45 protein-coding genes and 3 pseudogenes (2 of these 48 running past the window's edge) are annotated in these 57,671 nt (G+C 64.9%); 11 read left to right on the plus strand and 37 right to left on the minus strand.

Annotation, left to right across the window (positions count from 1 at the left end; translation table 11 throughout):
- The 4 genes and pseudogenes from SB771_RS21055 to SB771_RS21070 all read right to left on the minus strand — a co-directional run.
- On the minus strand, positions 1-2,057 hold the 5' end (the start) of the coding sequence (locus SB771_RS21055; protein ID WP_175661142.1) for a molybdopterin cofactor-binding domain-containing protein. It extends 2,335 nt beyond the left edge of the window; the window shows 2,057 of its 4,392 coding nt (coding positions 1-2,057); its start codon is at positions 2,055-2,057; the stop codon falls past the left edge of the window.
- A 246-nt stretch (positions 2,058-2,303) separates the two neighbouring features.
- Positions 2,304-3,596, minus strand: a complete 1,293-nt coding sequence (locus SB771_RS21060; protein WP_175661141.1) for a hypothetical protein — start codon at positions 3,594-3,596, stop codon at positions 2,304-2,306.
- 134 nt (positions 3,597-3,730) lie between these two features.
- Positions 3,731-5,467, minus strand: a complete 1,737-nt coding sequence (locus SB771_RS21065; protein ID WP_175661140.1) for a hypothetical protein — start codon at positions 5,465-5,467, stop codon at positions 3,731-3,733.
- A 491-nt stretch (positions 5,468-5,958) separates the two neighbouring features.
- Positions 5,959-6,134, minus strand: a pseudogene (locus tag SB771_RS21070) (integrase); the annotation flags it as partial.
- A gap of 37 nt (positions 6,135-6,171) precedes the next feature.
- Here SB771_RS21070 and SB771_RS21075 point away from each other — a divergent pair.
- Positions 6,172-6,535 (plus strand): annotated as a pseudogene (locus SB771_RS21075) (H-NS family nucleoid-associated regulatory protein).
- Positions 6,536-6,577: 42 nt separating this feature from the next.
- Here SB771_RS21075 and SB771_RS21080 read toward each other — a convergent pair.
- Positions 6,578-7,048, minus strand: coding sequence for a hypothetical protein (locus tag SB771_RS21080; RefSeq protein WP_175661139.1), 471 nt, complete (start codon positions 7,046-7,048; stop codon positions 6,578-6,580).
- A 381-nt stretch (positions 7,049-7,429) separates the two neighbouring features.
- Positions 7,430-8,722, minus strand: a complete 1,293-nt coding sequence (locus SB771_RS21085) for an MFS transporter (RefSeq protein ID WP_175661138.1) — start codon at positions 8,720-8,722, stop codon at positions 7,430-7,432.
- A 235-nt stretch (positions 8,723-8,957) separates the two neighbouring features.
- Between SB771_RS21085 and SB771_RS21090 the strand changes: the two genes are divergently transcribed.
- Positions 8,958-9,863, plus strand: a complete 906-nt coding sequence (locus SB771_RS21090; RefSeq protein ID WP_175661137.1) for a ketopantoate reductase family protein — start codon at positions 8,958-8,960, stop codon at positions 9,861-9,863.
- 259 nt (positions 9,864-10,122) lie between these two features.
- On the opposite strand, the gene SB771_RS21095 is transcribed toward SB771_RS21090, so the two are convergent.
- The 5 genes from SB771_RS21095 to SB771_RS21115 form a co-directional block, all read right to left on the minus strand.
- On the minus strand, positions 10,123-11,040 hold the full coding sequence (locus tag SB771_RS21095; protein ID WP_175661136.1) for a zf-HC2 domain-containing protein: 918 nt from the start codon (positions 11,038-11,040) through the stop codon (positions 10,123-10,125).
- Positions 11,037-11,585: an RNA polymerase sigma factor gene (locus SB771_RS21100; protein WP_012372776.1), complete on the minus strand. Its 549-nt coding sequence runs from the start codon at positions 11,583-11,585 to the stop codon at positions 11,037-11,039. The genes SB771_RS21095 and SB771_RS21100 overlap by 4 nt, the downstream gene beginning before the upstream one ends.
- A gap of 202 nt (positions 11,586-11,787) precedes the next feature.
- Positions 11,788-12,633, minus strand: coding sequence for a CPBP family intramembrane glutamic endopeptidase (locus tag SB771_RS21105; protein WP_175661135.1), 846 nt, complete (start codon positions 12,631-12,633; stop codon positions 11,788-11,790).
- A gap of 57 nt (positions 12,634-12,690) precedes the next feature.
- Positions 12,691-13,107 carry an organic hydroperoxide resistance protein gene (locus SB771_RS21110; protein ID WP_012372778.1) on the minus strand — a complete coding sequence of 139 codons (417 nt, stop codon included), beginning with the start codon at positions 13,105-13,107 and terminating at the stop codon, positions 12,691-12,693.
- 46 nt (positions 13,108-13,153) lie between these two features.
- Positions 13,154-13,399, minus strand: a complete 246-nt coding sequence (locus SB771_RS21115) for a DUF4148 domain-containing protein (RefSeq protein WP_175661134.1) — start codon at positions 13,397-13,399, stop codon at positions 13,154-13,156.
- 325 nt (positions 13,400-13,724) lie between these two features.
- On the opposite strand from SB771_RS21115, the gene SB771_RS21120 reads away from it, so the two are divergent.
- The gene (locus SB771_RS21120) at positions 13,725-14,171 is read left to right on the plus strand and encodes a cupin domain-containing protein (protein WP_175661133.1); all 447 of its coding nucleotides are present in this window, start codon (positions 13,725-13,727) and stop codon (positions 14,169-14,171) included.
- A 92-nt stretch (positions 14,172-14,263) separates the two neighbouring features.
- Complete coding sequence (locus SB771_RS21125) at positions 14,264-15,517, plus strand: condensation domain-containing protein (protein WP_175661132.1); 1,254 nt, start codon at positions 14,264-14,266, stop codon at positions 15,515-15,517.
- A gap of 92 nt (positions 15,518-15,609) precedes the next feature.
- Here the strand turns inward: SB771_RS21125 and SB771_RS21130 are convergent, their stop codons facing one another.
- The 7 genes from SB771_RS21130 to SB771_RS21160 all read right to left on the minus strand — a co-directional run bounded on the left by SB771_RS21130 (position 15,610) and on the right by SB771_RS21160 (position 26,371).
- Positions 15,610-16,803 carry an MFS transporter gene (locus tag SB771_RS21130; protein WP_175661131.1) on the minus strand — a complete coding sequence of 398 codons (1,194 nt, stop codon included), beginning with the start codon at positions 16,801-16,803 and terminating at the stop codon, positions 15,610-15,612.
- A gap of 185 nt (positions 16,804-16,988) precedes the next feature.
- The gene (locus tag SB771_RS21135) at positions 16,989-17,411 is read right to left on the minus strand and encodes a DUF3331 domain-containing protein (protein WP_175661130.1); all 423 of its coding nucleotides are present in this window, start codon (positions 17,409-17,411) and stop codon (positions 16,989-16,991) included.
- 22 nt (positions 17,412-17,433) lie between these two features.
- Positions 17,434-18,282, minus strand: coding sequence for an SDR family NAD(P)-dependent oxidoreductase (locus SB771_RS21140; protein WP_175661129.1), 849 nt, complete (start codon positions 18,280-18,282; stop codon positions 17,434-17,436).
- A 378-nt stretch (positions 18,283-18,660) separates the two neighbouring features.
- Complete coding sequence (locus SB771_RS21145; RefSeq protein ID WP_175661128.1) at positions 18,661-19,791, minus strand: sensor histidine kinase; 1,131 nt, start codon at positions 19,789-19,791, stop codon at positions 18,661-18,663.
- Between the two features lie 134 nt (positions 19,792-19,925).
- Positions 19,926-20,309, minus strand: coding sequence for a response regulator (locus tag SB771_RS21150; RefSeq protein WP_175661127.1), 384 nt, complete (start codon positions 20,307-20,309; stop codon positions 19,926-19,928).
- 227 nt (positions 20,310-20,536) lie between these two features.
- The gene (locus SB771_RS21155) at positions 20,537-21,181 is read right to left on the minus strand and encodes a response regulator transcription factor (RefSeq protein WP_410721202.1); all 645 of its coding nucleotides are present in this window, start codon (positions 21,179-21,181) and stop codon (positions 20,537-20,539) included.
- Between the two features lie 132 nt (positions 21,182-21,313).
- Positions 21,314-26,371, minus strand: a complete 5,058-nt coding sequence (locus SB771_RS21160) for a trifunctional serine/threonine-protein kinase/ATP-binding protein/sensor histidine kinase (RefSeq protein WP_175661125.1) — start codon at positions 26,369-26,371, stop codon at positions 21,314-21,316.
- A gap of 546 nt (positions 26,372-26,917) precedes the next feature.
- Between SB771_RS21160 and SB771_RS21165 the strand changes: the two genes are divergently transcribed.
- Positions 26,918-27,154 carry a DUF4148 domain-containing protein gene (locus SB771_RS21165; RefSeq protein WP_175661124.1) on the plus strand — a complete coding sequence of 79 codons (237 nt, stop codon included), beginning with the start codon at positions 26,918-26,920 and terminating at the stop codon, positions 27,152-27,154.
- Positions 27,155-27,560: 406 nt separating this feature from the next.
- The gene (locus SB771_RS21170; RefSeq protein WP_175661284.1) at positions 27,561-27,992 is read left to right on the plus strand and encodes a universal stress protein; all 432 of its coding nucleotides are present in this window, start codon (positions 27,561-27,563) and stop codon (positions 27,990-27,992) included.
- Between the two features lie 76 nt (positions 27,993-28,068).
- Here SB771_RS21170 and SB771_RS21175 read toward each other — a convergent pair whose 3' ends face one another.
- The 3 genes from SB771_RS21175 to SB771_RS21185 form a co-directional block, all read right to left on the minus strand.
- Positions 28,069-28,509 (minus strand): DUF3331 domain-containing protein, encoded by a 441-nt coding sequence (locus SB771_RS21175; protein WP_011660644.1) that lies wholly within the window; start codon positions 28,507-28,509, stop codon positions 28,069-28,071.
- A 96-nt stretch (positions 28,510-28,605) separates the two neighbouring features.
- The gene (locus SB771_RS21180) at positions 28,606-28,995 is read right to left on the minus strand and encodes a BON domain-containing protein (RefSeq protein WP_011660645.1); all 390 of its coding nucleotides are present in this window, start codon (positions 28,993-28,995) and stop codon (positions 28,606-28,608) included.
- Between the two features lie 244 nt (positions 28,996-29,239).
- Positions 29,240-30,652, minus strand: a complete 1,413-nt coding sequence (locus SB771_RS21185; protein WP_175661123.1) for an ATP-binding protein — start codon at positions 30,650-30,652, stop codon at positions 29,240-29,242.
- A 333-nt stretch (positions 30,653-30,985) separates the two neighbouring features.
- On the opposite strand from SB771_RS21185, the gene SB771_RS21190 reads away from it, so the two are divergent.
- From SB771_RS21190 to SB771_RS21205, 4 genes are read left to right on the plus strand one after another with little or no spacing between them, the layout of a single operon-like run.
- Entirely contained in the window at positions 30,986-31,663 is a 678-nt protein-coding gene (locus SB771_RS21190; RefSeq protein ID WP_175661122.1) for a TetR family transcriptional regulator, read from the plus strand.
- A gap of 57 nt (positions 31,664-31,720) precedes the next feature.
- Positions 31,721-32,575 (plus strand): FAD binding domain-containing protein, encoded by an 855-nt coding sequence (locus tag SB771_RS21195; protein WP_175661121.1) that lies wholly within the window; start codon positions 31,721-31,723, stop codon positions 32,573-32,575.
- A complete protein-coding gene (locus SB771_RS21200; RefSeq protein WP_175661120.1) occupies positions 32,556-35,378 on the plus strand; it encodes a molybdopterin-dependent oxidoreductase in 2,823 nt (940 codons plus the stop codon). Before SB771_RS21195 ends, SB771_RS21200 begins: the two co-directional genes overlap by 20 nt.
- Positions 35,379-35,405: 27 nt before the next feature.
- Positions 35,406-36,689: an MFS transporter gene (locus SB771_RS21205; protein ID WP_175661119.1), complete on the plus strand. Its 1,284-nt coding sequence runs from the start codon at positions 35,406-35,408 to the stop codon at positions 36,687-36,689.
- A gap of 98 nt (positions 36,690-36,787) precedes the next feature.
- Here SB771_RS21205 and SB771_RS21210 read toward each other — a convergent pair whose 3' ends face one another.
- From SB771_RS21210 to SB771_RS21270, 13 genes and pseudogenes are all read right to left on the minus strand, one after another.
- A complete protein-coding gene (locus tag SB771_RS21210) occupies positions 36,788-37,567 on the minus strand; it encodes a GNAT family N-acetyltransferase (protein ID WP_175661118.1) in 780 nt (259 codons plus the stop codon).
- A 149-nt stretch (positions 37,568-37,716) separates the two neighbouring features.
- Positions 37,717-41,238, minus strand: coding sequence for a pyruvate carboxylase (locus SB771_RS21215; RefSeq protein WP_175661117.1), 3,522 nt, complete (start codon positions 41,236-41,238; stop codon positions 37,717-37,719).
- Positions 41,239-41,583: 345 nt separating this feature from the next.
- Positions 41,584-42,585 carry a LysR substrate-binding domain-containing protein gene (locus SB771_RS21220; protein ID WP_175661116.1) on the minus strand — a complete coding sequence of 334 codons (1,002 nt, stop codon included), beginning with the start codon at positions 42,583-42,585 and terminating at the stop codon, positions 41,584-41,586.
- Positions 42,586-43,076: 491 nt separating this feature from the next.
- Entirely contained in the window at positions 43,077-44,570 is a 1,494-nt protein-coding gene (locus SB771_RS21225; protein WP_175661115.1) for an aldehyde dehydrogenase, read from the minus strand.
- A 16-nt stretch (positions 44,571-44,586) separates the two neighbouring features.
- A complete protein-coding gene (locus SB771_RS21230) occupies positions 44,587-45,918 on the minus strand; it encodes an NAD(P)/FAD-dependent oxidoreductase (RefSeq protein WP_175661114.1) in 1,332 nt (443 codons plus the stop codon).
- A 6-nt stretch (positions 45,919-45,924) separates the two neighbouring features.
- Positions 45,925-46,812 (minus strand): dihydrodipicolinate synthase family protein, encoded by an 888-nt coding sequence (locus tag SB771_RS21235; protein ID WP_175661113.1) that lies wholly within the window; start codon positions 46,810-46,812, stop codon positions 45,925-45,927.
- A gap of 160 nt (positions 46,813-46,972) precedes the next feature.
- Positions 46,973-48,268 (minus strand): serine hydroxymethyltransferase, encoded by a 1,296-nt coding sequence (gene glyA / locus SB771_RS21240; RefSeq protein WP_175661112.1) that lies wholly within the window; start codon positions 48,266-48,268, stop codon positions 46,973-46,975.
- Between the two features lie 113 nt (positions 48,269-48,381).
- Complete coding sequence (locus tag SB771_RS21245; RefSeq protein ID WP_175661111.1) at positions 48,382-49,263, minus strand: glycine betaine ABC transporter substrate-binding protein; 882 nt, start codon at positions 49,261-49,263, stop codon at positions 48,382-48,384.
- Between the two features lie 152 nt (positions 49,264-49,415).
- Positions 49,416-50,303, minus strand: coding sequence for an ABC transporter permease (locus SB771_RS21250; protein WP_175661110.1), 888 nt, complete (start codon positions 50,301-50,303; stop codon positions 49,416-49,418).
- Entirely contained in the window at positions 50,300-51,589 is a 1,290-nt protein-coding gene (locus SB771_RS21255; RefSeq protein ID WP_175661109.1) for a glycine betaine/L-proline ABC transporter ATP-binding protein, read from the minus strand. The genes SB771_RS21250 and SB771_RS21255 overlap by 4 nt, the downstream gene beginning before the upstream one ends.
- Before the next feature lie 358 nt (positions 51,590-51,947).
- Positions 51,948-52,130 carry a hypothetical protein gene (locus SB771_RS21260; protein ID WP_175661108.1) on the minus strand — a complete coding sequence of 61 codons (183 nt, stop codon included), beginning with the start codon at positions 52,128-52,130 and terminating at the stop codon, positions 51,948-51,950.
- Between the two features lie 51 nt (positions 52,131-52,181).
- Positions 52,182-52,511, minus strand: a pseudogene (locus tag SB771_RS21265) (hypothetical protein); the annotation flags it as partial.
- Positions 52,512-52,548: 37 nt separating this feature from the next.
- A complete protein-coding gene (locus SB771_RS21270; RefSeq protein ID WP_175661107.1) occupies positions 52,549-53,745 on the minus strand; it encodes an MFS transporter in 1,197 nt (398 codons plus the stop codon).
- A gap of 95 nt (positions 53,746-53,840) precedes the next feature.
- Here SB771_RS21270 and SB771_RS21275 point away from each other — a divergent pair, with 95 nt between their 5' ends.
- Positions 53,841-54,734, plus strand: coding sequence for a LysR substrate-binding domain-containing protein (locus SB771_RS21275; protein ID WP_175661283.1), 894 nt, complete (start codon positions 53,841-53,843; stop codon positions 54,732-54,734).
- A gap of 284 nt (positions 54,735-55,018) precedes the next feature.
- On the opposite strand, the gene SB771_RS21280 is transcribed toward SB771_RS21275, so the two are convergent.
- The 3 genes from SB771_RS21280 to SB771_RS21290 all read right to left on the minus strand — a co-directional run.
- On the minus strand, positions 55,019-56,224 hold the full coding sequence (locus tag SB771_RS21280) for an MFS transporter (RefSeq protein ID WP_175661282.1): 1,206 nt from the start codon (positions 56,222-56,224) through the stop codon (positions 55,019-55,021).
- Positions 56,225-56,337: 113 nt separating this feature from the next.
- Positions 56,338-57,189, minus strand: coding sequence for a hypothetical protein (locus tag SB771_RS21285; protein WP_175661106.1), 852 nt, complete (start codon positions 57,187-57,189; stop codon positions 56,338-56,340).
- 472 nt (positions 57,190-57,661) lie between these two features.
- Positions 57,662-57,671, minus strand: partial view of a 3-hydroxybutyryl-CoA dehydrogenase gene (locus SB771_RS21290; RefSeq protein WP_175661105.1) — the final stretch only. Its footprint extends 842 nt past the window's final position; 10 of the gene's 852 nt are visible here — the last part of the coding sequence; the start codon falls outside the window, past its right edge; the stop codon is at positions 57,662-57,664.

Consider the following 57,671-nt stretch of genomic DNA (forward strand, 5'->3'; position numbering starts at 1 on the left):
GGCAATTTCCCGTGGTCGCAGGCAGCGTCCGGCACGCTCACCGCGAACACCGGATCGTCGTTCGCCATGCCGCCGAAAACCGCCCCGGGCACGTCGACGGCAGTGACATAGTCGACCACCGATGGATAGATTTTCTTGAGCGCAACGAGCACTTCCTGCGGCGTTGCAGGCCCCGAAACATCCGGCACGCTGTATACCGACGACCCCTTGGCGACGGTGCTCTGTACCGGCGCTCCGTTGAATCCGGTCTGCGGCAACGCGATGTCTTGCGTATATTGTGCTTCGCCGGTGGATTGCAGAAAGGACTCGATCTTGGCGTAAGGAATGTTGACGGGATACTCGTCCGGATAATCGACGTAGGCTTGCGTCCCCTTCGAAACAGGACGAACCGGCCGACAGCCGCCCGACTGCACGTCCGGCGGAACGGGCAGACCACGCCATTCGCAGACTTCGATGAAGAACTTGTAGACAAAGGATTGCGCGAGCTGCCGCTTGTATTCGGGGCTGAATCCTTCGTCGGGCAGCTTCGCGAAATGCGGCGCGTAACATTCCATCAGGCTGCCGATCTCGCGGCTGAGCTCCGTCAACGCGGCGGCGAGCATGCTCGAATCCCACCGCCGATCCCGCATGATCGTCTCGGTTCGAATCATACGCGTCGCGCTCGGCGCGATGCCGCCGAGCACGATGACCGCGTCTGCCACGCAATGGTCGGCATCCAGCCGGACACGAAACCCTCCGTTCACGATCGAATGGGCATTCACTTCGCGTAATGCGGTCTTGTAGGTTTGCGCGAACTCGTCCTTCCGCGTCATGCGCAGCTCGTAGTGCAGCACGATGCACCCGCCCTGCATATCTGGTGAACGTTGCCAATGCTCGGGCAGTTCGAGCAAATCGATTTGTTGGGGTTCCGGATGCTGTGGGCTACTGATGGTTACGTTTGCGCCAAGCGCCCCCATCGCGGTATAGCAGTCGGATGGAAAGGGCACGCCTTGCGCGCAGTGTCGAACAACCATCATGGTGTTGCCTGCGAGCGTTGCCGCATTGCGCACGATCGTGCCGGCGGTGCGCCGCGCCATGTATTGCAGGGCCGCCAACCCGACGGCAGCCGGATCGTCGGCGGATTTCCTTTCAGCGACGAGCACATCGAGAAACTCGAGCAGATCTGCGTAGCTCACCCCACCGCCGATGCGAAGCGTACCTTCGTCCATGCGCAGGTCGCACAGTTCCTGCAGATGAGCGATGTCGATGAAGACGTGCGGGTTTTCGACGGTGCGCGGATACACACCGGCCGACGTGTTACCGCCAACCAGACGCACTTGGCTCCGATCGGTATATTCGCGCAGCAGGCTCGTCACGCCCGCGAGCGTCGACGGCCGGCACCAGACATATCCGTCGCGCTCGAAATGCACGGCGCGCGGCGCTCGCTTCAATTCATCGGGAAACGCAACGTTGACCGGCGCAACGCTGTCCACCTTTTCGGCGGGGTCCACGTCGCAGACCATGCAGCCCCTCTCGTCGACGGCAACGTCCCAATCGGACGCGAATTCCTTCTTGAATCCGTACAGGATTGGGCGATATCCGGTGCAGCGGCACAGATTCCCGTCGAAGAGCGCCTCGATCTCGGCCTTGGTGCCCGGCTTCGGTCCCTTCTGCGCCACGGCAGCCGTCATGTTCATGATCCAGCCCGGCGTGCAGTAGCCGCACTGTGTACCGTTGTTCGTCGCCAGTCCATTTTGTACGCCGCTAATGCAGCCCGATTTCACGCTGCCGCAACCTTCCACGGTCGTGATCATCATGCCGTCGAGCGCAGCCAGCGGACGCAGGCAGGAATTGATCGAGCGATGCTCGACTTCCTGCGTGGCGCCGTTCCAACGCGACAGCAGCACCGTGCAGGCGCCACAACCTCCTTGTTTGCAGCCGATCTTCGTTCCCGTCAAGCCGACTTCCGGCGAGCGCAGATAATCCACCAGCAGAGCCGTCGGATCCACGTCGAGAAGTTGAACGCGTCGTCCGTTCAAGTAAAACAGCAAGCCTGCGTCTTCCTCTGCCTGGTTCATAGCGCTGGACCTTTATTGAAGGGGTTGCTCCGTGCCACGCTTGCCCATAACCAACACTTCACGCTCCCGTGCCTGGAACGACATGCGGGGAGATTCGATAAGGATCCCGGACCGCTTCATGACGCCATCAAACCGTCACGCACACGGCACCGCGCATTTCCCGCCCGTAGCGTTCCGGAGCAGTGACTCGCGCGCGACGGCTGTGCCCTGGCCCCGTGCGCCCAGCCATCGAATCGACTCCCGCGCTCAATCGTTTCCGGAACGGGAGATCGGATGGGCTTGATATCTCTTGATCGTATCCAGCGGCACTGTTTTGAACAGATTGGGGTGAGCGAGCAAGAAGTTCTGCATCCCCACATTGAGCTGGAGCGAATAATCGAGTGAGGTGTGCCCCTGATCGAACGGCGTGTCCGACCGAATATTGCGAAACCATTTCGCGGTTTCATCGGGAGACGAGCCGATCGGCGGTGTCATGTGCTGTGCCGGCGGCCATTCGGCGGTCGAATGGCAGGACATGCACGATGACTGCGGATCGTCGAGGGGGCCGTCCAGGCGTCCTTGGTGACCGTAATGGGTCATGTGCACGTTGCCATTCAACCACGTCTGACTCTGTTGATTCGTTGCCGGATCGAAAAGGTCGTTCCCCCACATTACACCCACCGCCGACACGTTGTACCAGCCGGCGCCCCGACGGTTCGACCCGGGCCCTCCACCGTAGACATACGTCCCGAACACCCAGCCGGTATCCTTCGCCCGCTTATCCTTCACGGCTATATCGATCTGCAACAATCGGACCTTCTTCACCTCGCGTCGAAGCGAGATCGTCGGGTCTTCAACGTAGACATAGGCGTTCCATTCCGGCGCACCCGCCAGATACGGAACCTGCTCCACCGGCGCGGTGGTGAAAAGCAACTTGGCGGAAACCGTTCCCTCGGGAAACATGGCATAGCCTTCGTTGAAAAGACCGTGATTCGCCCACACTTTCCCGATCGTCATGCCACCAGGTGCGTTGTAAAAGCCAACGGCGTAGGTGCTCCATGACTTCGTCTGATGCGGATCGAGCGTGCCCGGCCGCGATTCCAGTTCGCGCGTAAGGCCGTGGATGAACTCACGCCCGTTGACGCCATAGTCCTGCCATGGCGCGTTGTACCATTGGCGGACCTTGTTCAGCGAAGGGTCGAAGCTTTCTTCGACGTTCGATCGAATGTTCCCTTCGTAGAAATAGGTCAGTGCGGCCTTGAGGTAGCTCTCGGGCTCGCGAGTCGGATCGAATGCGAGCCATGGTTGAGCGTCGTTCGGAACCGTGGACGGATACTGTTGGGCTAGCTTGAAAACGTGTCCTGTCCACCCGGCAATGGGTTCCATCAGCGCGTCGCAAAAGGGCGTCGTGGGTGTGTCGCAATTCCTTGAGGCTTGCACCGCAGCATCAGTTGCGCCTTTGACCACATCGACGTTGATCGCCAAACAGCAGAAGCCAAGGAAAATCGACGCCGGCACGGTTATCGGAAAATAGCGATGCCGCTCTCTGAGTATATTCACACCCCCCCCTTCGCATGGCGCGACCATTCGATTCGAAGAAAAAACGCTGCATACAAGTCTTGCAAAGCGCCGCGGACTGAATGATCCCGTTATCGAAAAAACGCCTTAAAATTTCATCTTTGGTTAGAGCAAGCTCACTTCGCGAAATATTTGGAGAATCGCGCAATCTGCTCCTTCGTTACAGGCTGGCCTGCCTGGTCCGGCATCGGCACACTTCCGTGCAACAGAATAAAGCTGAACCCGGTTCCGGCTTTTTGTGCATTGCCATGACACCCCATACACCCACCCATGTTTACGGAGTCGTGGTTGTACGTCACGTTATTGAATTGATTCTTCGTTCCCTCGGAAAAATCCGTAATACGAAAGCTGTCTTTGTCGAAATTGATAAAAGTCCCACTGAACTTCTGAAGATTGTAATCCGTTTCAATCACACCATTGGACTGGTAATACGTTGATTGCATCGATCTATTCTTGTCGCTGTAATCGATACCTGGAATTTTTCCAGCAAGCGGTTTGCTTTGGACATTGACAAGCTTGTAATACGACCATACCGAATTCTTCGCACCGAAATTCTTCTGCGAGTACGTGGAAATTGCGTCATGAGCAATTTTATTGACAGCAATAATTTCGTCCGGAATCTGATTGATTCTTCTGTTAACAATGATCGGACCACCATCTACGAGTCCGGTTTCTGTTGTGTTTTGGTAGTACAGCCGAGCGCCTGGCGAGGAGCTGAAATTTGGAGGGAAATAGGAAAATTGCTGCGGAGTCCCGGGCTGAGCGTTTCTCGAGACGATATTTGGATATAACGGGGTCGGCGGGATGGGGTTGGCAATATATTTTCCATCCGCATCCTCGACTGGCTTGCCCGCCGCATCAAGAATGTTGTCCGTCTGTTCGAAGGTTGCGTAGATGAAATATGGAGCCGATGATGTTTTCTGAATGATATGCAAGCCAATCAGCCCGAAATCGTCGTCGACATAGTATGTATTCGTGTCCGTGCCGTCGCCCTTCACGTAATAACGGACGCGGGTTGTATAGAAGCGGCCGGATGCTCGCTCGGAGGCAGTCAATCGTCGCCAGGCCGCCTTGATCTCGACCGAGCCGTAGGGCAAGCAGATCAAGCCGCTACAGGTCGGGAGCGGATCGTTCCCGTAAGCCGAGATGTATTTCGCCGTTGCTTTGAATATGTCCGCCACTCTTTTGTCGCTGACACCACCCAACAACTGGTTCCCCGCGACATAGGCGTATTCCTTGCGGTTGGCCTTGGCCATGAACAGAATCTGGGCGTCCTTTGCCTTCACGTTTGGCGACAGAACCCCGGCATAGATCTGGTTCAAGCCAATCTGGCTATTCTCGTCGAGGTTGATCCACGGCGTCGGGCCATAGGAAATTCCATGGTATGCGGCGATCGCACGGTTGTAATTGTAAGCCGGCCGCGCGTCGTAGCCGTAGTCGTCCGCCCCATTCGAGTTATATCCCGGAGGCTGGCCCTGGCCCGGGAAGATTTCGACCTTCCCTCGAAAGGTGTGCCATACAAGTGGACCTGTATACCCAGGTTTGCCAAATAGCTGGGACGGATCTGCCGTATCGCGCGGCAGATTATTGTCGATGCGAGCCACCGCTGGCCAGTTCAAGGCAATAAATTCCTGCCACGCGAATTTCGCCGCCTCGGTCAGCGATGCGCAAGATGCGCCTCCCGGGATGTCGGTAGGAAAACCCGGGCCCGGAACGATCGGAATCCTGTCGTTTGTCGCTCCAGGACATGCGCATGCTCCAATTCTGGGAAAGGCTGCCGAAAACATCAGACCGGCAGTCAACATAACGGCACGCGTCAAACGAGTGCGCGGCCCAGTCGGCAAATCGAACATACCTACCCTCCTTTGGGTGGTGGCACGTGAAGCCACCGTCGCCTTCGACTGCGACGTCGCCGGCCCTATTTCAGAGCCGCACCAAAATCAGCCAGCGCGGGGCCGAGTTGGGAGACCCGACCAATGCATCGCATTTCTTAACGGATAGAGGGTAAACGCGAGAATCTCGTATATCGAATTCTCATTCGTACCACAGGTGCGCTCACCATCTGAATTTTCTGTCCATCACCCACGTGGATATGCGAAGGTGGCGCAAGCCCGGTATTCGACCGCGATCAAGAACGGGGGCCAAGGTTGATTCCTTGTCCCCCGAATCGCGTGTGCTGGAGATCCTCGCCCCATGTATCCCCCGTGGAAGGTTGTTGCGAGCTTCAGATTGAATGATTTTTGTAAAAAACTGCAGGCGGCTCTTGTTTGTATTCCACTCGATATGAAGGTAAAAATGTAGCTGTTATTTTTGACAGGTGATTTTCCCAGCCGATCTTCGCCTTTCAAAAATAATTGCCTAATCCCGTGCGGGCTCGCTCCACTTCGTCGCTGGACAGATAGGTCGACGTCATCGAGATGGAAGCATGGCGCAGATTGTCGCGCACCGTGATTAGCTCGGCGCCCCGCGCCAGCGCGTGGCGTGCGTGTGCCGCATACGGTGCCGACTCGCACGGCGCAGCTACCGCTCCGATACGGTGTTTCATCGGGCCGACTTTATGAGCTACTATCCTCGGACTTTCACGCAGTTCCGGACCACTTTGCCCCTCGAAATCGAAACCCTCCAGGCGCGGTTGCATGAGCTGAACGATCGACTTGTCGACGCAAGGAGAGAAGCGTGCGGCCTTGGATACGATCCGCGACCAGGTCGCGCTCTACGCTATCTCCGGAGAGGAGCCTCTAACGGCAGCAGGTTTCCGCAAACCGCGCAAAAGCCGGGCCCCTACGAAGTACTACGACCCATCGTCGGGAAAGCGGTGGTCTGGGTTCGGGCCTCGCCCGAAATGGCTTGAGGGCAAGAATCTTGACGACTATCTCGTCGACCGCGCGCCGAAGCCCTGGTGGCCCGGCGAGGATTTTTAGCCGGCACCCAGTTCAACAGTTGGATTCGCGGGCGGTTACGATCTAGTCACCGAAGATTTCCCTCACCGGGTTTTCCGCAGCCGTAGGAGGAAGACCAGTTAAGCTCCATCCATCTTTCCCGTTGAACAGACTATCCCGATCGACCTTTAAGATATCGAATAGTCGATGGACGCTTTCACGACCCAAATGCTCGAGGGCGGGAGTTTCTTTGCCCAATACTCTCGCAGTCACCCAGCCGCCTTTGGTCGCCCATTCGGTAGCATCTTCCCCGCTCGCCATATAGGCCCATGGGACGTTAATAAACATCGCAACGACTTCCTCTCGGTTTCCATTCATAAAGAAGGGATTGTAGTCGATGAGCTTCCACCTCCCGGGAAGCAATCCTTGCCATACCGCGACCTCCGCGCCTCGCATTGCAGGTTCGGTAAACAGGTCGGAAATATTCTGAGGCCATGCAACCTGATAGCTATTGATTAGGTCCGTGACGTCAGTGAGCTTGCCGTAGTTGCTCACGACGCGGTTCAGGACGTCAACATGAGCTTTTGCGAGCTGATTGAACTGATTTTCGCTTCATGCGCCACCTGACCGCCGCGCAGCGGTCGCTGGCCACCTTCGGGTGTCCCGTCTTCAAAAAAGTATCGAGCGGGTCGATAAGAAAGGTAAGCACGAGCGCGTGCCGATACAACGCAAACCGCGACACCGGATCGACGTGCTTCGCAACCCAAAACATTGCTTCGCCGAGATTGCCATGCGCCCGGTGAGCGCCCCGACCCGCGTTCGGCCGGAACCTCGCCGCGCGGATGCCGGCACCGGCGGCGCGGCTGGCACACACGTGCGGCCCGGCCGCCGATGCGCACGACGCGCGGCCGGATCGCCATCCTTGTCAGCCCCCGCCTAGCGCGCCGGGCGCAACGCGAAGCCTGCGAGCGCGCCGACGATGCACAGCGCGCCCACATAAATCTCCGCCGCGTGCGGGTTCGACTTCAGCATCACGGACACGAACACCGGCGTCAGACCGCCGAACAGCGCATACGCGACGTTATACGAGAACGAGATCCCCGAAAAACGCACGACCGGCGGAAACGCGTTGACCATGGCGACCGGGATCGCCGCCACCGCGCCGACGAAGAAACCGGATACCGCGTAGAGCGGCAGCAGCAATGACGGATCGACGGCGAGCTGCCGGAGCATGAAAAAATACGATGCGCCGAGCAGCAGGCAGCCGCAGAAGATCGTGCGGGCGGTGCCGATGCGGCCGGCCACCGTACCGGCGACGACACATCCGATGATCAGGCAGAGCGTCGCGGCCGAATTGGCCTGCAGCGCAAGCGCCGGCTCGATATGAAAACGCTTCGCGACGAGCGTCGGCGTCATCAGGATCACGACGACGATCGCGGCGGTCAGCGTCCACGTGAGCATCATCGACACCAGCACGGCCCTGCCGTGATCGCGCAGCACCGCCTTCAACGGCACTTCGCGGGTCAGCGCCCGGCTGCGCTTCATGTCGATGAACACGGGCGTTTCATGGAGCCAGCGTCGCAGAAATGCGGACAGGATTCCAAACAATCCGCCGACCACGAAAGGAATCCGCCATGCATACTCGCCGATGGCGGCATGCGAGTAGTGCTGGTTGATCCCCGCCGCGATCAGCGAGCCGAGCAGGATGCCGAGCGTGAGGCCGCCCGTCAGCAGGCCGCATGCATAGCCGACATGGCGCGGCGGCACGTGCTCGGACACGAACACCCACGCGCCGGGCACTTCGCCGCCCACGGCCGCGCCTTGCAACACGCGGCACAGCAGGAGCAGCACGGGCGCGGCGACGCCGATCGATGCGTAAGTCGGCAGCAACCCCATCATCAACGTCGGCAGTGCCATCAGCATCACGCTCATCGTGAACATGCGCTTGCGGCCGACGAGATCGCCGAAGTGCGCCATGATCACGCCGCCGAGGGGGCGCGCGAGATAGCCGGCCGCGAAAACCCCGAACGTCTGCACCTGGCGCAGCCAGTCGGGAATCGACTGCGGGAAGAACAATTGACCGATGACCGTCGCGAAAAACACGTAAATCACGAAGTCGTAAAACTCTAGTGCGCCGCCCAGCGCGGCGAGCACCAGCGTTCGGTGGTCGCTGCCTGTCAGCGGACGGGGCGGCGCAAGCGGAATCTGAGACGCGTTCAATGAATTCATTCCTGGAAGAGGTTGGGTTTCCGATCGGCATGCCGATCCGATGACGTGCCACCCCACGAGAACACGCGACGCGTTCGCGTCATTCCGTCGCGCATCCGATTTATCGGCGTCACGGCGGTGCCGGGAATAAACCGGCGGTCTCGCGTGTTTGACGTGCATGGACGGGCCGACGTGCCTGTTTCACCCATGCGGCTGGTTCGCGCATACCATGTTCATTGATTCCCTCGGAGACATCATGCGGTTTGCAGTCCTCGGCGCCGGCGCGGTCGGCTGCTACTTCGGCGGCATGCTGGCGCTGCACGGCCACGAGGTCGGGTTCATTGGCCGTCCGCTGCATGTCGACGCGATCCGCGACCACGGCCTGCGCATTCAGACGCGCACGTTCGACACGTGCGTGTCCGCCCATGCGTCGACCGACATCGCCGCGGCCGGTTCGGCCGACGTGGTCTTCGTCTGCGTGAAAGCGGGCGATACCGCCGAGGCCGCGCGCGGGTTGCGTCATGTGCTGGCGCCGGACGCCATCGTGATCAGCCTGCAAAATGGCGTCGACAACGCGGCGCTGTTGCGGGCGGAGATCACGCAGCCGGTCATTTGCGCGGCCGTCTACGTGGCGAGCGAGATGGCCGGCCCCGGGCATCTGCTCCACCATGGCCGCGGCGATCTCGCGATCGAAGCGTCGCCGTCCAGCGAACGGCTCGCACAAGTACTGCGCGCAGCGGACATTCCCACCCGGATCGCCGACGACGTGCGCGCGGTACTCTGGCGCAAGTTCATGCTCAATTGCGCATACAACGCGATTTCCGCGATCGTGCACCTGCCGCTGGGCGAGATGCCGCATCGCGATGCGTTGCGCGAAACGATGTGCGCGATCGTCGCCGAATGCATCGCCGTCGCCGCGGCCGAAGGCGTGCATGTCGACGACGAGCCGGCCGATATCGTCGCGCACATCGAAGCGACGATTCCTCCGGGCCAGTATTCGTCGACAGCGCAGGATCTGGCGCGCGGCAAGCCCGGCGAAATCGACCATCTGAACGGCGCGGTCGTTCGGCGCGGTCTGGCCGCCCGCATCGGCACGCCGGTCAATCGGACACTCCATCTGCTCGTGAAGATGCTGGAAGCCAAGGCCGCGGCGCGCGCGTGACGGGCGACGATCGCGCGCGGTCGACCGGGGCAGGCAGTCAGGTCGACCGAGGCGAACGAACACATTCAGCATATCGCGAGAGATTGGATACACCGTCGCCTTCGCCAACAGCGCAGCCGCGTCGCCGAATCCGCCCGTGGTGGCGGAAGCGACGCCGGCGCCCGATGGCGACAGAAGCCATCTATCGGCGTCACCGCGGTGCCCGTGACGCATCGGCATGCCGGCCGCGACGCGCGCACGGTGTCGCCGTCGCGAACGCTCAGCTCGCGATCGCCGGGCCGGCCTGCTGCAGCTCACCGAGCACTTCTTCCATGCCGTTGTCGGCGATCCGCTTGCCGATCGCGCCGAGATCGGTGTCGCCGGGCGCGGCGATCAGCGCATAGGTGACACTGGCACGGCGCCACGTCACGACCTCCATGCTGCCGACCTGTTGTCGGGCGAGCGCCGTGTCGGGCCGTTCGTCCTTCATCACGCACAGCGCCACGGGCAAGCCTTTTTCGGGCAGATAGACGATCTGCACCAGCGGCTTGTGATTGAAATTCAGCCGCTGTATGCGCTTGAAGGTCAGCCCGACCGAGCGCAGGTCCGGAATGCGGATCCGCAGCCCGTCGTCGCGGCGAATGTTTTCAACCATATGCGCGGCGGCCGCCAGATTCGACGAATCGAAGGCAACGGTGTCGCGTGTATAGAGCCGCTGATAGTTCACGGCCGCCATGATCCACGGGGATATCTGCGTCCGCGCGGTCATCAGCGCGTCACGCGGCACGAAGTGCAGGACGGCGCCGCAGCAGAACGCGCCCGCGACGAACGCGGCAGCGAGCCACGGCATCATCGTGCGAACGCGCGAGCGAACCGGCGCGGACGACGGCGCGTGCGCGTCGGGCCGCGACGCCGGCGCCGATGCATCCGCGCGACGCACGCCGCCGGCCGCGGACGGAGTCGAAGGCCCGGTATACGCCCGCGCGATTTCAGCGACCTTGCTGATCAGGCTCTGCGGCAGCGGCGGCCATTCCTGGCGCTGGAACGCATACTGATAGGGCAACACCGATGCTTCGAACAGGGCAACCCGCCTGGCGATATCGGCCGACGAGTCGATCGCCCTGTCGACTTCCTCTCGCTCGTGCGACGTGAGTTCGCCATCCACGTATGCCATGAGCAGGATGTCGTCCATTTTCATGCCCCCTGATCCTCACTCTTCGCTGCGCCCTTCATGGGTCGTTCCTTTCCATCGCTGAACAGGGCGCCGATCGTCTGACGGGCACGCGAAAGCCGGCTCATGATCGTCCCGATGGGTACGCCGAGCGCCTCGGCCGCTTCGCCATAGCTGAGCCCTTCCACCGCGACCAGCAACATCACCACGCGCTGCGCTTCGGGCAGCCGCTGCACCGCCCTGACGATCTGCGCATCGAGCGCCTGCTGCTCCAGGGTCGGCGCGGTGGGATCGGCGATGGTTTCGAGCAGGTCGTCGTCCCAGTCCATGCCCGAGCGCCGACGCACGCTGCGTGCGCGGAGTTCGTTGAGCCAGGTGGATTGCACGATCGAGAACATCCAGCTGAGCGGCGCGGTTCCCGGTCGTAGCTGATGCGCGCGTTCGAGCGCACGGACGCACGCGCCCTGCACGAGATCCTCGGCGTCGTGCCGGTCGCCGGAGATTCGCAGCGCGAAGGTCCAGAGACGCGGCAGCATCGCGGGGAGCATGGCGGACAGTTCGGCTGCGGTCATCTACGTCGATCCTCCCGCGGTGCAACCAAGCCGACGTTGACGAACTGCAGTATCTGACGTGTATCCATGGGTTTAGGCGAAATTAAGCGGGCAACACCCCTGCAGTGCACGTAAACAGCTGGACGGCGCAGATATTCCATCCGCCGTCGCGTATTGCCCGAACTGCCGGATCACAGGTCCTCGTGCCAGAGCGCGCGTTCGCTCAGGCCCGGGCGATGAATGGATAGGTCAGCAACCCGAACTGCACCAGATTGACGCCGAAGTGCGCGAGCACGGCCGATTGCAAACCGCCCGCGCGATAGGCGAGCCCGTAACCGATGCCGGACAGGCCGGCCAGCAGAACCAGCCATGCGCCACCCTGATAGTGAGCAAGCCCGAACAGCAAGGCGCCCGCGACAAGCGCCAGCGAGCCGGCATTCGGTTGCGCACGCATCAACCGCGTCGCGCCCGCCTGGACATAGCCGCGGAAAAACGCTTCTTCCGCGAACGCGACCAGCAGCAGGTTGTCGAGCACCCACAGCCATGCGAAATGCGGCCACTTCGGCGCCCACGCAATCAAACCGGCCCACCACGCGATCGAGAAGCAGACCACCGATGTCGCCGCGCACGCGGCGATCGCCGCGATCACCCGTGTCGACAGCGGCTTCTCCGGCAGAACCCACGGGTAGGCCAACACCAGCCAGAACGCGATCAGCGGCTTGTCGAAGTTCAGATACATCGTGTAGGGCGCCGCATCCGGCGTCAGGCGTGCCGCATGAATCACCCTGAGATTGTCGAAACCCGGCAGCCAGTGCTGAAACAGTCCAACCGCAATGACGCAGAAGACGACGTTGCACACGACCTTGCCGGCGAACGGCAGATTCCGCTGCAACAGCACGCCGGTGCCGACCAGCAGCGCGATCGGCACGAGCGCGATCGGCTGCAACTGCCGCGACGCGAACGCGATCGCATAGCCGATGGCGAGCAGGCTCAGCGTGAGCCCGCGCGGCAGCCTCGAGATCGCCGTCAGTGCGGCAAGAAAAATCGCACACCACGTCAATGCGGTCATTGCACGTTCCGGAGAGTTGCCAATAGCGCATCGATCGCGTCGAGCGCCGCACGCGTATCAGGCCACCGTGACGACCACGTCGATGTTGCCGCGCGTCGCCTTCGAATACGGACACGTCTGGTGCGCCGCATCGACCAGCGCCTGCGCGACATCGGCATCGACGCCCGGCACGCTGACGTTCAGCCGTGCTTGCAGGAAGTACGCGCCGTCGTTCGTGGCCAGATCGATCTGCGCATCGACATGCGTGTCGCGCGGCAGCGAAACCTTCAGCTTTTGCGCGGCCAGGCCCATCGCGCCGATGAAGCACGCCGACCAGCCCGCGGCCAGCAGCTGCTCGGGATTCGTGCCGGGCGCGGCCGAGCCGGGCGCGGAGAGCTTCACGTCCAGGCGGCCATCCGCGCTGTGCGCGGCGCCGTCGCGCCCGCCGGTGGTGCGAACCTCGCCGGTGTACAGAATTTTCGTTTCGTGGTTCATGGTCGGTACCGTGTTGAACAGGGTGGGTGAATGGCGAGGCCGGCGATCAACTGCCGCGGTAGAGCTGTTCGAGCGCCGCGAGCTGGCCGTCCTTCTCTGCCTGCACCAGTTCCGCGCGAACCTGGGCGCGCGTCTTGCCCTTCGGTGCCTTGACGCCCGGCGCCCATTGGCTCGCTTGCCCGACGGTCTGGTCGTTGATGCTCGTGTCGACGGAGCTGCTTGCAAAAGCGGAAGTGGTGGCTGCAACGGCGGCGCACGCCGCGAAAACCAAAGCGATCGTCTTTACTTTCATGTCGTTCTCCTTGATAAATTCGGCTGTCGCGAATCTGTCGGGGCGCTCGGCGGTCGCTGATCTCGCGAAGCCGTCTCGAGCGCCCTGATCGGATTCGATCCATGAGACGCATTAAATCCAGACGACGTATCTGACGTGTGTCTCGACAAATGGCTTTTGCAAGGCCATGTATCCAGACCGGTTTCATACACATTGAGAAACAAAACTGCCGTCTCGTTTTCGATCGATCGCCAAACGAAGGCGGGTTTTTCCGACAAAATGGCGCCACGACAGCGCGTTCACCCTTCACGTCGCTGCCACGAAAAAACCAACGGAGAGATAGCCGATGTCCAGATACGCCCTCGCAGCGCTGCTGCTGTTCAGCGTCATGACTGCGGTCGACGCGCACGCCGAAACGATCAAGCCGATCAAGGCGTCGAGGTCCGACCTTGCCGGTGCGATATTCAATCGCGCCGATGCCGTGAAAAAAGACGAAGGCGGCGAAACGAACGCGGACGTCGCGACGTTCACGTCGACCGACAACGCTTACCAGACCGGCGTGTATCGATCCGGGCCGTCGCATGAGGAAATCAAGGGGCCGCACGGGCTGCCGTACAACGAGTTCCTGTACTTTCTTGCAGGCAGCGTGAAGCTCACGTCCTCGGACGGTTCGGTGATGCTCGTGAAGACCGGCGAGGCCGTCACGCTTCCGAAGGGATGGACCGGACATTTCGATACGCCCGGCTATACGAAGCTCTATGTGACCTACAACCCCGACGACAGGAAAAAATAGTCCGGCACATGTCGAGCAATTCGGCCATGGCGGAATAGCGCACCCTCCTCGATTGTTCTGTTGAGGCAGACCATCACTTCGGGAGTCAAGCGGTGCGCAATCAATCGCAGGAAATCGAGGACAATCAGCGGCTCGTGCGAGCGCTCGGGAGCACGGAACACCTGTTCTGGCTGCTCGACCAGAATCGGCCGACGCACTTCGCGATGGTCGCCGAGATCGACCGGCGCTTTGCGACGGACGCATGGCACGCGGCGTTTCAGGCGCTGCAGCACCGGCATCCGCTGCTATCGACCTGTATCGCCATCGACGCGCAACAGCATTCAGGCTTCTATCGCGTGACTGACGCCACGGTGCCGTTGCGCGTGCTCGAGCAAGACCCGACTGCGTGGCAGGCGGAAGCGGCCCGCGAAATCGCCACGCGCTTCGTCGGGTCCGCGGCGCCCCTGCTGCGCGCGACCTTGCTGCAAGGCGAATGCAGCTCGACGCTGATCCTGGTCGCACATCATTCCGTGATCGACGGCATGGGCAGTGCATCGCTGATCGAGGATCTGTTGAGCGTCCTGTCGGGCGAGCGACTGGCGCCGTTGCCGCTGGTGCCGTCGCTGGAGACCGTGCTCGATACCGATCTGAGCCACGCGGCCGTCTTGCCGCCTCCGTCGCCGGCGCCCGCGCCCAAGCCATTTCGTCCGGACGCCGCGCAAGCGCCGCATGTCGACGCCCTTGCGCTTTCCGCCGACGTCACCCGCCGGCTCGTGGTCCGCGCACGTGCCGAGCAAACCACCGTGCACGGCGCGATTGCCGCGGCCGTTCACGAAGCCGGCCGGCGTCTGTCCCGCGCGTGGACCGAACGCGCGTTGAGGACCGTCACGCCGATCGACCTGCGCGGTCTCTCCGACGACGCGTGTGTCGCCGCCGGCGTCTACATCACGCAGACCATCACGATCGACGATCACCCGCGCGGTACGGATCTATGGACCGCCGCCCGCAAGATCAAACAGGATCTTGCACCGTCACAAGCGCGCGCGAGCGTGGCGGCGGAACTGAAGGCACTGGATGCCGTGATGTCCGCGCGGCCGAGCGTCGAGCATGCGGCCGGGTTTCTATCGGCCGTGCTCGCGTTCGACGTCATGGTGTCGAATCTGGGCAATCAGCCGATTGCTTCCGCGTACGAAGGCGTGTCGCTCAACGCGCTGTGGGGCCCCATCGTGACGTCGGGCTTCGCCGACGACCAGATCATCGGCGCGTGCACGATCGATGGCGTGCTACGTCTCACGCATACGAGTCATGGCGCGATACGCGGACTGCTCGAGGAAGTTCGCGCGATTCTCGAGGAAGCCGTGAGCTGACCGTCGGAGGCTGCTCGCCTCATATGCGCGCGACGCCGACCATCGTCGCGCGTCGCAGCGGCAGACGGATTCCGGAACGCCGGCGCGTGCGTTCAGCACGCCACCGGCAATACCCGCTTGCGGTGCTCGACGATCGACAGAAGCAGCGCCGCGAGGCCGCATGCGGCGATCAGTATCAACAGCATCGTCTTGCCCATGCTGACCAGCACCATGCTGCCGAGCGCGGGGAACCCGAATGCGCCGACGAAATACGACGCCACGAACCACGTCAGTACCGCGTGCCGATGCCGCGCGTCGGCACTGTTGACGGCCTGCGCCTGCACGATCGGATAGACGAGGCCATACCCGGTGCCGAGCAGCACGGCGCTGGCCGAATGAAGCAGTGCGTTGTGCGGCACGGCGAACGTCACGGCGACGCTCAGGATCATGAAGCCGAGCAGGATCTGCGTCGTCGCGCTGACGCGGATCTGAATCACGACCGCGCCGAGCAGCCCGCGGATGACGACCACCGTGGCGGAATACAGACCGAAAAACGTTCCGGCCTTCACGCCGGGGCCCTGCGCCATCGACATCTGGAACGTCATCAGCCCCGAGAAGACGCTCGAGCCGAGCGCGATGATCGCGATCGGATAGATCGCAGGCGTGCGGACGATCGCGCCCATCTCGCGAACCCACCGATCCCGCACCGGCGGCGCAACGGCGTGCGACGCAGGCGACAGGCGGCCGAAACATTCCAGCATCACCGCGGCCGTCGCGCACAGCGCGCCGACCGTGCAGAACACCGCGCCCGTCGTCCAGTGCCAATTGCGAATCGCGAGTGCCGCAACGGCCGGACCGCCGCCGACGCCGGCCATCTGAAACGACCCGAACCGCAGGAACCAGCGCTCACGTTCGATATCCGCCGTGCGCTCCGCGATCATCATCGGCGCCGCGAGGCAGAAGCCGCCCCAACCGATGCCGACCAGCAAGCCGGGTACGACGCTCAGCGAGCCGGTGCGCGCGATCAGCGCGAAGCCGACGACGCCCGCGCCGACAACCAGCGCCGCCAGCGCGGTCGCCCGCGCGGCGCCGATCCGGTGCGCGCACCACGCGACCAGCGGCAGGCCGAGCAGCGCACCGATCATCGCTTCGGCCAGTGCGGCTCCCGTGTCGATGTCGCTGCCGCCTGCCACACGGAAATGCATCGACAGCAGAAATGTCGCGCCGTAGCCGCATGCAGTCAGCAGCGCGCCGAGCAGCACGAACGCGGCGACGCGCGGCGACATCGTGCGTGGATCGGCCATCATGCTTCCCCTTGTTTCAAGATTCCGGTCGATTCCGGCGGCGGCGCGACAAGCTCGCCGCCCCCAGGCCATCGCAACATGATCCGCACAATCCGCAATCGACGAAATGAACTGTTCCGATGATGCGCCGCATACGTTCGTATAGGCGCAGACGACAGCCCACGTCCCCACGCGTGCGCGCAACGCGCTCAGGTATCGGCGAGCGACAGATCGGGACGCTGCGCGACGGTGGCGGCGAGGATCGTGAGCTCCCGACTGACCGGAACGCGCGCCTCACCCGCGTGAGGGCGAAACACCGGGTCGCCGCGGCCGATGCAACGCCCGCTCAGTGCACATATCGCCGCGCCGTCGGCAAAACCCCGGCTCCAGATCTGCTCGGTAGACTTGCCCAGGCACGCGTCGCTCCACGAAACGCTGATCGCGCTGGCCGAGATGCGCCTCACGATCACGACGTTGACGGGCCGCCGCGCCATGCGCGAGCCCGCGCTTGCACGGCGCGGCCGGTGGCCGACGGCCCACTTCTTCGTGCACGCGTGGAGCTGCTCGGCGGACGGATCGAGCACATTCAGCAGCACCCGCGCGACGATATTGTCTTCGGACGGCGTGGTCATCGGCGGTCTCCGGCAGCCGGCTTCATTCGGCCTGCGCCGGCGGAAACGAAACCGATTCGCTCAATTCGCGCCATTGTGCGTCCTCCTCGGCACGGAACCTTGCCGCCGCGCCGGCTACCGCGACCGCGTCGCTGCCCATCAGCAATCGCAAAGGCGCTGTCGGCGATCCGGCGATGCCGAGCAGCGCCCGTGCAATCCGCGCGGGATCGCCGGGTTGCGCGCCGTCGATGCTGCGCAAGCGTGCCGCTACCGGTTCGATGATCGGCTTGTACGCGTCGCTGATCGGCGGAATGGTCATCGATGAACCCGCCCACCGGGTCCGCATCGATCCCGGCTCGACGATCGTGACCTGGATGCCGAAATCGCGGACCTCCTTCGCCAGCACTTCTGAGAAACCGCCCACCGCCCATTTGGCTGCCTGATAGGCGGCGAGCCCGGGGCCGCCGACTCTTCCGCCCACCGACGAGATCTGAATGATGTGGCCAGCCCGTTGCCGCCGCATGAACGGCAGTGCCGCACGCGTGACATTGCACACGCCGAAGAAGTTGACCTCGATCTGCTCGTGCAGCGCCTGGTCGGTGATGTCTTCGATCGACGCCAGATCGGCGTAGCCCGCGTTGTTCACCAGCACGTCGAGACGGCCGAATTGCTCGACCGCCAGGCTGACGGCGCCGCGCGCCGCGTCCGGATCGGTGATGTCCAGCGGGATCGCCAGAATCCGGTCGCCATATGCGTCCGTCAGGCTGGACAGACGCGTCACGTCCCTCGCCGTTGCCGCCAGTTTGTGGCCGGCGGAAAGCACCGCCTCGGCAAGCTGAAGACCCAGGCCGCCGGAGCAGCCCGTGATGAACCAAACCTTGCTGTCATGCATTGTCGTACTCCCGGTCAATTGCGATCGACGTCCGGTCCCGCACATGTCGTGGAAACGGGTGTTCGCCGTGCGTCCGCGGGATCGCGGACTCGCCGAACCCGACGTCATGCGTCATTGGGAGCCCGCCATGTATCTCGCGTATGTCCATCGCGTATCGGAATGTATCTGGCGATACCGTGAGTACGACGCGGTGATCGCGCAATTGTCACGAAGAACGTCGCGCAGTTGATGAGTGGCCTTCACATAACCAGTCATATGTAGAACGACACGATTTCGTGCGCGTTGTTGAGCGGCTATATGAAATCGGACGCTCGCGGAACATCGGCCAGCATCGCGCACGCGTCGAGATTCGCGGCGAGCGGACGACCGCTGCGTGCGTCAGGAAAGATAGCGTCCGCAACGACAGGCGCGTGCCGGCTCGCACGCGGCATCGTGTCCGGCAGTGGCAGCGAGCGGCAACGTCACGCGCGCTTCGAGGCCGCCGGTGCTGCGATTATTCAGCTGCAGCTCGCCCTGCATCGCTTGCGTCAGCCGCCGTGCGATCGCAAGCCCCAATCCGGAACCCGGCGCACGCGCCGCTGTCTGCGGCGCCCGGTACCACGGCGTGAACACCGCCTCCATCTCCGCCGGCACGATGCCCGGCCCCGAATCCACCACCGCAAGCATCACGCGCCGGGCATCGACGCGAACGCACAGGCGGACATCGCGGCCGTAACGCAGCGCGTTGTCGATCAGGTTGACGAGCACGCGCCGCAATGCATGCGGAAACGTCACGAGCGGACAGTCCAGCCGCCCGTCCAGCGCGACGGCAAGACCCGCGTCGCGATAGTTGTCGACCAGCGAGCCGAGCAACTCATCCACGTCGACGCTGCGCGGCGGCTCCGCCACGCTGCACTGAAGCCGTGCGCAGGCAAGGCTCGCGTTGATCAGCTCGCCCATCTCGGCAAGGTCGCGCTCCATCGCATCGCGCAACGTGCGATCTTCCAGCATGCCGCTACGCAGCATCACGCGCGTCAGCGGCGTGCGCAGATCATGCGCATAGGCCGCGAGCACATGCAGCAGTTCCGTCACGCGATCCGCATGCTGGTGATGCGCGCCGTTGATCGCGGCGGCCAGTCGCGCGATCGACGGCGTGCCGCGCTCGACCAGCGAACGAGGCAGCTCTTCCAGTCCATGGTCCTCGAGTGCCGCGGCGAGTTGCCGGATTGCCGCGTCCAGTCGCAGCGCACGCAGCCACAGCACCGCCGCCATCAGCGCGAGCATCGCGCACGTCACGCTCGCCATCAGAAGATCGCGGTCGACGGCGGGAAGCAAGGCATGCGCGAGCAGGTCGCGAGCGTCGTACAGCGCCGCCGCCACGAACAGCACGCCAGCGACGACGAACAGTCGGGCCGGACACGCGACGAGACCGCGTGCATGCTCGCGGCATGCGCGGCTGAAGTTGCGTATGGAGCGCGTGAGCCGAGCCTCGAACCAGGCTCCGGACGATAAGGTAGGAATGTTGGCCATCTTCGTTCTCCTGTCGCCGTCGCGGCGGACGGTACAGGGAACATGAAAACATGCGTGCGGGGGTTCGCACCATCAAACAAGCGGCCATCTACCCCCTACGAAGGTTTAGGTTGCCGTTGCGCGCGGGCCAGCGATCAGCCGTATCCGAGCGCACGGGCGAGCCAGCCTTCGAGCTCCTGTGCGTCGATCGGTTTCTCGAGCAGGCACAGCGCGGTGCTGGCCCGCGCTCGCTCGGACGTGCGAGCGCTGACGAACGCCGTGACCAGCACCGTAGGAATGCGCAGCCCGCGCGCTTCCATCCGGGCCAGCACTTCGAGGCCATCCATGTCGGGCATCTGGAGGTCGCAGATCAGGCAGCTCGTGCGCGACACCACGTCGGACGCCAGGAATGCCGGCCCCGACGCGAATTCGCGCGCCTCTCCGCCCAGCGAACGCACGAAACTTCCCGCGGCGGCGCGCACGAAAGGATCGTCGTCGACAATGGACACGAGATCGGAGGCTGAGAGTGAAAAAGGCATCCCTGCTTAATGACGAGGGGGACGGACCGGGCCCGTCCCGAGCACTGTTACCCAAGTTGCCAGCATACCGTCACGCCACGGCATCGCCATCATACCTACGTATGGGTAGGCCCGGCGCGCGTGCCTGGGCCGGTCGATGAAGGATGCGGGTAAACGAGTGACGCTCGGGCTTTCCCAAGCCGGGCGCGCGGTGCACCGCGCCGACGCGTTTCGCGCCCGCGCCGCCGCTAGCGCGACGGCACGTTGATGCCGAGCGCAGTCATCTTGCGCACCAGTTCGGCCACCGAGCGGCACTTCATTTTTCGCATCGCCTGGCTACGATGAATCTTGGCCGTGATCTCCGCGATGCCCATGTTGCCCGCGACCTGCTTGTTCATCAGGCCCGTCGCGACGTGTTGCAGCACCTCGCATTCGCGCGGCGTCAGCGATTCCCAACACGCGCGCAGATCGAGCAGCGAGTGATCGTCCTGCAGCCGTTTCGCGTCGCGCTCGAGCGCCGCAATCACCGCATCGATCATGTCCTGGTCGCGGAACGGTTTCGTCAGGAAATCCATCGCGCCGGCTTTCATCGCCTTCACCGTCATCGCGATATCGCCGTGCGCCGTGATGAAAATGATCGGCATCTGCGGGCCGCCGCTCTCCGCCAGCGACGTCTGAAACGCGATGCCGCTCTGCCCGCGCAGCCTGACGTCCAGCACGAGGCACGACGGTCCCGCGCCCTTCGGTGCCGCGAGAAACTCTTCCGTCGACGCAAAGGCGCGAACCTCCAGGTCGATCGATCGCAGCAGGCTGATCAGCGCGGCGCGCACGAATTCGTCGTCATCGACGACGTAGACGGTGCGGCTGTGTCGATCAGGTGTCGCGTGGGGCATTCTGGTTTCCGGCATCGATATTCGCTGATGAATTTTCAGGAGTCACCGCTCAGCGGCTCAAACACAACAACGCGAAGAACCTGTCCGCCACCTGCGCGCTGCGCGTCGCGCATCGCGCCGACGGACGACACATCATGGATCGACCCGCGGCAGCATCACGGTGGCGCGCGTACCGGCACCCTCGCGCGGCGACAGCGTCAACGTTCCGCCGTGAGCATCCACGATCGAATGCGAGATGGCGAGGCCCATGCCCATCCCGTTCTCCTTGGTCGTGAAAAGCGGTTCGAGCAGCCGGTCCGCGATATCGGGCGCAATGCCGCTGCCCGAATCCTCCACGCTCACGCACACACTGTCAACGCCATGCGCTTCGCACGCAAGCGAAAGACGACGCGCCGTCTCGAGTTCGGCCATCGATTCGGCGCCGTTCGTCAGCAGGTTGATCACGACCTGCTGGAGCTGGATCCGGTCGCCGTATACGTAGACGGGGCCCTCGTGACTGCGCAGCTCCAGCACCACGTCCAGCGTGTCGAGCTGCCGCGCGACGAGCGCCGCGGCCTCGCGCACGGCCTCGACGAGGTCGACCGTCGCAAACTGCGGCGCGGCCTTGCGTGCCTTCGCGCGCAGCGCCTGGATGATGCTCTTGGCCCGCGCCGCGCTCCGGTTGATGTGCTCGAGCATTGCCCGCGCTTCGCCGAGGTCGGGTGGTTCCCGGTTCAGCCAGCGCAACCCGGCGCTCGCCGACGTGTCGACGGCGGCGATCGGCTGGCCGATCTCGTGGACGATCGACGCGACGAGCTCGCCCATCGCGGTCAGCCGGCTGGCGCGCTCGAGGCCGGCCAGTGCGGCACGCAACTGTTCCTCGGCATGCGCGCGCTGACGGTTCTGCTCGAGCAGCTCCTCGTAGAGCCGCGCGTTCTCGAGCGCGAAAGCGGCCTGCGACGCGATCACCTCCACCAGCGCCGCCTTGGCCGCGGTAAACATCCGCGCCGCCAGATTGTTTTCCATATACAGCACGCCGACGAGCGTTGCATAACGCATCAGCGGCACGCACATCACCGAACGCGGGCGTCGGCGGCGAACGTAGGCATCCTGACCGTGAACCGGCGACTCCGACGCATCGTCGATCACCACGCCCTCCTGCGTCCGCGCGACCGCCTGCAGGACCGAGACGGGCAGCACGCTCGCCGTCAACGACACGGCCTCCTGCGTCACGACGATCGTGCCGTCGATCACGTCCGCGCGCGCCGGTACATGCCAGACGCCCTCGCGCAGCACCGCGAGCGCGCCATGCTCGGCGCCGGCGCTTTCGAGCGTCGTGCGCAACAGCGTTTCCACGAGACGCGCCGGCACGATGTCGCTCGCCAGCGCGTTCGACACGCGCAGCACCGCGTTCACGTCCAGTGCGTGCATCCGGCTTCCGACCGGATTGCCGGCTCCGGCATCGAATACATCGGGATGCGTGGCCTGCAACTCGCGCACCTTCGCGAGCGCCCCCCAACGCTGCCAGGCGTTCAGCGCGTGGCGCAAATACGCGTGCGCGGCAATCGTGTCGCGACCGGCATGGAAGCGCGCCGCATACTCGGCGGCCAGCGCCTCGACCTGCGTAAAGCCATGCCTGCCCGCGTGCACCACGGCGCGCGCATAGGCTTCCGCCGCGTCCAGCGGCTGCCCGTTCACGCGCGCGTGCTCGGCGCGCACCAGCTCGCGTCGCGCGACGAAGTTCTCCGGGCACGCCCGCGCCCAGACGTCGAGCTGCTCGACATGGCGCTGCAGCGCAGCCTCGTCGGACGCATCGCGGCAGGGCAGCGCCAGCAGCGCGAGCGCGCCGTAGAACGGCAGATCGGCCCGCTCGGCAAACGAACGCGCCGCATGCTCGCAGGCTTCCGCGTGCCGACGCGCGTGGAGCGCGTCCGGAAGATCGCCGAACAACAGCGCGGCCTGCAGCCTGTAGACCCAATACGCGAGATCGACCAGGGTCGGCGGCCGGCCCTCCGGCGGCGCCAACAGGTCGCGATCGTCGCGCTCGCCTTCCTGTAATTGCTTCAGCAGCATCTGCTGCGCGAGCAGCGCATCGATCACGAGCTGGAAATTCGCATCACGCGCGATCGCGAGCCCGTGCGTCACCGTATCGCGCACGTCGCCGAGAAATTCGCCGGCGAACAGCATGCCGGTCGCCTCGTTACGCTTGCAATAGAGCGCGAACGTATGGTCGCAGCACTCGACCGTGATCTCGAATGCCCGCGAGATATACGCGCGCGCCGAGCGCGCTGGCAACACCCACGGCACCACGATCGTGCCGTGCGCCATGTATACGCGGCCGCGATACCGATCGAGACCGCGCTCGTCGACCAGATGCAGCGCGAGCTCGCCGAATGCCAGCGACGCGGCGTAATCGCCGTAACGTACGCCGAAGATCTGGTTCATGCAGACGTAGACGTCAGCCGATGCATCGGAATGGCCATGCTCGATCGCCAGATTCACCGCGCGCAGCAGAATCATGTCGACCAGATCCTGGTCGGAATAGAGTGCCGGCGGGATCAGGTCGGCAAAGATGTCGACGATCGCGCGCTGCAGCGGATCGGCGATGATCGGCAGGTCGCGCAGCGCGTCGATCCCGTTGCGATCCAGCCAGCCGCGCAGGCGCAGGTATTCGCGATGCACGTCCGCGCTGTCCGGATGGGGCGGGATATCGATGCCGGCGCGCTTCAGGAACGCAAGGCCGACACCGAGCGCGAGATCGAAGCGGCCCAGCGCCGTGTACAACGCCGCGCGCAGGCGCGTGAGATCCGCGCCGAACGTGCCGTCGCCGGCTACCCGCTCGAGCTCGGCAAGACGCGCTTCGGCGGCTTCGAGCGCACCGGTCATGAACTCGGCCTCGCCGCACAGCATGCGCGCGTCGAGCCCGTCGTCGCTGGTGTCCCGCTCGCCGAGGAAATCGACTGCCGCGCGAAAGAAGCCGAGCGCGGAATGATGCGCGGTGGCGGCCCGGGCTTGCTGCCCGGCCTCCAGGTTCACGCGCGCGAACGCGCGGCGCTGCGCGGGTGTCTCGACCACCGCGCCGGCGAGGTTCGCCTGCGCGGCCAGCACGAACGTGTCGGGGCAGGCCTCGCCGGCCGCCAGCAAACGGCACGCGATTGCATGATGCAGCGGCGCGCGCTCGCCCTCCGGGATCGACGCATACGCGGCCTCGCGAATGCGATCGTGCCAGAACGTCCAGTCGTCGCCGTCGCGCTGGAGACTGCCGGCATCGAGCGCCGCCTGCAGCCCCTCGATCGCATCGGGCTCGCTCAGGCCGGCCGCCGTGGCCAGCAGGCGCGTCGACGCTCGCTGGCCGATGCAGGCCAGCAGGCGCAACATGAATCGTGCGGCGTCCGGCAGCAGCTCGAACTGCCGCGCCAGCATCATCGCGACGTCATCGCCGCCGCGATGCGCGGCGATGCGCGCCATGTTCCAGCGCCACAGGCCGGCACCCGCGTCGTAATCGAGCATGCCTTCGTCGGCCAGCAGGCGCAGCAGATGATGTACGAAGAACGGATTGCGGCCGGTTCTCTGCCCGATCAGGTCGGACAATGGCCGCAGCGCATCGGTGTCCTGATGCAGCGCGTGGGCAATCAGTTCGGTCGTCGCGCGCTCGTTCAGCGGCCCGAGCTCCACCGTCAATGCATCGGGAACGTCGGCCAGCGGGCCGGCCCGCAACGGGTGACCCGCATCGATCTCGTTGCCGCGATAGGCGCCGACGAGCAGCAACGCCGTGTCGCGGTGTTGCTGCACCAGCCGCTCCAGCACCTGGATCGTGCCCGCATCGGCCCATTGCAGATCGTCGAGCAGCAGCGCGAGCGGACGCTCCGGCGCCGCGAAACATGCGATCAGCCGCGCGATCGCTTGCAGCACGCGCTCGCGCTCCAGCCCGGGCGCCAGTTCGGATTGCTCCGGCGGCCCCGCTTGCGGGCGCAGCACCGCCGAGAGCGCCGGCAGGAATCTCGCGAGCGTGCGTCCGACGGGCGCGACGGCCGTTCCGATTCGCGCGCGCCACCTGTCGAATTCGTCGTCCGCGCAACCCAGCACGAACTGCAGCAGCGGCGCCAGCGCCTCGGCAAGCATCGCGTACGGCGTGCCGCGACGCCCTTCCTCGCCCTTGCTGGTGGCCACGAGCAGCGCGCCGTCGTGCCTGATGCGCGCGACGGCCTCCAGCAGCAGCGTCGACTTGCCGATGCCCGAGTAGCCGGAAACCCATGCGACGCGCATCTCGCCACCGTCGGCGACGGCACGGTACTGTGCGCGCAACGCGTCGATCTCCGGTTCGCGGCCCACCACGTGATCGGCGTGCTGAAGACGCTGCAGCGCGGCGTGAACATCGAGCGCGAACATCGGAATGCGACCGTCGCGGCGCAGGCACTGCTCGCATCGCTGCAGGTCGGCGACGAGCCCCGCGGCTGTGCGGTAACGCTGCTCCGGCGCCTTTTCGAGCAACTTCACGACGATCCGCGAGATCTGCTCGGGTACGTGCGCAACGAGTTCGTGAGGGGCGCGCGCCGAATGCGTGGCGTGCGCGTGCACGAGCCCGGCCGCATCGGTCGCATCGAATGGCGGTACACCGGTCAACTGCTCATAGAGAATGCAGCCGAGCGAATAAAGATCGGCGCGCGCGTCGACACGCAGGTTCATGCGCGTGCCCAGCTCGGGCGCCGTATAGACGAAATCCGTGTCGTCCCACTCGAGAGCGATGTCGCGCAACGGGTCGGTCGCATCGGGGCCCAGCGCATAGCCGAAGCCCGTCAGGAACACACGATCGTCGTCATCCACGAGGAAGCGATGCGGCGCAAGCGCACGATGCACGATACCGGCCGCATGCATCTCGCCCAGCGCGGTCGCGAGCGCAATCGCGCGCCGCAGAAACGCGGACAAACGCTGCTGCGGGATAGCTTCAACGGAGAGCGGCATGCCGCCCGGATCGGCCAGGACGAGCACGGCGCCGCCACCGTGCGACACGATGGCTTGCGGCACGGCGGACCAGCGTTCGTGCAGTGCCGAGCGCAATACATATTCACGTTGCAGCGCCGCGACCGCGGACGGCGCCGCCGCGCCGCGCCCGGCGACGAGCACCGGCGGCGCATGGTCGTCGATCGCGCGGTGCAGCCGTGGCGGGCCGGGGCTCAATTCGATAAAGCGGCGTGTCGAAAGTTCGATCATGCGAATGCAGTAAGGAAACGGTGGCGTTCATCAGCTCGAACGCCGCGGGCACGGCGGCGTGGAGCACGGCATGCGACACCCGTGCCACCGGCCACGTGTTGCGGCGGGATGCCGGGTTGTATCCGTTCGTTCGAACCCGCGGTCGTGACGCAGGCCGCGTGGCGCACTCGATGTCACTCGTGCGGTGTCGCACCTCACCGGCCGCCTCGCCTTCTTCCAGGTACCCGTGATAACACGCGAACCCGCCGATTATTCCAGCCCGATATCGTCAATGCAACAACGCGCGCCGGCGAATGCCTGCGCGTTGCCGAAGCGCATTCGCGTCGCGTCATGATCGGCGCTTTCGTATCCGGATGTATCGCGTGTCCGCATCGATACATGACATTGCAAAACGCCGCGCCGCGGACACATGCGGGATACCTTCGCGACGCTCAATACACATGCGACGGATTCTGACGACATTCGCGACGCGGCCGGCGCATCCGGCTCCCGCGTTCGCCAGATACCGTGCATAACATTCGATCGACTCACCTTCCGGATTCCGACATGAAGACCTCAAGGATCACCTTCGCGCTCGTCGCGTTTGCTACCGCAGCCTGCGCCCATGCAGCGGCCCCCGTCGATTCGTTGACGGCGAATCAAGATTCCGTGGCCACGACCCAATGGACACCGGCCATCGCGATGCCGATGGGAAAGACCCGTTCCGAAGTGCGTCAGGAGCTCGCTCGCGCGCGCCAGAGCGGCGAGCTCGACGCGCTCAGGAAACTCTATTCCGGTCATTGAAGCACCTACTTTTTCCGGAGGTCCGGCACGGGCAGGCGCAATGCTCGCCGGCTCGTGCGCGTGCTTCATCGGCCGGCCTCGCATCCGCGTGCGGGCGAAGCCACGAAGATGCCGGGATTCCTCCGCACGGCATGTGTGACCTACGCGTCGCATGACGTGCACCACAAGACGGGATATCGCATCGACGCGCGAAGCTGACGTCGACGCGCGACGTCACGCGCCTGCCGATGCGAACCAACCGCGACACGATCTCCGGCCAAAGGGATCGCATCGGAATAAACGATCGCCATCGCGTGTTCAGTGTTAGCAGTCGCGCCCGCTTCCGCGCACGTACCCGCAACCGGTGCCCGTCATGGGCGATCTCATTCCCCCGCCGCCAATATCGAAGATGTCATCGCTGTCCAGAATGTTGCTCGTCTATGATGGATCCCACGAAGCCAACGCCGCGCTCGCACGATGTGCGGCGCTTTCCCGCGCATTGTCGGCCACGGTCGACGTCGTCGCCATCGTCGACAATGTCACCGCCAACGCCCGGTCGGCCGGACTGCTCAGCGAGCTCGCCCATCAGCGGCTGGCGGAATCCGCGCATCGCGATCTTCAACGGGCGATCGACAACCTGACGGACCACGGCATCGCCGCGCGCGGCTATGTCCGCTTCGGACGCGCGGCCGATGCCATCGCCACGCATGCGTCGACAGCCTGCGTGGACATGATCGTCGTCGGTTATCGCGCGCCCACCGGGTTCGCTCGCTGGTGGCGCGAGCATCCCGTTCACTTCGATCTGGCCGAACGCGTACCGGGTGCGGCGCTTGTCGTCGTCACGGTCGCGTCGACCTAGCGCCGCAGCGCATCGATACGCGCGGACGATGCGCGATCGCGTTCGTCCGCGGTTCTTCCGCCGTTCTCCGGCCGACTCAATTCGCGTCGGCCGCATCGATGCACGGCTGAACGGTCGCGGCAAGAATCATCCGCTGCCGGTTGCCGGGCAGACAGACATCGCTCCCGCGCGGACGAAACACCGGATCGCCGCGTTGTATCGCGCGCCCCGTCAGCGCGCAAATCGACGGCACGCGCGCGCGGCTCCTGCACCAGATTTGCTCCGCATACCGCCCTGAACACGAGTCGCTCCACGAAACCGTGATCATGGACAACGACAGGCGCTCCATCACGGCTATCCTGGTAGGCGGCTCGCTGCGCGCACGCGCGTCGTCCTCGTTCCATTGACGCAGCCCGACGCGTCGCGCCTTGTATCGCGTGCGCTGCGCTCGCAAGCACACGCTGCGCTGTTCCTGCGAAGGATCCAGGACATTGATCAACGTGCGAGCCACGATGTCCGCTTCATGCAGCATCCCCATCACCTCTTCTCCCAATCAATCGGATCGATCATGTGAAAGCGGACGCACGAATCACCGACACCCTGTCATTCGGCCCCGCGATGCGCGCGCCCTCGCTCAGGCGCCGCCTTTCTCACGCAGCATCAGTTCGCTTTTCACCGACTTGACGCCGCGGATCTTCCGGGCCGACTCGACCGCGAGATGATCTTCGTCTTCGGTTTGCACCTGGCCGGCCAGCGTCACCTGCCCGGTCGCCGCATTGGCGAAAACCGTGATCGCTTGCCCCTGCAGCCCCTTCGTCCGCGACAGCGTCCTCTGAATCGACCGCGAGAACGTGCGATTGGCCGCGCGCGTGGCCTTCTTCGTCTGGGCGGCTGTCGGGGTGGACGTCACCGCGGCATCCGTGCCCGCCGCATTGGCACTTTCGTCGGCAAATGCCTGCAGTTGCAGGCCAGCGAGCAGGACGGCCGCGAGGCCGCCGTTCAGGATGACTTGTCGAATTTTCATGATGGGTTCCTTGGGTTGCTGGTATCGAATGGCACGCAGGTTCCGGCCGCATCGCGAAGCCGACTCGATCACAATCACCCTGTCGCCCGAGCCGTCACCGATGCGATTCGTGTACCGGTGGAATCAGAATAAGGCGCTGCGTCGACGGCATCCATAGCATCTGAAGCTAGCTGCACAACCCGTCAGGATAGATGGCCGCATACGTTCGTATAGGCTGCGGACATGGCTGCACGCGCGCCGCGCATCACGCCGCCCGAGGCGCGGCCGCTGCACCGTCAACCGCAAAACGCGGGAGCGTCACCATTGCACGCGTGCCGCCTTCCGCGCGCGGCGTCAGTACCAATTGACCATCGTGCGCGTCCACGATCGACTTGCAGATGGAAAGGCCCATGCCCATCCCATGCGGCTTGGTGGTGAACAGCGGGTCGAAGATACGTTGCGCCAACCGCGGATCGATGCCGTCGCCGCTATCGTCGATCCGAATCCGCAAGCCATCCTGAGCGGCTTCACACGCCAGCACGAGGACGCGGCGCTCCTCAGGGACGCACAGCATCGATTCCGCGCCGTTCATCAGCAGGCCGATGACGGCCTGCTGCAGCTGAATGCGCTCGCCGCGCATCGGCATCGGGGACGCGAGTCCGTCGACGCGCAAGCTCACCTTCATCGCATCCAGCGTGCTTGCCATGATCTCGGCCGCCTCGGAAAGCGCGTCGGCGAGATCGAACGTCGCAAAGGCGGGCGCTTCGTGCCGTGCGTTGGCGCGCAGTGCGCGGATGATGGTGCGCGCACGCTCGGCGCACGCGCAGATATGGGCAAACATCTCGCGCGCGGCGTCGAGGTTCGGCGTGCCGCGATCGAGCCACTTCAGCCCCGCGCGCGCGGACGTATCGATGGCCGTGATCGGTTGCGCGACTTCATGCACGATCGAAGCCGCCAGCTCGCCGTACGCCTTCAGCCGATCCGCACAATCCGCGTCCGAAGGCGTGTCGCCGATCCTTGCCGCGATGCTGTCCGCGCGGGCCTGCCGAGCGGCAAGCGCGTCGTGCAGACGCTGGTTCTCCAGAACGAACCCGGCATGCAGCGCAAGGATCTCGACTAACGCAGTATTCGCCGGTGTGAAAATGCTCGGCAAGTCCCCGTGTTCCAGATACAGCGCACCCAGCAATGCGCCATTGCAGCGGATCGGCACGCACATCACCGAGCGCGGCTTGCGACGGCGCACATAGTCGTCGGTCCGCCAATGGTCGGCGGCGCAGGCGTCGCGCAGCACGAGCCCGTCGCGCAGATGCACGGCGGCGGCAATGATCGGCACCGGCAACCGGTCGGCCGGCAGCCGCTCGACGTGCGACGGAGGCGCCGCCGTCGCGCTGGCGGCTGCCTCCCAGGCGCCGTCGCGCATGACCGCAATCACGCCCCACGTCGCCGCCGTGCCCTGTATCGCGGCCTCGAGCAATGTCCCGACGCGCGTCGCGGGCGCGACCTCGTCCGCCATCGTGTGGGAAAGCTGGCGCAACACCTGCACGTCCAGTGCGAGAAGCGATTGAGACATGAGTTCCTCGATGACCGGGGTCATTTCAGGGCCGCTCGGGCCGGAGAGCGATTTCCAGGTAGTCCGCGCAGCGAAAGCGCTGCAGGAATCGTCGAGTTCGTTGTTCATTCGTCTATCTCCTGCGTACCGGGTTGCGGCCTCTGCCAACCTGAAATTAACGTTTCATGTAGTGAGTACTCCACAAACGAATGTTAGCAGCAGTTTCTCGAAATAAAAATATGAAGATAGCGATATTCGTTCGTTACGGTGCGGGATCGGCCGTATAGTTCGTATGCAAGCCATTGAATCTACGATGAATTTATGTCAGGTTGCGGACACGAGAAGAGTTCCGTAGAATTCGAAGTTCATGTAGCGTTCCCTGTACGAAAGTTTGCGGGAACGCCGCTAGTGCAAGTTTTTTTCAGGCGGCACGGCCCGGTTGGCGGCCGCCATAGGAACGGTATGGCTCAAGCAGCAAAAGGCAAGACTGTGCGTGGAACCGGTGTCCGGGAGGCGGCGGCGCAGGAAACCCGCGACAAGATCCTGCATGCGGCGACCAAGGTCTTCGCGCGCTACGGCTACGAAGGCGGCAGCGTGGAAAGGATTTCGCGGCTGGCGAAGTCGTATGACCGGATGATCTATTACTACTACGGGAGCAAGGAGGGGCTGTTCGTCGCGGTGCTCGAAGGCATCTACCGACGGATGGACGAGGCCGAGCTCAAAATGGCGCCGGATGCTTCGAACCCTGTGGAAGCGCTCAAGTCCGTGATTCGCTTCAAGCTGGACTATTATTGGCGCAATCCGGATTTCATCACGCTGCTCAACACGGAGAACCTGCACAAGGGCAAGCACTTGTCCAAGCTCGAGCGCCGGGGCGAGTACTCGTCGCATGCGGTAGAGATCATCGCGAAGATTCTCGAGAACGGCGTCGAACAAGGCCTGTTTCGCCAGGGCCTCAGGGCGCGCGACGTTTTCCTGCTGATCATCTCGACCGCGTATTTTTATACGTCGAACCTGTATACGTTGTCCGCGTTCCTCGGAGAGGAGTTGAACGCGCCGGATGCCGTGCGCCATTGGGAAACGTTCGTGATCGACAGCGTGCTGCGGGTGGTCCGCAAGGACGCGTCAGTCGATGCTTGAGCGTGTGCCGGCGCCGCTGTCGACCCTCGTGACCATCAAGATGCACGCCCTGTTGCGATGAACTATCTTCGCGCCCACACCATCGACGAAGTGCTCGGCCGGCTGGCGGCACAGCCGCGGCCGCGCATCGTGTGCGGGGCCACCGACGCCTTCGCCGATATCGGCCTCGTGCCCGCCCGCTCGGCCTGGGTGGATATCAGCCGCGTCGACGCATTGCGCGCGATCGAGCAGCACGACGGCATGATCCGCATCGGCGCGGCCAGCACGTGGGACGCCATCGCGCGGACGGCATGGCTGCCCGTGGCGCTGACGGCGGCCGCCGCTTGCGTCGGCCCCCGGCAGATTCGCGTCCAGGGCACGATCGGCGGCAACGTGTGCCATGCGTCGCCGGTGGCGGACGGCATCCCCGCGCTGCTGGCGCTCGACGCGCGCGTCGAACTGGCGAGCCTGCGCGGCGTGCGCCGCCTGCCGTTGGCCGAATTCCTGCTCGGCAACGGCCGGACCGCGCTGCACGTGGACGAACTGCTGGTCGCCGTGCTGCTTGCATCACCACACCCGCACGACCGGACGTCGTTCATCAAATGCACGAATCGCGACGGCTCGGCGATCGCCGTCGTGTCGGCCGCCGCGCAATTGCGCGTGGGTGCGGACGGCACGGCCGACGCGGTCGCCGTCGCGATCGGCGGCGCATCCGACGTCGCGCGCCGGATGCCGGCGCTCGAGGCGGCACTCGCGGGCCGGCGGCTCGACGAACTGGCCGGCGCGATCGCGGCGGCACCGCTTGCCGAGCTGTCTCCGGTCGACGACTGCCGGGCGACCGCATTGCATCGCATTCATCTCGCGCGGCTGGCGGTCACGCGCGCTTTCACATGCTGCATCGAGGAGAACGCACGTGGCGCATCCACTGCCTGATCAGCTGGCCGACGCTCGCGAAACCATCGCCGGCGGCAGCACGCCCGTTTCGCCGGAACCCGACTGGTTCGAGCTCAACGGCACGCGGCGAAGCCTGCCGGCCGACCACTCGCAGCGGCTCATCGACCATCTGCGCGCGGACCTGCGCCAGTTCGGCACCAAGGAAGGTTGCCGCCAGGGCGATTGCGGCAGCTGCACGGTGATCGTCGACGGCGACGCGCGCTACGCGTGCCTGATTCCGGTCGGACAGGTCGCGGGGCGCCGTGTCGTCACCGTCGAAGGCCTCGCCGACGGCACCCGCTGCGGCGGCCGCCTGCAACACGCGTTTCTCGCACATCAGGCGGTGCAATGCGGCTTCTGCACGCCCGGCATGCTGACGGCCGCGGCCGCGGCGATCGACGCCGGCGAGGTGAGCGACCGCGCCAGCGCGCGGGCCGCCATCGACGGCGTGCTGTGCCGCTGCACCGGCTACCAGAAGATCGTCGACGCGGTGACCGAGGCGGGCTGCGGCGCTGCCGCGCGATGCGTGACGCCTCCTCCGTCCGAAGGGCCGTCTGTCGGCGTACCGCTGACGCGCCTCGATGGCCCGGAAAAGGTCGACGGAAGCCAGCGTTTCGGCGCCGACGGCTATCCGGCCGACAGCCTGTTCCTGCGCGCGGTCCGCAATCCGCATCATCGCGCGCGTTTCGCGTTCGGCGACCTCGACGCATTCGTGCGCGCCCATCCGGGCGTGCACCGCGTCCTCACCCACGCCGATGTGCCCGGCATGAACCTGCACGGTGTCGCGACACCGTACATGGATCAGCCAGTCCTTCCCGAGACGGAGGCGCGCCACCATCTCGAGGCGGTGGCGCTGGTGGTCGGCGAACGCGCCGCGATCGCGGCGCTCGACCTCGACTGCTTTCCGGTGAACTGGGAACCGCTGACGCCGGTGCTCGCGATCGCCGATGCGGTACTGGAAGACAGTCCGCTGCTGCACGCCGATCGTCCCGGCAACGTGCTGATCGAGGGGCAAGTGCGCCGCGGCGACCCGGAACGCGCGATGCAACGCGCCCGTCACGTCGTGAGCGCAACGTTCGAATCCAGTTTCGTCGAGCACGCGTACCTCGAGCCCGAGGCCGGCTGGGCGCGACGCGTGGGCGACACGATCGAAATCCATTCGTCCACGCAGGCGCCGCATCCGCATCGCGCCGATCTCGCCCGCATTCTCGCGGTCGCGCCGGAGCAGGTGCGCGTCGTGGCGACCGCGGTCGGCGGTGGTTTCGGCGGCAAGCTCGACATGACGGTCCAGCCGCTGCTCGCAATCGCCGCCTGGCATCTCGACAAGCCCGTCGCGATGGTGTTGTCGCGCGAGGAATCGATGGCAACGTCGACCAAGCGCCATCCCGGCCGCATGACGTCCAGCATGGCCGCCGATGCCGAGGGCCGGCTCCATGCGGTGACGTTCGACGCCGACTTCAACACCGGCGCGTTCGCGTCGTGGGGCACGGCCGTCGCCAACCGCGTACCGGTGCATGCCGGTGGCCCGTACGTCATTCCTCACTATGCGGCGCGGGCACGTGCGATTCATACGCACGTGACGGCCGCGGGCGCGTTCCGCGGCTTTGGCGTGCCGCAAACGACGATGTCCCAGGAGCAGCTCATCGACGAGTTGGCGTTCACGGCCGGCATCGATCCGCTCGAATTCCGCGCGATGAACGCGCTGCGGCCGGGGGACACGCTGCCGACCGGGCAGGTGCTGGACGACAGCGTGGGGCTCGTCGCCTGCCTCGATGCGCTGCGACCGGCATGGCGTGACGCACGCGCGCGCGTCGCCACGCTGAATGCGGCGGCGCCGGGCCACCTGCGTCATGGCGTCGGGATGGCGGCGTTCTTCTACGGCTGCGGCAACACCGCGTTGCCAAACCCGTCGACCGTGCGCTTCGGCATCCGGCCCGACGGCACGATCGTGCTGCACCAGGGTGCGGTGGACGCCGGCCAGGGCGCGAATACCGTGATTCCGCAAATCGCCGCCGATGCGCTAGGTGTACCGGTCGATCGGCTGCGCTTCGTCGGCCCGGACACGTCGGTCACGCCGGATTGCGGTCGCACGTCCGCTTCGCGCCAGACATTCATTACCGGTCGAGCGGCGTTCCTCGCCGGCACGACGCTGCGCCACCGGCTGCTCGCCTTCGCCGGCGCGTCATCCGACGCGCGGATTTCGGCCGATGCGCGCGGTGTTGCCGTCGATGGCAAGGTACTGGATCTCCGGGCGCTGCCGGTCGATGCACACGGCTACGTCATCGCGGCGGAAGAAAGCTTCGATCCGCCGACCACGTCGCTCGATGCGTCGGGGCAAGGCTCGCCTTACGCCACCTACGCGTTCGGCGCGCAGATGGCCGAAGTCGCGGTGGACTGCGACAGCGGTCGCGTCCGCGTGCTCAAGGTCGTGGCCGCGCACGACGTCGGCAGAATGGTCAATCCGACGCTGCTCGAAGGACAGATCGAAGGTGCGGTGGCGCAAGGTATCGGCATGGCGCTGATGGAGAAGTACCACCCCGGGCGATACAACAATCTGCACGACTATCTGATTCCGACGGTGCATGACATGCCCGACGTGCAGTCGATTTTCATCGAAGCGCCGACGGCCGTCGGCCCGTACGGGGCAAAAGGCATCGGCGAGCCGGCGCTGGTGCCCACGGCCGCGGCCATCCTGAATGCGATCCATCACGCAACCGGCGTACGCATCCGCCAGGCCCCGGCCACGCCGGATGTCGTGCGTGTCGCGCTCGCGGCCCACCACTCGCCATCCGCGCGCCGATAGCGCCGTTCCCACCCAGCGAACAACATGATGACGCCAACAAGAAATGCCCAGGAAGTCTCACTGCGGGCCAGGGCCGGATCCGGCTCGTCCTGGTACGCGGAACTCGATCCCGCCGGCAAGCGCGCGTTCAAGGCGTCGTTCGCCGGCTGGGCGACCGATGCGTTCGACTTCATGGTGTTCAGCTTCGTGCTGGCTTCGCTGATCGACCTGTGGGGCCTCGATCGCGGCAAGGCCGGCCTCCTGAGCACCGTGACGCTGATTTTCTCGTCGGTGGGCGGCTGGATTGCCGGCATCCTGGCGGATCGCTACGGACGGGTCAAGGTACTGCAAGGCACGATCCTGTGGTTCTCGGTCTGCACGCTGGCGATCGGCTTCGCGCAGAACTTCGAGCAGATCTTCGTGCTTCGCGCGCTGCAAGGGCTCGGCTTCGGCGGCGAATGGGCGGTGGGCGCCGTGCTGATCGGCGAGATCGTCGCGCCCGCCCATCGCGGCAAGGCGGTCGGGCTGGTACAAAGCGGCTGGGCGATCGGCTGGGGTTGCGCGGCGATTCTCTACAGCATCGCGTTTTCCGTGCTGCCCGAGTCGCTCGCCTGGCGCAGCCTGTTCTGGGTGGGCATCGTGCCCGCCCTGCTCGTGCTCTACATCCGCAAGCACGTGCCGGAGCCCGACGTGTTCGTGCAGGCGGACGCAGCCCGGAAACAAGGCGCGAGCCAGCCGTCGGTGTGGGCGATCTTCTCGCGTTCGCAGATGCGGCGCACGGTCCTGGCCGCGCTGCTGTGCACGGGCATCCAGGGCGGCTTCTATGCGATGTCGACCTGGCTGCCGGCCTTCCTCAAGATCGAGCGACACTTGTCCGTGCTCAACACGAGCGCTTATCTGTTCGTGATCATCGTGGGGTCGTTCTGCGGATATGTCGTCGGCGCGTACCTTTCGGACTTCTGGGGACGCCGGCGCAACTTCATGCTGTTCTCCGCGCTGTCGCTTGTGTCGGTGTGCCTGTATCTGACGCTGCCGCTGTCGAATGCGCAGATGTTGTGGCTGGGCTTTCCGCTCGGCTTTTCTTCATGCGGGATCTTCAGCGGCGTCGGCGCCTACCTGACGGAACTGTATCCGTCGAACTTCCGCGCGAATGCGCAAAGCTTCACGTATAACTTCGGCCGCGGCATCGGCGCGCTGTTCCCGAGCCTCGTCGGGATGCTGAGCCATTCGCTCGGTCTGGCGCTGGCCATCGCGATCTTTTCGGGCGCGGCCTATGGCGTCGTGCTGTTGGCCGTGCTCCTGTTGCCGGAGACGAAAGCGCGATCGCTTTGACGGTCGGCAATGGAATGAGCGTCGTTCGACGCCCGGCAAATTCGCCGGGCGCTGCCCGGACGACGCGAGCGATTCCCGCGTGCGCCCGCCCGCGTCACTCAGCCACCGACGTACACCTGCCACTCCTCGCCGGTGGTAAAGCCCATCGACTCGTACACGTGACGCCCTGCCGGCGTGCAATGCAGAAACGCGGTATGCGCGCCGGTCTCGAACGCGGCATCCAGTACCGCCTGAGTCGCAGCCCGTGCGTAGCCTCGTCGCCGATAGGCCGGTAGCGTCGACACATTGAATACGCCGACCTGAGCGTTGCGCACGACGCCGAACGAGGTCGCGACCGGCATCCCGTCGACCTCCACCCAAAAGCCCATCATGCCGTCCGCTTCCAGCACGGCCGGCGCGCTCAGTCTTCGAAATACGCCCTCCGGCGCCTCATAGCCCGCGGCAAGCGCGCCGTTGTACCGTTCGCTGTCCGCTGCCGTGACGCGCCGCACGACCACGTGCCCGTCGCTGTTCGCCGGCGCGGCGACGCGCGCGAGCCGCTTCGTCATGAACGGCAGCGCGACGCGTTGTGTCAGGCCATGATCGTCCGCGATCCGCGCGATCTCGTCGGCGTGCGTGCTCGCATCACGGGTCTGAATGCTCCACGGCACTGCGCACGTGCTGAACGCGTCGGAAAGCAGCCTGATTTCGTCGACATCGGGCCGACGCGTCATGCTGATGACCGCGTTCAGCACGGACACGGGCGCGCCACTGTAGATCGCCTTCGTTCCATGCGCGCCGCGCTCCACGAAGCCAACATCCTGCAAGCGGCAAAACGCGTCGATCGACGCGTGCCACGCGGCCACGGAAGCATCCAGCAGTTCGGTCGGAGAGGTCATTTCGGTCCTGAACAAGGTCGGTGGCTCTATCCATCGACAACACTTGAGCAAACCGATTCATTCCGAGCCGGCACGCGGATGCCATGTGTGAGACCTGCCGCGAGCCCGGCGCGTTGCGATTCCCGGCACGGTCAGCATCACGGCAACACTCACTGCGTCGGGTCTTTCAACTCGATCAGCAGATCCTTCGCCGCGACACGCTCACCCGGCTTCACATGCACGGCCGCGATCTCGCAGTCACGCTCCGCCGCGATGTGCGTTTCCATCTTCATCGCCTCGAGCGCGAGCAGCGTCGTGCCGGCCGTCACGCGCTGCCCCGGCTGCACGGCGACTGTCACCACCGAGCCCGGCATCGGCGCAGCGACATGGAGCGGATTCGCCGCATCCGCACGCTGCAAGCCATGACGCTCCTTGCCCGCCTGCACGACCGTCTTCTGCTCGACGAGCGCGGAACGCGACTGGCCGTTCAGCTCGAACAGCACCTTCACGATGCCGTCCTGCGCATCGGCGTGCTGACCCTGCAGCGACACGAGCAGCGTCTTGCCCGGTTCGATGTCGATCGCCACTTCCTCCTGCGGCTGCAGCCCGTACAGGAACGCCGGGGTCGGCACGACCGACGTGTCGCTGTACGCGCGAACGTGCGCGTAGTAGTCGACCGTCTGCTTCGGATACATCAGATAGGAAGCGAGCTGCCGATCGTCGAGCGGCTGCTCGCATGCGGCCTCGGCCTGCGTGCGTACCGCGTCGAGGTCGACCGGCGGAATCTGGTCGCCGGGCCGATACGGCGCCGGCGGCTCGCTCTTGAGCACCTTGCGCGACAGCTCCGCCGGGAAGCCGTCGGGCGGGAAGCCCAGCTCGCCCTTGAACAGCGACACGACCGACTCGGGGAACGCGAGGTCCTTGTCCGGGTTGCGCACGTCGTCCACGCTCAGGTCGTTCGCGACCATCATCAGCGCCATGTCGCCGACCACCTTCGACGTCGGTGTAACTTTGACGATGTCGCCGAACAGGCGGTTCACGTCCGCATACGCGCGCGACACCTCGGTCCAGCGATGATCGATGCCGAGCGAGCGCGCCTGCTCGCGCAGGTTCGTGTACTGGCCGCCGGGCATCTCGTGGCGGTAGACGTCGGCCGTGCCCGCGCGAATCTCCGATTCGAACGGCGCGTAGTAGCGGCGCACGCCTTCCCAATACATCGACGCTTCGTGCAGGCGATCCGCGTCGAGCCCGGGATCGCGCTCGCTGCCGGCCAGCGCCGCCGCGATGCTCGACAGGTTCGGCTGCGACGTGAGGCCGCTCATCGCGTCGAGCGCGCCGTCCACCGCGTCGCAGCCTGCCTCGACCGCCGCGAGCACCGACGCCGCGGCGATCCCGCTCGTGTCATGCGTATGGAAATGCACGGGCAGCCCGGTTTCCTCCTTGAGCGCCTTCACGAGCGTCGCGACCGCCTTCGGGCGGCAGATGCCGGCCATGTCCTTGATGCCGAGCACATGCACGCCGGCCTGCTGCAACTCGCGCGCGATGCCGACGTAATACTTGAGGTCGTATTTCGAACGCGACGTGTCGAACAGGTCGCCGGTATAGCAGATCGCGCCTTCGCACAGCATCCCGCTTTCGCCGACCGCGTCGATCGCTACGCGCATGTTGCGCACCCAGTTCAGCGAGTCGAATACGCGGAACACATCGACGCCGGCACTTGCGGCCTGCTGCACGAAGAAGCGCACGACGTTGTCCGCGTAGTTCGTGTAGCCGACCGCGTTCGAGCCGCGCAGCAGCATCTGGAACAGGATGTTCGGCACGCGTTCGCGCAGCAGCGCGAGGCGCTCCCACGGGTCTTCCTTCAGGAACCGCAGCGCGACGTCGAACGTCGCGCCGCCCCAGCATTCGAGCGAGAACAGCTGCGACAGCTCGCGCGCGTAGAACGGCGCGATCGGCAGCATGTCGGCCGTGCGCATGCGTGTCGCGAACAGCGACTGGTGCGCGTCGCGCATCGTCGTGTCGGTCAAGAGCACCTGCTTCTGGTCGAGCATCCAGCGCGCGAATTTCTCGGGCCCAAGCTCGCGCAGGCGATCGCGCGTGCCGGCCGGAATCGCCACGGCCGTATCGATCTTCGGCAGCACCGGTTTGGGCAACGGCAGCGCCGGCAGCGCGCGACCGTTCATCTCCGCGTTGCCGTTCACGTTCAGCTCGCCGAGATAGCGCAGCAGCTTCGTCGCGCGATCGCCGCGCTTCGCGAATGCGAGCAGCTCCGGTGTCTTGTCGATGAAGCGCGTCGTCACGTCGCCCGCGATGAAGGCCGGATGGTTGATCACGTTCTCGAGGAACTGCAGGTTCGACGTGACGCCGCGAATCCGGAACTCGCGCAGCGCGCGATCCATCCGGTGAATCGATTCCGCTGCCGTCGGCGCCCACGTCGTCACCTTCACGAGCAGCGAGTCGTAGTACGGCGTGATCACCGCGCCGCCGTAGGCCGTGCCGGCATCGAGCCGCACGCCGAAGCCGGCCGCGCTGCGGTACGCGGTGAGCCGCCCGTAATCGGGCAGGAAGTCGTTCTCCGGATCCTCGGTCGTGATCCGGCATTGCAGCGCGTTGCCGTTCAACGGAATCGCCTGCTGTTCCGGCACGCCGGCCGCGCGCGCGACGAGCGCGCCATTGGCGTCCGTCGCGTCCTCCGCCAGGCCGATCCGGCCGCCTTCGGTGATGCGGATCTGCGCCTTCACAATGTCGATCCCGGTGACCATCTCGGTCACCGTATGCTCGACCTGGATACGCGGATTCACCTCGATGAAGTAGAACTGGCCGGTGTCGGCATCCATCAGGAATTCGACGGTGCCAGCGTGCGTGTAGCCCACCGCACGCATCAGCCGCAGTGCGGATTCGCATAGCGCGTGCCGGCTTTCGCGATCGAGATACGGCGCCGGCGCCCGTTCGACGACCTTCTGGTTGCGCCGCTGCACCGTGCAGTCGCGCTCGTACAGATGCACGACCGTGCCGTGCAGATCGCCGAGCACCTGCACCTCGACGTGCCGCGCATTGCGCACGAGCTTCTCGACATACACTTCGTCGTTGCCGAACGCGGCCAGCGCCTCGCGGCGCGCGACGGGCAGCAGCGTTTCGAGATCCTGATCGTTTTCGAGCACGCGCATCCCGCGTCCACCGCCGCCCCAGCTCGCCTTCAGCATCAACGGATAGCCGACTTCCTCGGCCAGCGCCTTGCACGCATCGAGATCGTCCGGCAGCGGCGCGGTCGCGGGCATCACGGGCACGCCGGCGGCAATTGCCGCATTGCGCGCGGCCACCTTGTTGCCGAGCGTGCGCATCACGTCGGGCGATGGGCCGATCCAGCGGATGCCGGCGTCGATCACGGCCTGTGCGAAATCGGGGTTCTCGGAAAGAAAGCCGTAGCCGGGATGGATCGCGTCCACCTTCGCCTGCCGCGCGACGCGCAGGATGTCGTCGATGTCGAGATACGCGGCGAGCGGCTTCTTGCCTTCACCGATCAGGTAGCTCTCGTCCGCCTTGAAGCGATGCAACGCCAGGCGGTCTTCCTTCGAATAGATCGCGACCGTGCGGACGTTCAGCTCGGCGGCGGCACGCATCACGCGGATCGAGATTTCCGAGCGGTTCGCAATCAGGATGGACTGGATGGGGGTAAGCATCACGGCAGCCATGGATAGTGAAGGGTTGAATTGAACGCGCCGATGTGCCGTCCGCCACGCGCACCACGTGCACGCGTCGCCGGTCGGCATGCGGAGCTTCGCATCGGTCGTTCGCGGCGGCATCGTCCCGGCTTTCGCCAGCCCACATGTTCGCCATATCGCGCGACAGCCGCTATCGACATCGCGACGGCGAATAGCATCCAGCCGACCAGCAGGAAATAAGGGACCGGCTCGCGGGCCGCTCGACCGGCCGGTTCATTTCACCCGGAAAGGCCGGTCAACTAAGAGATATCGCTGGAGACTGTCGCTCATCGATGCAAACGGCACGCCCCATCGAATACCCGACGGACCAGTCGGTCATTGCTCGATTTCGACGCCGGCATCGAGCCAGCCGCGCATCATCACGCCGACCTCGTCGTTCAGCCACTGCCGGAACTGCTGATATTCGGGGCGCGGCTGCGCATTCCGGTGCGTGATCAGATAGTGATGGCGATCGCGAAACACCAGCACGTCCTGCACCGGCCGCATCAGGATGCCCTGGTCGATCTGCCGGTGCACGAGGTGATGCCAGCCCAGCAGCGTGCCCTCGCCGGCCTCGGCCTGCGCGACGAGCAGCCGGTAGTCGTTGCTTTCCAGATACTTGTTCTCGGTCAGCGTGTCGGTGCCGTCGCCCTGCTGGAACCAGTTGCGCCACACGCGCCAGTCGACGTGCTCGCACACCTGCGCGCGGCCGAGCATCGACAGGTTCAGGGTCGGACGCGACAGCAGGTCCAGCGGCTTCAGCGACCGACCATGAAAGTGACGTTCGTGAAACGCGGGGCTGCACACCGGATACACGATGTCGTGAAACAGCGGCTCGACTTCGAACTCGGGCTCGCGCGGCGGGTTCTTCGTGATGATCACGTCAGGCTCGATGAGCCCGTCGAGCTCCATGAAGTGCTCGGTGACGATCAGGTTCAGCCGGATATCCGGAAACCGCTCGCGAAAGGCCGGCAATCGCGACGACAGCCACAGCGCCGAGAACGTGTGCGACACGCAGATCATCAGCGCGTGCTTGTCGGTGCGGCGCACGGCCTCCGCCGCCTCGGCGATGTTCATGATCGACAGGTACGACGCGTTGTAGAGAATCCGCCCGGCATCCGTCAGCGCGATATGCCGGCCGGTGCGCTCGAACAGAGCAACGTCGAGCGAATCCTCGAGCTCCTTGATCTGCCGGCTGACCGCAGCCTGCGTCACGCACAACACCTCGGCCGCCTGCGTGAAGCTCTCGTAGCGCGCCGCCGTCACGAAACACCGCAGCGCCCGAAGCGACGGCATCTGCGCGAGGAGTCGGTCTGCAAACAATTGCTTCTTCAACATGGCTTTCACTCTCAAAACGGAGGCCGGACGCGGCGCCGGAGAACCCGTCGTCCGCGGCCCGACGGTTGGCGGCGGGCCGTGTCATCGCAAACCTTTCAATTGTCAGAATAGTGCGGCTTGCGAGTCAGCCGGGCGGCTGGCAACGGTGGGCACCGCCGAAGCGGCGGCACGATGATGCTATTGTCGATCGATTGTGCACCGCATCGCCATTATCGGAAGCGATGATGGGCTGTGCAATGCGGGCGGCGGACCGGCATGCCCCGTCGGCCGCGCCGCCGCCCGCACCGCGCATTTGCGCGGCGCAACCGCGGCCCCGGCGGGGGCCGTCATGCCACGCCCCACTGCGCATTTGCGCGGCGCACCGCGTGCCCCGGCGGGGCCGTCATGCCAGGTTGCCGGGCCGTTGGTTGACACGCGCCGCAGCTTGCGCGGATTGCGCCGGCCTGGGCCGCACGGACCCGGCATGCCGCGCTGCCGCAGTGCCCGCACGCTCAGTCGAGCTTCAACCAGGTGGTCTTCAGCTCGCAATATTGATCGTGCGCGTAGACGGACTTGTCGCGCCCGCCGAACCCCGACTGCTTGAAGCCGCCGAACGGCGTCGACAGGTCGCCTTCGCCGAAGCAGTTCACCGTGACCGTGCCCGCGCGAATCCGCGCGGCGACCTTGTGCGCGTTGTTCACGTTGTCGGTCCACAGCGACGCGGCCAGCCCGTAGCACGTATCGTTGGCGATCCGCACCGCATCGTCGACATCGTCGTATTCGATGACGCAGACGACCGGCCCGAACACCTCGTCGCGCGCGATGCTCATCTCGGGCGTCACCTGATCGAAGATCGTCGGTTCGACGAACCAGCCGCCCGTCTCGGCGAGGATCGCGCGCCCGCCGCATACCACGCGTGCGCCTTCCGCCTTCGCCTTCTCGATATGACCGAGCACCTTCTCGTAGTGCTTCTGCTCGATCAGCGCGCCGAGCTTCACATCCGGGTCGAGCGGATCGCCGGTCTTCCACCCGGCGAGCACGGCCTGGATCTTCTCCAGCAGCTCCGCCTTCCGGCTCGATGGGACGAGGATCCGCGAGCCGGCGCTGCAGTTCTCGCCCATGTTCCAGAACGCGGCCGCGACGGCCTGTTCCGCCACCGCATCGAGGTTCGCGACGTCCGGCAGGATGACCTGCGGATTCTTGCCGCCGCACTCGAGCACGACACGCTTCAGGTTGGTGTCGGCCGAGTAGTGCAGGAACCGCTTGCCGGTCGCGGTCGAGCCGGTGAACGCGACGAGATCGACGTCCGGATGGCGGCCGATCGCCTCGCCGGCCTCGCTGCCGAACCCGGTGACGACGCTGAACACGCCCGGCGGCACGCCGGCCTCCCGCGCGAGATCGGCGATCCGCAGCGTCGACAGCGACGTCTGTTCGGCCGGCTTCACGACCACGCTGTTGCCGACCGACAGCGCGGGGCCGATTTTCCATGCGAGCATCAGCGCCGGGAAATTCCACGGCAGCACCGCGCCGACGACGCCGATCGGCTCGCGCGTGATCATGCTCACGACGCCCGCGCCGGACGGCGACAACGCGTCGTAGCGCTTGTCGGTCACTTCCGCGTGCCAGCGAATGCACGCGGCCGACTCGGGAATATCGAGGCCGAGGCATTCGCCGATCGGCTTGCCGGCTTCCAGCGCCTCCAGCAGCGCGAGTTCCTCCGCATGCTCGTCGATCAGTTGCGCGACGCGCAGCAGCACCGTCTTGCGGTGCGCAGGCGCTGCCTTCGACCAGACGCCCGATTCGAACGCGTCGCGCGCGGCCGCGACCGCCCGGTCGACGTCGCGCTCGTTGCATCGCGCGACCTCGGCGAGCGCCTTGCCCGATGCGGGGTTGAGCGTGGCGAACGTTTCGCCCGACGCCGCCGCGCTGCGGTGCCCCGCGATGAACGCGCGACCGTCGAGCGACAACGCGTTCGCCTTCTGTTTCCAGTCCTGATGGTTCGTCATGTCGTTTCCTCAATAATCAAAGCTCGGCACCGGCCGAAAACTCCTTGGCCCAGATCGTCGCCGACACGGCCAGATCGACGATCGGTCGAACCGGCAGCGGACGCGGATGCGGCTGCTTCAGCAACTGCTGCACGAGACTGTTCGATTCGCCGAGCGCGTACTCGGCGATCAGCTTGCCGGCGGACGACCCACGGCTCAGGCCGAGGCCGTTGCAGCCGATCGCTTCGTAGAGGCCGTCGGCGCGCTTGCCGAACAGCGCGCCGTTGTTGGCGGACAGGCACAGCGGCCCGCCCCACGTATATTCCAGCTCGACGCCGCCGAGCATCGGAAAGCGACGCTCGAACGAACGCTGATGCAGATGCCGCGACTTCGCGAGATCGGCCTGCGACACCTTCACGTCCGGCCGGAACGCGAAATGGTTGCGCACGCAAATACGATCGTTGCTCAGGCGCCGCACCGTCGTGCCCATCGGGTCGGCCGGAATCAGCGCCCACGAACGCGTGCCGCCGAGTGTCGCCACTTCGTCCGGATTCAGCGCGCGCGTGAGCGAGGCGAACGTGTAGACCGGCAGCAAGCCGTTCGAATGCATGCCGAAGGTCGCCGCGTACGCATTCGTGCACAGGATCACCTGTTTCGCGACGATCTTGCCGCCGGCGAAATGCAGCACGCGCGTGTCGCCGAGATGCTCAATGCGCGTCACCGCGCTGAGTTCGAACACCGTCACGTTGTCCGGTTGCGTCGCCGCCAGGCCGCGCATCAGCGCGGCCGGCTGCGCCGTGCTGCAACCCGGCGTGAACAGCGCGCCCGTATAGAAGTCCGTGCCGGTCACGGCCCGGATCCCGGCCTGGTCGAGCCATTCGAATGCTTCGCCGATGCGCGACAGCCCATCGGCGAAATGCGCGAGCGCGGTCGCGCCCTTCGGGTTGACCGACGCGTGGAATTTGCCGTCGTCGCGCCAGTCGCAATCGATGCCGAAGCGCCGCACGATCTCGCGCACATAGTCGATCCCGTGCCGCTGAAACCGCACATCGGCGCGATCCTCGTCGATGCTGCGCGAGTAGCTTTCGCTGCTGATGTCGTGCGGCAGGTCGACGAAGAATCCGGAATTGCGCCCGGCCGTCGTGCGGCCGATCCGGTCGGCCTCCACGAGCGCGACGGACGCACCGGGCGCCAGCTCCGCGAGCCGGCGCGCCGCGCACAGCCCGGTGATGCCGCCACCGACCACCACCCAGTCGAACCGGCTGTCGGACGTGACGGTGCGGGCGTCCTGCGCGGGCGGCAGGCTCTCCCACCATCCGTTCACCCCGTCGGGCGCCGGAAACCGCGCGAATTCCAGATTCGAGCCCATGATCGATTACCGGGCGTCGCGCAGCAGCGGCTTCACGAGCTTCGCGAACGCGTCACGCTCATCGCTCGACAGCGCGCCGAGCGGTGCGCGGGCCACACCGACCGGCAGGCCGGCCAGCTCGCAGCCGTAACGCACGTACTGAATGAACTTGCCGCTGCGCTCGAGCAGTTCGAGCACCGGCAGCAGTTGCGCCATCAGCTTGCGGCCGGCGGCGAAATCGCCGCGCTTCACGCACGCGTCGAACAGGTCGGTGTGCGCTTCCGGCAGGAAGTTCGACGCGCCGCCGACCCAGCTGCGCGCGCCCCATGCGAAAAACTCGAGCGCCTGATCGTCCATCCCGCAGCTCAGCACGAGCCGGCCGCTGAAATGCGTCGACAGATGATGCAGATGCGCGATATCGCCGGTGCTTTCCTTCACCGCGACGAAGTTCTTGCGCTCGAGCAGCGTCGCGAGAATGTCGTCGCCGATTTCGGCGCCGGTGCGCGCCGGGAAGTTGTACAGCATGATCGGCATGTCGAGCGCGTCGTCGACCGTGAGCAGATGCGCGAGCAATTCCTGCTGGGTCGGCTGCGCGTAGTACGGCGCGGCCACCAGCAACGCGTTCAGTCCCGCGCGTTTCGCCTCGCGGCCGAGCCGCAGCACCTCCTTCGTCGTCGTCGCGTTGATGCCCGCGGTCAGGAACGTCTTGCCGCCGGCCGCAGCGGCGACCGTGTCGAACGTGCGCGCGCGCTCGTCGAAGCTCAATGCGTAGTACTCGCCGGTCGTCCCGCCGATACCGAGGCCCGACACCCGGCCCGCGAGATCGGCCGCATGACGGCCCAGCAATGCATGATCGATTTCGCCGTCCGTGTCGAACGGGGTGACCAGCGGTGTGTGTACGCCCTCAAAGCTCATTTCGATTCCTCACTCAGGTGGATGCGCCGGGTTCCCGCCGTCGAGCGGGAAACCGGCAATTCGACAAAAACGTCGTCGGCGCGTCGCGGCATTCGTGCAGCCACGCCGAACGATTCGCTACGTGATCCGAACGATTTTTCAGGCCCGGACCGATGCGGTGTCAGGCGAACGCCTCCGCATGTGCGTAAATGGGGAACTGGCTGCACAGGTCACGCACGCGGGTCCGCACCGACCGCTCGACCGCCGGGTCGCCGCCCGGATCGCGCTCGAGCGCCGCGAGCACGTCGACGATCATTTCGCCGATCTGCTCGAACTGCGCGGGCCCGAAGCCGCGCGTGGTGCCGGCCGGCGTGCCGAGCTGGATGCCGGACGTGACCATCGGATGTTCCGTATCGAACGGAATCCCGTTCCTGTTGCAGGTGATGCCGGCGCGCTCCAGCGCCTTCTCGGCTTGCGCGCCGGTCATGCGCCGCGAACGCAGGTCGACCAGCAGCAGATGGTTGTCGGTGCCGCCCGTGACGAGCGAGAGGCCACCGGCCGTCAGCACGCTGGCGAGCGTCTGCGCGTTGCGCAGCACCCGGTCGATATGGCGGGTGAACTCCGGGCGCAGCGCCTCGGCGAACGCCACGGCCTTGCCCGCGACGACATGCATCAGCGGGCCGCCCTGCAGCCCCGGAAATACCGCCGAATCGATCTGCTGCGCGAGCTCGGCATGGTTCGTCAGGATGAAGCCGCCGCGCGGGCCGCGCAGCGTCTGGTGCGTGGTGGACGTCACGACGTCGGCGAACGGCACCGGGTTCTGATGCCGGCCGGCCGCGACGATGCCGGCGAAATGCGCGATGTCGACCATCAGCTTCGCCTCGACGCTGTCCGCGATCTCGCGGAACGCGGCGAAGTCGAGCGCGCGCGGATACGCCGAGTAACCGGCGATGATCAGTTTCGGACGATGCCGCTCGGCGAGCCGGCGCACGTCGTCGTAATCGATGCGCCGCGTGTCCGGGCTCACGCCGTACTGCACCGCGTTGAACCACTTCCCCGACAGCGCCGGCCGCGCACCGTGCGTGAGATGGCCGCCCGCGTCGTGCGACATGCCCATCACCGTGTCCCCGGGTTTGACGAGCGCGAGCATCGCCGCGCCGTTGGCCTGCGCGCCCGAGTGCGGCTGGACGTTCGCATGCGCGGCGTCGAACAGTGCGCACGCGCGGTCGATCGCGAGCGACTCGATCCGGTCGACATGGTCGCAGCCACCGGAGTACCGCCGGGACGGATAGCCCTCCGCGTACTTGTTCGTCAGCACGGTGCCCTGGGCTTCCAGCACCGCCGCCGACGCGATGTTTTCGGACGCGATCAATTCGATCTGGCTCTGCTGGCGACGCAGCTCCAGTGCGATCTCCGATGCGATCACCGGATCCCGGCTCTGGAGCGTTTCGGAAAAAAAGCGGGCGTTCTCGTTCACTTGGTGACTCCGCTGCGCGATTCGTGATGTGCTGCATGGACTGCATGAACTGCGTGTACCGCACACCGCAAGGCCGTCGGCATCGGGCGATGTGCGTCGCCGGTGGCGCGGCTTTACTGCTGCAGCCAGGCCTTCAGCTTCTCCGGATGGGCATCGACGAACTTCTTCGCGGCCGTCGCGTAGTCGTTCGTGCTGTTCCCTTCGAACTCGATCGCCTCGACGTCGGCCAGCGTCAGCTTCAGGTGCTTGAAGAACACGTCGGCGCGCGGGAACTTGCCTGCGAACTTCTTCGATGCGAACGCGTGAATCTGCTCTTCACCGCCCAGCGTGCCCTTCGGATCCTTCAGATAACGCATCTGCCACTTCTGGAACAGCCAGTGCGGGCTCCAGACCGTCGCGACGATCCACTGCTTCGACTGGTACGCACGCGACACGCTCGCCAGCATGCCGGCCTCGCTCGACGCCTGCAGGTTGTAGCCGTCCAGGTTGTAGGCCTTGATGGTTTTCTCGGACGCCTGCATCAGGCCGCCGCCCGGCTCGATGCCCTGGATCGTGCCGTTCAGCTTGCTCTTGACCTCGGGCTTGCTCAGGTCGGCGATCGACGACAGCTGCGATTCCGGAATGTAGGTCGGTACCGCCCAGCCGTTCCTGCCGCCGGTGTAGATGATGCCGACGTCATCCAGGTCGTTCTTGTACTTCGCGTAGTACGTCGCGTGCGTGACCGGCAGCCAGCCGCCGACCATGATGTCCAGATCGCCGCGGGCGACGCCCTGGTACTGGATGCCGATGTCGGCCTGGACGAACTGCACCGGCTGCTTGAGGTTCGTCTCCAGCACGTACTTCGCGACGTTGGCCACCGCGATCACGTCGGCCCAGTTGGTCACGGCGATCTTGACCGGCTCGGCCGCCGCGGCCACGCCCACACCGGCGCTGCAGGCCACCATCATCGACACCGCAAGTTTCGCCAGAAGCGATTTGAACGTATGGGTATTCATCTAGTACTCCTTGTTAATCACGCGAGTCTTTCAAGGATGAGGAACGCCTCGATCGGCGTTTCTGGTCTCCACGCACTGCTACACCGGTTCCACCGCGGCACCGTGGCCGCGGCGCTTCATCGCCCGTCGACTGCCTTCGACTGCTGCTTCGATCAGGTGCGTGCCGCGCCCTGCGGGCCGGCCTTGCCTGCACGCGCGGCCGGCCGCGCCTTCTTTTTCTTCGCCTTCACGCCGAAGCTCTCTGTCAGCCGGTCCAGCACGATCGCGAGCAGCACGACGCCCAGCCCGCCTTCGAAGCCAATCCCGATGTCGAGCCGCTGGATCCCGCTCAGCACGTACTCGCCGAGGCCGCCCGCGCCGATCATCGACGCGACCACCACCATCGACAGCGCCATCATGATCGTCTGGTTCACGCCAGCCATGATCGACGGCAGCGCGTTCGGCAGCTGGATCTTCCACAGCAGCTGCCAATCGGTGCTGCCGAACGAGCGGCCGGCCTCGATCAGTTCCTCGCGGACCTGCCGGATGCCGAGCGTCGTCAGCCGCACGACGGGCGGCATCGCGAATACGATCGTCGCGATCACCGCCGGCACGCGGCCGAGCCCGAACAGGATCACGGCCGGGATCAGGTACACGAACGCGGGCATCGTCTGCATGAAGTCGAGCAGCGAGCGCAGGATCATGCCGATCCGGTTGTTGCGCGCGCCCCAGATCCCGAGCGGCACGCCGATCACCAGGCTGAAGAACGTCGCCGCGGTCACGAGCGCAAGCGTCGAGACCGTCTGCGCCCACAAGCCCATGTAGTGGATGACGAGCAGCGCGAGGCCGACGAAAATCGAGAACGCGATGCCGCGACGCCAGAGCGCGAGTCCGACCAGGATCACGACCATCGCGATGAACGGCACGGCGGCCAGGCCGTCCTCGAGCAGCTTCACGACCGCGCCGAGCCCCGCCGAGAACGTGTCGAAGCCGACGCGGAAATGCAGAAACAGAAAGTTGACGACATTTTCCGCAAACTTCCCGATCACCGACGAATTCATGCTGCCCTCCGTTGCATCATCTGCTTGAGTATCGTCCGGCAGGACACGACGCCCGCCAGTTGTCCCGCCGCGTCCGTCACCGGCACGTCGTGCTCCTGGGTCAGCGCGATCGACGCGAGCCGATGAAGATCCGTATCGATCGAAACCGCGTTGAAGTCGTGCAGGAATGCCTCGCGGATCGGTCGCGCGCCGGAGCGATGCAGCGTGGCGGGCGTGACGCAGCCCAGGTAATGGCCGGCCTCGTCGCACACGTAACCGCATTCCGCGCCGCTGTCGATCAGCTGGTTCAGATAGCGGTCGGACGGCGCCGCCGCATCGCACCGAAGCAGCCCGCGCCCGATCGTCGTCATCAGGCTGGACGCCTTCAGGAAGCGCGACACGTCGACGTTGCGGAAGAAGTCCTGCACGTACGCATCCGCCGGCGTCTGGATCAGTTCGGCCGGCGTGCCGACCTGGATCAGGCAGCCGTCCTTCATGATGCCGATGCGGCCGCCGATCTTCACCGCCTCCTCGATATCGTGGGAAATGAACACGATCGTGCGCTGCTCTTCCTTTTGCAGGCGCAACAACTCGTTCTGCATTTCGAAGCGAATCAGCGGATCGAGCGCCGAGAACGCCTCGTCCATCAGCAGGACCGACGGATTCACCGCCAGCGCGCGCGCCAGCCCCACGCGCTGCTGCATGCCGCCGGACAACTCGCTCGGCAGCAGCTTCTCGTACGACCCGAGGTCGACGCGTTCCAGCGCGGCACGCGCCACCTCGTAGCGCTGCGCCTTCTTGACGCCCGCGACTTCGAGCCCGTAGGCGATGTTGTCGATCACGGTGCGGTTCGGAAGCAGTGCGAATGACTGGAACACCATCGCCATCTTCTGGCGCCGCACGTCGCGCAGCTCCGGCGTCGACATCGGTGCGATGTCTCGGCCTTCGAGCACGACCTGCCCGGACGTCGGCTCGATCAGCCGGTTGAGCAGTCGAACCAGCGTCGATTTACCGGAGCCAGACAACCCCATGATCACGAAGATCTCGCCGCCCCTGACGCTCAGGCTTACGTCGTTGACCGCCACCATGTTGCCGGTTTCCGCGAAGATCTCGTTGCGTCCGACACCGCGCTCGAGCAGCTCGATCGCCCGCTCGGGCTTCGGACCGAAGATCTTCGACAGGTGCTTGACGGTCAGGATGTCGGTTCCGGTCGCGATGCTCGACCGGGCGATCGACGGCGCACCGTCGGTATGGATTGCTCCGGGGGGAAGTACGTCGCCCGGCGCAAACGTCAGATTTGGGGCCATTCTGTCATCCCGACTAGCTGGTGATGGAAACCGCGAACTTCAGACGAGTCGCCTTCGATTGCCCGCTTGCCGCGTGGGCTCGATGCGCTCCTGCGTTGGTTGACGGCGCTGATTCAGTGAATGCAGCGTATCAATCCAATTACATCGGTCCCGATACATTTTCTGTGCGCTTTTCCATACCTTTGGTAATGCATCGAAAACGTGCGGAAGAGCGGGGATGGCGCGGAATGGTGCGAGCGACGCGAAAACGCAATGCCGGCGCGGATGTGCGGGATGGCGCGGTGACTGTGGCAAGGTGGGGCGTGCGGTGCGCGGGATGGTGCGGTAGGGGAAAATCCTGAGGGGGGCGTAGGGGAAACTACTGATAACGGCGGCGCGCGACGCGGGCGGCGCGGCAGATTCTGGCGATGTTCAAGCCGACGCTGCCGGTATTTCCCGGGATCAGCGACGGCTTCGTTTTGCTCGTGAACCGGTTGACGATCGTGCGCGCTTCAACATGGGCAGCATAGAAAGAAGCGCGCACGACCCGCTCGGATTTCATCGGCTTTGCGCCAACCCCTCCAGCGTTTTCTTAGAGGTCAGTTCAAAAACCCCGGGAGGGGCTGGCGCATACGTCATGAAGCTGGTTCGACGCCGCCGAACCGGCTTCGGAGCGCGCGAGCAGCGTGATCCGGTTTGCAAGGCCGGAAACGCTCGCCGCGGAATTGTTGGTCTTTGACCAACTGGCGAAAAAGGTGCGAAGCGCCGGCGCCGGATAGCCGCGCTCCGTCAACCGGTGAAATGCACTTTCAATGTCCCGAAGCGCCTCCTCTTCGGCCGAGAAGGCTGCAACAAGCGCATCCTTCAGGACTCCGCTTTTCATTTCGTGAAGCACAGGTGTGACGATATCGAGCAACCCCGCATGCGATTGAAACGCTTCCATCCTTTTCTCTCCGGTTCTAGTTGTGATTTGAAGTGAACTACCGAGTCATCCGCACTTCTGGTGAGCGCGGTTTGCTTGCGCCGGCGGGAGACACTCCGCGCCAGAAGAAAAACACGAGCGCGCCTGCAATCGCCTGTGCACCGACGACGAATGCGACGCAGCCCATCCAGCCCCAACGATTCCATGCGGGAACGGGCAGGACCGAGCCGAGACTTCCGCCAAAGTAATAGAAGGAAAGGTAGATGCCGATCGCCGTCGATCTTGCACCCGGTGCCGCCCGCGAGATGAACGCATTGGCCGACGCCTGCTCGACGAACACCGCGGTCGAACTGAGCGCGAGACCGATCAGGATCGTGATGACGCTGCTCGACAGCGTCAGCAATGCGCCGACAATCGCGAGGCCGGTAGCCACGAGCGCGAGATCGCGCGGGCCGCGCTTCGCCGCGACGCGGCCCGCGAGCGGGGTGACGACGACCGCGACGAGAAATACCGCATAGATCGCGCCGATCTCGACCGTATTGAATCCAAATGGCGCACTGGCGAGTCGCAGTCCGACGAAGGTGAACGTCGCGACCTGCGATGCCAGCACGCATGTCCCGACCACAAACGACGCCAGCAGCGGGCCGCGCGTCAAGAGCTTCCAGCGCGGCGTCGACGCACCATCGCGGTCCGCAGGCGCGGCGCCGGACGCCGGCAGGCACGCATGGATCGCGAGGCCCGTTGCGAGACACAGGAACGCGATGAAATCGAGCGCGTGACGCCAGCCGAACGCGGACGTCAGGATATTGGTCACGAAGCGTCCAGCGAATCCGCCGAGTGTCGTGCCGGCGACGAAGAGCGCACTGACCTCCGTCGCCGCGTCGTTGCTGAAGATCTCGCCGATGCAGGCGATCGAGATCGCGAAGATGAACGGCATCAGCATACCCGCGGCAAAGCGGGCGGCGAGGAACGATGAAAAGCTCGCCGCGTGCGCAGACCAGAGGACGGGAAGCGCACAAGCCACGGCAGCGCACGAAATGACCGTCCGGCGATCGAAGCGAGCGGCCAGCGCACCAACGAACGGAGCGATAATGGCGACCGCCAAGGTGGTGGCGCTGATGCCCTGGCCGGCCCGTTCGGCGCTCACGTCGAATGCCGCAGCGAGTTCGTGCAGAATGCCCTGAGTCGAATAAAGATTGAGAAAAGCCGCAAACCCGCACAGGAAAAATGCGAATCGAATCGTTCTGTTGCCCACTGGTGACGCCCTATCTGGTTTGTGTGACAGTCTGACGAGTGAGCGACACGCGTGCCAATACCGTTTTTGTGGCTATTGATACCGAAAAGACAAAAATGCTTGATCTACGCCGCCTACGCTATTTCGTGACCGTCGCCGACGAATTGCACTTCGGACGCGCGGCGTTGCGCTTACGGATCGCCCAGCCGCCTTTGACGCGCCATATCGCCGCGCTGGAAACCGAGCTCGGGATCCGGCTGTTCGAGCGATCCACACGCGCGGTGCAGCTCACGCCTGCAGGCGCGCTGTTTCTCGAACATGCGAGGAGCGTCATTCATGCGGTCGACGAGGCGGAGGCGACAGCGCGCAAGATGGCGCAAGGTATGGTCGGTCGTGTCGTGATCGGCTATGCAAGCTCCATTCCGATGTCCGACGCGTTTTCGGACATCATCCGCAACGTGAGCCGCAGCATGCCGGAAGTCGAGTTGGCGTTTCGGGAAGTATCGACCGCCAGTCAGCGCCAGCAGATCACCGACGGCACGATGGACATCGGATTCGGCTGGTCAGCGACGAAGGCGTCGGAGGAGCGCAGCCGGTCCCTCGTCGTCTCGCGGGAACCGCTCGTCGCCGCGGTTCCCGCCCAGAGCAAATACGCGGGTAAGACGACGATCGAGTTCCGTGAACTCGTCAGGGAGAACTTCGTCACGTTCCCGGCGGGTTACGGTTCCGCGCTGAACGCGGCGCTCGAGGATCTGTGCGCCCATGAAGGTGTTGCGGCGCGGATAGGGCCTACAGCGTCGCAGATTACGACGCTGGTGTCGCTGGTGGCAGCGGAACGCGGCGTCGCCATCGTGCCCAGCTTCACGTCGACGTTGCAACGCTCGGGCGTCGCTTACGTGCCGCTGGCGACGCCGCATGTTCTCGAATTGGTCGTCACATGGTCCGAACCGTTCTCGTCGACCTGCGTCGAGCAGTTCATCGCGTTCGCCAGGTCGATCGCAGCCGGCTAGGGCCTGTTCACGCTAATAACGGGCTTGCGAACGTGCCTTTCCGCCCGCAGGGCAAGGAGAGAGGAGGCGCAATAGCCGTAGCTATTGCAACGACGAACGACGCCGCAATGCGGGCGGAAAGGCACGTTCCCCTGTTTGGAAAAATCATTCGTGGGGCTGGCCCCCAGAAGGGCCGATCGCCGCGTCATACTCCTCGCGAATACGTCGAGTATTCGCTTCGTCGCATTCCTTGCGCTCGGCCCTTCTGGGGGCCAGCGCAAGCCCGTTATTAGCGTGAACAGGCCCTAGGCTTCCAGGCCCTTCTGCACGTACCACGATAACGGCAGTGTCAGCAGCAGGACCGCGGCCAGCGCGACCAGCGCGGTCGGGACGCCCGCGATGTCACCCAGACGGCCGAACAGAACCGGCGACAGCGCGCCGCCGCCGATCGTGCCCGTATAGAACAGGGCAAACGCCTGCTCGCGCTTGCCGACCCCGGCCAGCTCCGGCACGACGCCGTAGAGCACGGACGATGTCCCGTTCAGCGCCAGTCCAAGCAGCGGGAGCATCGCCATCATCGCGAAGAGTGGCGAGAACACAGCGAGCACGATCAACAGCGACGTGGCGGACTCCGTGAGCCACACCGTCTTCATCATCCCGATGCGCGCGCCCAGATAACCGCAGAACAGCTTGCCGAACGCGCCGCCCAAGAACAGCATCGTCAGCGCGAGACCGATACCGGCGGTGCCGGCCCCCTTGCTTTTGAGCAGGAACGGCAGGAACGTCAGAAAGCCCATCCGCACGGCACTGTCGAGGGTGCCGGTCGCGAGCAGCGCGCGTAAGCCGCCGGACGAACCGCTGCCGCTGGTCGCTTTCGGCGTCTTGTCGCGCGCCGATCGCGACGAGTCGCGCGACGGAATCAGCCACCACAGCAGGCCCGCTGAAACCACGCCCAGCACGCCGATCAGCGTGGCGCCGGTTCGCCACGTCACGACCGTCAACAGAAGGCCGATCAGGCCTGGTATCAGCGTCTTGCCGATGTCTCCGGAGAAGTTGTATTGGGCTAGAGCCTCCTTCACGCCTCCGCCTGCCTCATAGGAATCGGTGACCATCGACGATGCGAGCGGATGCTGCGTGCTTGCGCCCAGTCCGCCCAACACCAGCGCGATCAGCAGGACCGTCAGCCCACCGGCCTGACCTGCGATCAGGTACGCCACGCCTGCGAGGGCGGTCCCGGCCACCAGCAAGCGCTCCCGCCCCCAGCGCCGCGCTGCCCGGCTGGCTAGCAACTGGAAACTCGCCATCACGCCGGAATAGAGCCCGCGCAACAAGCCGATCTGCGCGTAATTGATCGCGAACTGCGCCTGCCAGATCGGCAGCAGCACGTAAATGACGTCAGTCAACCCGTCGTGCACGGCGTGCGCGCCGCAGGCGGCGATCAGCGAGCGGCGACGGGACGGATCGGGGCAATTCGGTGTCTCGAGAGAGACTTCGTTTCTCAAATCGCTCATTTGTTCGTCGTCAATGATCGGCGCTTCCATGCTTGGGCTTCCGTTGTTCTGGTGCCCAAGGTTAACGGCTCGCCGTGGAAGTGCACAGCCCCCACCTTTTTTGAACTGACCTCTTACTTCTGGCCGGCACTCGCCGATTGAGATACACCCCGACCGCTCAACAACGCGTTGCGAAACTGTGGCACGAAGCTCATGAGCGCCTCGTCGATTCCCTTGATCGCGTTGGGCAAATCCTTTACCAGATCGGTATAGAACGGATAGACATAAGGGCCATCCGCCTTTGCGCCTTGAGTGGAGCTGATGCCTGCATTTTTGTTCACGCCGCCACCACCCGAAGTCGGGCTGAGATGAGTGGGGATCGGATAGAAGATATTTTGCGAAAAAACAGGTTCAAACGTCTTCGCCGAAAAAATCCGGATCTGGGTATTGACCGATCGAACGTACGGCCAACCCAGTCCGTTTGCGCCATAACCCGTATTGGCCGGCGCAATGAGAATGGCATCCGCTCCCGTATAGGCGTCGCCCTTCAGCGTCGGATGCAGCCAGTCCCCTGCAAGCTTGGGCATGCCGGGCTGGGTGAGATCGATCTCCGTCACCTGGTAGCCTTGCGCCCGGAGTTCGCCCTCCAGCGCGTCGATGTACTTGCGGTTCAGCCCGGTATCGCCAAGCTCGCTCTTGACGAGACTGTTGAAATCCTTGTTGGTACGAGCCGACATCGCCGTCGCCCCGCTGATCGCGCCGCCGATGGCGGCCGCCAACAGACCTACCCCGGGAAGCGGAACGATCACCGGCCCCCCGGCCGACACAGCAAAATACGTGGTTGGCCTCGACACATCGACCGCAATGGTCTTGATCGACGACATTTGTTGCGTGTCGAGCTCGAAAGGTTTCGATGCACATGCACCGAGCATCAAGCTCGACGCAATGATCGCCACTGAACAGCGCCCCTGAATTTTCTTTTTCATTTGAATACTCACCGGTTCTTCATTCGATGTTGAAGCCCACAACGCTCTGCCGCCGCGTGATGGCCGACGGCATCGCGGAGCAACGCAGAGACCGCCGTCAGAAGCACGGCCGGACTGAAATCTCTATCGGGTATTTGCAGCAGATCATTGCACAGACGAAACCGTGAGACGGTCAAGAATTGTCACGGCATGCAATTGGCCTCCGCGGGCGAAAAAATAGCAGAGAGGGCATGCCCGGCAAACCGCGATAAAGCGTCAATCGTCCGGCTTTATCGATCATTCAATTGGACATGAACGGAAGACGAACGGGATCACTCACGCGAGTCGCCGCATCCGCGCGTGCCTTTCCGTCAACACCGCACATACGCGTTCCCCACGCTCCAAGTAGAAAACGCGGATGACCCGCCGACACCGGACACAATCTCCGGCGCGGCTCGTCATCCGCGTTGACGCGCTGCCTACTTGCAGTACGTCAGCTGTAG

Origin of the sequence: Burkholderia sp. SIMBA_051, from assembly GCF_046534915.1 — a bacterium.
Lineage (GTDB): Bacteria > Pseudomonadota > Gammaproteobacteria > Burkholderiales > Burkholderiaceae > Burkholderia > Burkholderia ambifaria.

Bases quoted from the DNA above. Each gene is read 5' to 3' on its own strand.
- SB771_RS21205 (WP_175661119.1), top strand. From the start codon at position 35,406: ATGACGCCAACAAGAAATGCCCAGGAAGTCTCACTGCGGGCCAGGGCC.
- SB771_RS21260 (WP_175661108.1), bottom strand. From the start codon at position 52,130: ATGAAATCCGAGCGGGTCGTGCGCGCTTCTTTCTATGCTGCCCATGTT.
- SB771_RS21230 (WP_175661114.1), bottom strand. From the start codon at position 45,918: ATGGGCTCGAATCTGGAATTCGCGCGGTTTCCGGCGCCCGACGGGGTG.
- SB771_RS21190 (WP_175661122.1), top strand. From the start codon at position 30,986: ATGGCTCAAGCAGCAAAAGGCAAGACTGTGCGTGGAACCGGTGTCCGG.
- SB771_RS21085 (WP_175661138.1), bottom strand. From the start codon at position 8,722: ATGAATTCATTGAACGCGTCTCAGATTCCGCTTGCGCCGCCCCGTCCG.
- SB771_RS21095 (WP_175661136.1), bottom strand. From the start codon at position 11,040: ATGAAAATGGACGACATCCTGCTCATGGCATACGTGGATGGCGAACTC.
- SB771_RS21140 (WP_175661129.1), bottom strand. From the start codon at position 18,282: ATGCATGACAGCAAGGTTTGGTTCATCACGGGCTGCTCCGGCGGCCTG.
- SB771_RS21225 (WP_175661115.1), bottom strand. From the start codon at position 44,570: ATGACGAACCATCAGGACTGGAAACAGAAGGCGAACGCGTTGTCGCTC.
- SB771_RS21220 (WP_175661116.1), bottom strand. From the start codon at position 42,585: ATGTTGAAGAAGCAATTGTTTGCAGACCGACTCCTCGCGCAGATGCCG.
- SB771_RS21275 (WP_175661283.1), top strand. From the start codon at position 53,841: ATGCTTGATCTACGCCGCCTACGCTATTTCGTGACCGTCGCCGACGAA.
- SB771_RS21185 (WP_175661123.1), bottom strand. From the start codon at position 30,652: ATGAACAACGAACTCGACGATTCCTGCAGCGCTTTCGCTGCGCGGACT.
- SB771_RS21170 (WP_175661284.1), top strand. From the start codon at position 27,561: ATGTTGCTCGTCTATGATGGATCCCACGAAGCCAACGCCGCGCTCGCA.
- SB771_RS21150 (WP_175661127.1), bottom strand. From the start codon at position 20,309: ATGCCTTTTTCACTCTCAGCCTCCGATCTCGTGTCCATTGTCGACGAC.
- SB771_RS21195 (WP_175661121.1), top strand. From the start codon at position 31,721: ATGAACTATCTTCGCGCCCACACCATCGACGAAGTGCTCGGCCGGCTG.
- SB771_RS21105 (WP_175661135.1), bottom strand. From the start codon at position 12,633: ATGACCGCATTGACGTGGTGTGCGATTTTTCTTGCCGCACTGACGGCG.
- SB771_RS21250 (WP_175661110.1), bottom strand. From the start codon at position 50,303: ATGAATTCGTCGGTGATCGGGAAGTTTGCGGAAAATGTCGTCAACTTT.
- SB771_RS21255 (WP_175661109.1), bottom strand. From the start codon at position 51,589: ATGGCCCCAAATCTGACGTTTGCGCCGGGCGACGTACTTCCCCCCGGA.
- SB771_RS21120 (WP_175661133.1), top strand. From the start codon at position 13,725: ATGTCCAGATACGCCCTCGCAGCGCTGCTGCTGTTCAGCGTCATGACT.
- SB771_RS21180 (WP_011660645.1), bottom strand. From the start codon at position 28,995: ATGAAAATTCGACAAGTCATCCTGAACGGCGGCCTCGCGGCCGTCCTG.
- SB771_RS21175 (WP_011660644.1), bottom strand. From the start codon at position 28,509: ATGGGGATGCTGCATGAAGCGGACATCGTGGCTCGCACGTTGATCAAT.
- SB771_RS21235 (WP_175661113.1), bottom strand. From the start codon at position 46,812: ATGAGCTTTGAGGGCGTACACACACCGCTGGTCACCCCGTTCGACACG.
- SB771_RS21155 (WP_410721202.1), bottom strand. From the start codon at position 21,181: ATGCCCCACGCGACACCTGATCGACACAGCCGCACCGTCTACGTCGTC.
- SB771_RS21065 (WP_175661140.1), bottom strand. From the start codon at position 5,467: ATGTTCGATTTGCCGACTGGGCCGCGCACTCGTTTGACGCGTGCCGTT.
- SB771_RS21280 (WP_175661282.1), bottom strand. From the start codon at position 56,224: ATGAGCGATTTGAGAAACGAAGTCTCTCTCGAGACACCGAATTGCCCC.
- SB771_RS21210 (WP_175661118.1), bottom strand. From the start codon at position 37,567: ATGACCTCTCCGACCGAACTGCTGGATGCTTCCGTGGCCGCGTGGCAC.
- SB771_RS21215 (WP_175661117.1), bottom strand. From the start codon at position 41,238: ATGGCTGCCGTGATGCTTACCCCCATCCAGTCCATCCTGATTGCGAAC.
- SB771_RS21110 (WP_012372778.1), bottom strand. From the start codon at position 13,107: ATGAACCACGAAACGAAAATTCTGTACACCGGCGAGGTTCGCACCACC.
- SB771_RS21115 (WP_175661134.1), bottom strand. From the start codon at position 13,399: ATGAAAGTAAAGACGATCGCTTTGGTTTTCGCGGCGTGCGCCGCCGTT.
- SB771_RS21090 (WP_175661137.1), top strand. From the start codon at position 8,958: ATGCGGTTTGCAGTCCTCGGCGCCGGCGCGGTCGGCTGCTACTTCGGC.
- SB771_RS21100 (WP_012372776.1), bottom strand. From the start codon at position 11,585: ATGACCGCAGCCGAACTGTCCGCCATGCTCCCCGCGATGCTGCCGCGT.
- SB771_RS21130 (WP_175661131.1), bottom strand. From the start codon at position 16,803: ATGATGGCCGATCCACGCACGATGTCGCCGCGCGTCGCCGCGTTCGTG.
- SB771_RS21135 (WP_175661130.1), bottom strand. From the start codon at position 17,411: ATGACCACGCCGTCCGAAGACAATATCGTCGCGCGGGTGCTGCTGAAT.
- SB771_RS21145 (WP_175661128.1), bottom strand. From the start codon at position 19,791: ATGGCCAACATTCCTACCTTATCGTCCGGAGCCTGGTTCGAGGCTCGG.
- SB771_RS21245 (WP_175661111.1), bottom strand. From the start codon at position 49,263: ATGAATACCCATACGTTCAAATCGCTTCTGGCGAAACTTGCGGTGTCG.
- SB771_RS21165 (WP_175661124.1), top strand. From the start codon at position 26,918: ATGAAGACCTCAAGGATCACCTTCGCGCTCGTCGCGTTTGCTACCGCA.
- SB771_RS21160 (WP_175661125.1), bottom strand. From the start codon at position 26,371: ATGATCGAACTTTCGACACGCCGCTTTATCGAATTGAGCCCCGGCCCG.
- SB771_RS21285 (WP_175661106.1), bottom strand. From the start codon at position 57,189: ATGAAAAAGAAAATTCAGGGGCGCTGTTCAGTGGCGATCATTGCGTCG.